This window comes from Streptomyces sp. SM10 (genome assembly GCF_002910915.1).
Classification (GTDB): Bacteria; Actinomycetota; Actinomycetes; order Streptomycetales; family Streptomycetaceae; genus Streptomyces.
This window is the reverse complement of the sequence record NZ_NEUF01000114.1, coordinates 1-44,409: the sequence shown is the minus strand read 5'-3', so window position 1 is coordinate 44,409 and position 44,409 is coordinate 1. Positions and strand designations below refer to the sequence as shown.

Annotated in this window: 39 protein-coding genes; 12 read left to right on the top strand and 27 right to left on the bottom strand. The window is 73.5% G+C overall.

Going from position 1 to position 44,409, the window contains the following annotated elements; genetic code table 11:
• Positions 1–1,359, bottom strand: a complete 1,359-nt coding sequence (locus tag B9S57_RS18095; RefSeq protein WP_374935955.1) for an IS4 family transposase — start codon at positions 1,357–1,359, stop codon at positions 1–3.
• A 183-nt stretch (positions 1,360–1,542) separates the two neighbouring features.
• On the opposite strand from B9S57_RS18095, the gene B9S57_RS18090 reads away from it, so the two are divergent.
• The gene (locus tag B9S57_RS18090) at positions 1,543–2,277 is read left to right on the top strand and encodes an ABC transporter permease (RefSeq protein WP_103516605.1); all 735 of its coding nucleotides are present in this window, start codon (positions 1,543–1,545) and stop codon (positions 2,275–2,277) included.
• Positions 2,278–2,518: 241 nt separating this feature from the next.
• Here the strand turns inward: B9S57_RS18090 and B9S57_RS18080 are convergent, their stop codons facing one another.
• Positions 2,519–3,181, bottom strand: a complete 663-nt coding sequence (locus tag B9S57_RS18080) for an HAD-IA family hydrolase (RefSeq protein ID WP_103516604.1) — start codon at positions 3,179–3,181, stop codon at positions 2,519–2,521.
• 229 nt (positions 3,182–3,410) lie between these two features.
• Entirely contained in the window at positions 3,411–4,403 is a 993-nt protein-coding gene (locus B9S57_RS18075) for a peptidoglycan-binding protein (protein WP_103516603.1), read from the bottom strand.
• Positions 4,404–4,541: 138 nt separating this feature from the next.
• On the opposite strand from B9S57_RS18075, the gene B9S57_RS18070 reads away from it, so the two are divergent.
• Positions 4,542–6,587, top strand: a complete 2,046-nt coding sequence (locus B9S57_RS18070) for an MDR family MFS transporter (protein ID WP_103516602.1) — start codon at positions 4,542–4,544, stop codon at positions 6,585–6,587.
• 119 nt (positions 6,588–6,706) lie between these two features.
• Here B9S57_RS18070 and B9S57_RS18065 read toward each other — a convergent pair whose 3' ends face one another.
• Positions 6,707–7,183, bottom strand: coding sequence for a GNAT family N-acetyltransferase (locus B9S57_RS18065; RefSeq protein WP_103516601.1), 477 nt, complete (start codon positions 7,181–7,183; stop codon positions 6,707–6,709).
• A 61-nt stretch (positions 7,184–7,244) separates the two neighbouring features.
• Here B9S57_RS18065 and B9S57_RS18060 point away from each other — a divergent pair, with 61 nt between their 5' ends.
• Positions 7,245–8,336, top strand: coding sequence for a serpin family protein (locus tag B9S57_RS18060; protein WP_374935957.1), 1,092 nt, complete (start codon positions 7,245–7,247; stop codon positions 8,334–8,336).
• A 117-nt stretch (positions 8,337–8,453) separates the two neighbouring features.
• On the top strand, positions 8,454–10,565 hold the full coding sequence (locus B9S57_RS18055; protein ID WP_374935954.1) for a bifunctional glycosyltransferase 87/phosphatase PAP2 family protein: 2,112 nt from the start codon (positions 8,454–8,456) through the stop codon (positions 10,563–10,565).
• A gap of 71 nt (positions 10,566–10,636) precedes the next feature.
• Here the strand turns inward: B9S57_RS18055 and B9S57_RS18050 are convergent, their stop codons facing one another.
• The 5 genes from B9S57_RS18050 to B9S57_RS18030 are packed head-to-tail and all read right to left on the bottom strand — an operon-like array spanning position 10,637 to position 16,236.
• Complete coding sequence (locus B9S57_RS18050) at positions 10,637–11,455, bottom strand: ECF transporter S component (RefSeq protein WP_103516598.1); 819 nt, start codon at positions 11,453–11,455, stop codon at positions 10,637–10,639.
• Positions 11,452–13,167 (bottom strand): ABC transporter ATP-binding protein, encoded by a 1,716-nt coding sequence (locus tag B9S57_RS18045; RefSeq protein WP_103516597.1) that lies wholly within the window; start codon positions 13,165–13,167, stop codon positions 11,452–11,454. The genes B9S57_RS18050 and B9S57_RS18045 overlap by 4 nt, the downstream gene beginning before the upstream one ends.
• Positions 13,164–14,309: a cobalt ABC transporter permease gene (locus B9S57_RS18040; protein ID WP_103516596.1), complete on the bottom strand. Its 1,146-nt coding sequence runs from the start codon at positions 14,307–14,309 to the stop codon at positions 13,164–13,166. Before B9S57_RS18040 ends, B9S57_RS18045 begins: the two co-directional genes overlap by 4 nt.
• Complete coding sequence (locus B9S57_RS18035) at positions 14,306–14,986, bottom strand: SCO2322 family protein (protein WP_103516595.1); 681 nt, start codon at positions 14,984–14,986, stop codon at positions 14,306–14,308. Before B9S57_RS18035 ends, B9S57_RS18040 begins: the two co-directional genes overlap by 4 nt.
• On the bottom strand, positions 14,983–16,236 hold the full coding sequence (locus B9S57_RS18030; RefSeq protein WP_103516594.1) for a prenyltransferase/squalene oxidase repeat-containing protein: 1,254 nt from the start codon (positions 16,234–16,236) through the stop codon (positions 14,983–14,985). Before B9S57_RS18030 ends, B9S57_RS18035 begins: the two co-directional genes overlap by 4 nt.
• 271 nt (positions 16,237–16,507) lie before the next feature.
• Here B9S57_RS18030 and B9S57_RS18025 point away from each other — a divergent pair, with 271 nt between their 5' ends.
• A complete protein-coding gene (locus B9S57_RS18025; RefSeq protein WP_258036429.1) occupies positions 16,508–17,023 on the top strand; it encodes a hypothetical protein in 516 nt (171 codons plus the stop codon).
• On the opposite strand, the gene B9S57_RS18020 is transcribed toward B9S57_RS18025, so the two are convergent.
• A complete protein-coding gene (locus B9S57_RS18020; RefSeq protein WP_103516593.1) occupies positions 17,005–18,486 on the bottom strand; it encodes a PHB depolymerase family esterase in 1,482 nt (493 codons plus the stop codon). The genes B9S57_RS18025 and B9S57_RS18020 overlap by 19 nt on opposite strands.
• 264 nt (positions 18,487–18,750) lie before the next feature.
• On the opposite strand from B9S57_RS18020, the gene B9S57_RS18015 reads away from it, so the two are divergent.
• Both B9S57_RS18015 and B9S57_RS18010 read left to right on the top strand, forming a co-directional pair.
• Positions 18,751–19,536, top strand: a complete 786-nt coding sequence (locus tag B9S57_RS18015; protein WP_103516592.1) for a 3-hydroxybutyrate dehydrogenase — start codon at positions 18,751–18,753, stop codon at positions 19,534–19,536.
• Positions 19,537–19,594: 58 nt separating this feature from the next.
• Entirely contained in the window at positions 19,595–21,574 is a 1,980-nt protein-coding gene (locus tag B9S57_RS18010) for a GAF domain-containing protein (protein WP_103516591.1), read from the top strand.
• 24 nt (positions 21,575–21,598) lie between these two features.
• On the opposite strand, the gene B9S57_RS18005 is transcribed toward B9S57_RS18010, so the two are convergent.
• The 7 genes from B9S57_RS18005 to B9S57_RS17975 all read right to left on the bottom strand — a co-directional run bounded on the left by B9S57_RS18005 (position 21,599) and on the right by B9S57_RS17975 (position 28,005).
• A complete protein-coding gene (locus tag B9S57_RS18005) occupies positions 21,599–22,489 on the bottom strand; it encodes an alpha/beta fold hydrolase (protein ID WP_103516590.1) in 891 nt (296 codons plus the stop codon).
• A complete protein-coding gene (locus B9S57_RS18000) occupies positions 22,486–23,574 on the bottom strand; it encodes a branched-chain amino acid ABC transporter permease (RefSeq protein ID WP_103516589.1) in 1,089 nt (362 codons plus the stop codon). The genes B9S57_RS18005 and B9S57_RS18000 overlap by 4 nt, the downstream gene beginning before the upstream one ends.
• Positions 23,571–24,458, bottom strand: a complete 888-nt coding sequence (locus B9S57_RS17995) for a branched-chain amino acid ABC transporter permease (RefSeq protein WP_103516588.1) — start codon at positions 24,456–24,458, stop codon at positions 23,571–23,573. Before B9S57_RS17995 ends, B9S57_RS18000 begins: the two co-directional genes overlap by 4 nt.
• Positions 24,458–25,204, bottom strand: coding sequence for an ABC transporter ATP-binding protein (locus B9S57_RS17990; RefSeq protein WP_103516587.1), 747 nt, complete (start codon positions 25,202–25,204; stop codon positions 24,458–24,460). Before B9S57_RS17990 ends, B9S57_RS17995 begins: the two co-directional genes overlap by 1 nt.
• A gap of 11 nt (positions 25,205–25,215) precedes the next feature.
• Positions 25,216–26,007, bottom strand: a complete 792-nt coding sequence (locus B9S57_RS17985; protein ID WP_103516586.1) for an ABC transporter ATP-binding protein — start codon at positions 26,005–26,007, stop codon at positions 25,216–25,218.
• A 3-nt stretch (positions 26,008–26,010) separates the two neighbouring features.
• Positions 26,011–27,246 carry a substrate-binding domain-containing protein gene (locus B9S57_RS17980; RefSeq protein WP_103516585.1) on the bottom strand — a complete coding sequence of 412 codons (1,236 nt, stop codon included), beginning with the start codon at positions 27,244–27,246 and terminating at the stop codon, positions 26,011–26,013.
• A 153-nt stretch (positions 27,247–27,399) separates the two neighbouring features.
• The gene (locus B9S57_RS17975) at positions 27,400–28,005 is read right to left on the bottom strand and encodes a TetR family transcriptional regulator (protein WP_103516584.1); all 606 of its coding nucleotides are present in this window, start codon (positions 28,003–28,005) and stop codon (positions 27,400–27,402) included.
• Positions 28,006–28,237: 232 nt separating this feature from the next.
• Between B9S57_RS17975 and B9S57_RS17970 the strand changes: the two genes are divergently transcribed.
• Genes B9S57_RS17970 through B9S57_RS17960 form a run of 3 tightly spaced genes read left to right on the top strand, consistent with a single transcriptional unit; the run spans position 28,238 to position 31,405 of the window.
• Positions 28,238–29,551 carry a glycosyltransferase family 4 protein gene (locus B9S57_RS17970; protein ID WP_103516583.1) on the top strand — a complete coding sequence of 438 codons (1,314 nt, stop codon included), beginning with the start codon at positions 28,238–28,240 and terminating at the stop codon, positions 29,549–29,551.
• A 52-nt stretch (positions 29,552–29,603) separates the two neighbouring features.
• Complete coding sequence (locus B9S57_RS17965; RefSeq protein WP_103516582.1) at positions 29,604–30,335, top strand: class I SAM-dependent methyltransferase; 732 nt, start codon at positions 29,604–29,606, stop codon at positions 30,333–30,335.
• A complete protein-coding gene (locus B9S57_RS17960; protein WP_103516581.1) occupies positions 30,332–31,405 on the top strand; it encodes a prenyltransferase in 1,074 nt (357 codons plus the stop codon). Before B9S57_RS17965 ends, B9S57_RS17960 begins: the two co-directional genes overlap by 4 nt.
• A 70-nt stretch (positions 31,406–31,475) precedes the next feature.
• On the opposite strand, the gene B9S57_RS17955 is transcribed toward B9S57_RS17960, so the two are convergent.
• A complete protein-coding gene (locus tag B9S57_RS17955; RefSeq protein ID WP_103516580.1) occupies positions 31,476–31,769 on the bottom strand; it encodes a hypothetical protein in 294 nt (97 codons plus the stop codon).
• 223 nt (positions 31,770–31,992) lie between these two features.
• Between B9S57_RS17955 and B9S57_RS17950 the strand changes: the two genes are divergently transcribed.
• Positions 31,993–32,772 carry a maleylpyruvate isomerase family mycothiol-dependent enzyme gene (locus tag B9S57_RS17950; RefSeq protein ID WP_103516579.1) on the top strand — a complete coding sequence of 260 codons (780 nt, stop codon included), beginning with the start codon at positions 31,993–31,995 and terminating at the stop codon, positions 32,770–32,772.
• Between the two features lie 60 nt (positions 32,773–32,832).
• On the opposite strand, the gene B9S57_RS17945 is transcribed toward B9S57_RS17950, so the two are convergent.
• The 4 genes from B9S57_RS17945 to B9S57_RS17930 form a co-directional block, all read right to left on the bottom strand.
• Positions 32,833–33,654: a DUF5336 domain-containing protein gene (locus B9S57_RS17945; RefSeq protein ID WP_103516578.1), complete on the bottom strand. Its 822-nt coding sequence runs from the start codon at positions 33,652–33,654 to the stop codon at positions 32,833–32,835.
• 186 nt (positions 33,655–33,840) lie between these two features.
• Positions 33,841–34,743, bottom strand: a complete 903-nt coding sequence (locus tag B9S57_RS17940; RefSeq protein ID WP_103516577.1) for an N-acetylmuramoyl-L-alanine amidase — start codon at positions 34,741–34,743, stop codon at positions 33,841–33,843.
• Between the two features lie 22 nt (positions 34,744–34,765).
• The gene (locus tag B9S57_RS17935) at positions 34,766–35,353 is read right to left on the bottom strand and encodes a class I SAM-dependent methyltransferase (RefSeq protein WP_374935956.1); all 588 of its coding nucleotides are present in this window, start codon (positions 35,351–35,353) and stop codon (positions 34,766–34,768) included.
• 315 nt (positions 35,354–35,668) lie between these two features.
• Positions 35,669–37,207, bottom strand: a complete 1,539-nt coding sequence (locus B9S57_RS17930) for an MFS transporter (RefSeq protein ID WP_103516575.1) — start codon at positions 37,205–37,207, stop codon at positions 35,669–35,671.
• Between the two features lie 244 nt (positions 37,208–37,451).
• Here B9S57_RS17930 and B9S57_RS17925 point away from each other — a divergent pair, with 244 nt between their 5' ends.
• Positions 37,452–38,969: an MFS transporter gene (locus B9S57_RS17925; RefSeq protein WP_258036427.1), complete on the top strand. Its 1,518-nt coding sequence runs from the start codon at positions 37,452–37,454 to the stop codon at positions 38,967–38,969.
• 46 nt (positions 38,970–39,015) lie between these two features.
• On the opposite strand, the gene B9S57_RS17920 is transcribed toward B9S57_RS17925, so the two are convergent.
• From B9S57_RS17920 to B9S57_RS17900, 5 genes are all read right to left on the bottom strand, one after another.
• On the bottom strand, positions 39,016–39,648 hold the full coding sequence (locus B9S57_RS17920) for a response regulator transcription factor (RefSeq protein ID WP_103516610.1): 633 nt from the start codon (positions 39,646–39,648) through the stop codon (positions 39,016–39,018).
• Positions 39,649–39,796: 148 nt separating this feature from the next.
• Positions 39,797–41,011, bottom strand: a complete 1,215-nt coding sequence (locus B9S57_RS17915) for a sensor histidine kinase (RefSeq protein WP_103516609.1) — start codon at positions 41,009–41,011, stop codon at positions 39,797–39,799.
• 11 nt (positions 41,012–41,022) lie between these two features.
• Positions 41,023–41,745 carry an ABC transporter permease gene (locus B9S57_RS17910; RefSeq protein ID WP_103516574.1) on the bottom strand — a complete coding sequence of 241 codons (723 nt, stop codon included), beginning with the start codon at positions 41,743–41,745 and terminating at the stop codon, positions 41,023–41,025.
• A complete protein-coding gene (locus B9S57_RS17905; RefSeq protein ID WP_103516608.1) occupies positions 41,742–42,656 on the bottom strand; it encodes an ABC transporter ATP-binding protein in 915 nt (304 codons plus the stop codon). The genes B9S57_RS17910 and B9S57_RS17905 overlap by 4 nt, the downstream gene beginning before the upstream one ends.
• A gap of 518 nt (positions 42,657–43,174) precedes the next feature.
• On the bottom strand, positions 43,175–44,409 hold a 1,235-nt coding region (locus B9S57_RS17900), incomplete at its 5' end, for a hypothetical protein (protein WP_374935953.1).

Below are 44,409 nucleotides of genomic sequence, written 5' to 3'. Positions count from 1 at the left end.
TTAGCCGTCTGGCGGGTTTGGCAACGTACGGATCTCGATGTGGACGGTGGTCTTGTGGGTGCGATGGTCGATGTCGCGGCCGACGGCGCGGTACTTGGAACTGATCGCTCGTTTCTTCACGCGGGGCCGGGACCGTTCTCGGCGGGCGGGTAGGAGGCCGTTGAGTATGGCGGTGCCGATCCGGCCGACGAGGTCGATCCGGGTGTGGGTGATGATGCCGGCCGCACGGATGATCTGGTCACGTGCCGTGTTCAGCGCGATGGTGAATGCGGCGCGGTCGGGGTCGATGTCGGGCCGGTGCAGGACAGCGTCGCTCATCGCGGTGCGTAGTGCCTGGTAGGCGACCAGGAGTGCCCAGGTCTCCTGGGTGACGGCTGCCGGGTGGCGTCCGCGCAGGACTCTGCCACCGAGGATGGTCGATTTCAGCTCGCAGTAGCTGGTCTCGATTTCCCAGCGCTCGCGGTAGAGCCTGACCAGTGCGGTGGCGGGTGCCTCGTCCGGGTCGAGCAGGCTGGTGACAAGCCGGTAGGTGCTACGAGTGACGGGGCGCTTGCCGGTGCCGTCGGTGGGGGTGAGAGTGATGGTGGCCTCGATGACGCGGACGGTGACTTCCCCTATGCGGGACAGGAACGTGCCGTCGGGCAGCCGGCGCCCGATCGGCAACTTGAGAGCCGTGGTGTGGGTCTTGGCACGGATGAGGAAGTCCGCGCCGGTGGAGGCGACCGTGCTCACGAAGGCGGTGGCGGAGAAGTTCCGGTCGCCCAGCAGCAGCGTTCCGGGCCGTAGCGCTCCGGTCGTGCCCGCGGTGGTGGCCAGGTCGCGGGCGTAGGTCAGTTCGCCGGTCGCGTCGGTGCCGAAGACGGCGTCCAGGAGGGTTCGGGTCCCGCAGGCCACCAGCGTGACCAGACGCAGCATCGGGTATCCGGCCGGCCCGTTCTGTCCTGCCTTCGCCTTGGGGAACACTTGCAGGTTCGCGGGTGTGTCCGGCAGGGCGATCTGGGTGCCGTCGATCGCGACCACCAGTCTGCCCGCGAACCGTGTCATTTGTGTCGCGGCCACTGCTGCGGGGCCTTTGACCAGGTCGAAGAGTGCTTTCAACGGTTTGGGGCCGACGCGTCGCATCGCGGCCGTGATCGATGAACCCGCCGGCACGGGCAGCGGCGCGGGCAGTGAGGCGGTCAGCCGGGACCAGATCCCGGTCCAGCCCAGGCCGGTGAACAGCGCGCCTGCGAGCAGGAGGTAGACCACCACCCGCGACGGCAGCCGCCGCACCCGCTGCTGCAGACCACCCGCGGATGCGAGCGCCTCATCGACGAGATGGAAGGGAACAACCTGGGTCAACTCGCCCAGGTGCCCCACGGCAAACACACCGGGGGCATGCGTAATGACAGAATCGGACACAGCAGCCCTTGTGGAGGAACACGAGTCTTGGCGGACCCGAGAACCACTACAAGGGCTGCACCCGTATCACCAGCCGAAACGCCGAGCATTGCGCCGCAGATCGAACCTCTAACCGAACGGCATTGCCCCTAGGGTGGCCGGGTGCTGCTTCCGGTCAGTCCCACGCTCGGTGTCGTCCTCGCCGTGCTCCTGGTGTTCGCCGTCGCCGTCGCCGCGTGGGCCTCGCTCGGCCGGTCCCGCGAGATCGCCGTCGCGGGGGTGCGCGCCGCGGTCCAGCTGGCGGCCGTCTCGCTGCTCATCGGCTGGGTGGTGCGCTCCCTGGGGCCCCTGCTCGGCTTCCTGGCGCTGATGTTCGCGGTCGCGGTGCGCACCGCGGGCCGGCGCGTCACGCCCAACCGCACCTGGTGGTGGGCCGCGTTGCCGATCGGGGCGGGTGTCGTGCCCGTGGTCGTGGTGCTGCTGCTCACCGGACTCATCCCGGTGCGCGGTATCGCGCTCATCCCGGTCACGGGCATCCTCATCGGGGGCGCGCTCACCGCGACCGTCCTCGGCGGGCGGCGCGCGCTCGACGAACTCGGTACGCGGCGGGGCGAGGTGGAGGCCGGGATGGCCCTCGGGCTGCCCGACCGGGACGCCCGGCTGGAGATCGCCCGTCCCGTGGCGTCGGACGCGCTGCTGCCGGGACTCGACCAGACCAGGACCGTGGGGCTCGTCACCCTGCCCGGGGCCTTCGTGGGCATGCTGCTGGGCGGCGCCTCACCCGTGGAGGCGGGCGCCGTGCAGCTGTTCGTCCTCGTGGCGCTGATAGCGGTGCAGGCCGTCGCCGTCGCCCTGGTGCTGGAACTGATCGCGCGGGGGCTGCTGCACCGGGACTGATCCGACGCGGACGGCTACGTGACGGGCGGAGCACACGGGCGGGGCACCCTGATGTTCACCGCCCCCGACGTCACCACTCCCGACGTTCAACGCCCGGCGATCACCGTCCCGTCGGTCACCGGTCACTGGTCACCGGTCACCGGTCGCCCGGGAAGGCCGACCGGAAGGCCAGGCGGCGGCCGGCATCCGCTCCGAGGCGGGCGAGCAGGTCGTCGAGCGGGAGGGACGAGGAGGAGGAGGCTCAGCCGGCGTCTACGTGCAGACGGATCGAACCGTCCGTGCCCGCTTCCACCCGGAGCTGCGTCAGGTCCTCGACATGGGCGTCGGGGGAGAGGACCGCCGCGCGCGGGCCGACGCCCACGACGCGCATGCCGGCCGCCCGGCCGGCCGCGATGCCCGCCTCGGAGTCCTCGAACACGATGCAGTCCGCCGGGGCGAAGCCCAGCTCGGCCGCGCCCTTGAGGAAGCCCTCGGGGTCCGGCTTGCTGGCTCCGACCATCTCGGCGGTTACGCGGGTCTCCGGCATCGGCAGGGCCGCGGCCGTCATCCGGGCCTGGGCGAGTGCCTCGTCGGCCGAGGTCACCAGTGCGTGCGGGAGGCCGGTGAGGGACGCCATGAAGGCGGGGGCGCCACCGATGGGCACCACGCCGTCGGTGTCGGCGGTCTCCTCGGCGAGCATGATCCGGTTCTCGGCGTAGTTCTGCTCCATGGGGCGGTCCGGCAGCAGGGCGGCCATCGTGGCGTAGCCCTGGCGTCCGTGGACCACCTTGAGCGCCGCCACGGGGTCGAGGCCCTGCGCGAGCGCCCAGCGGTGCCAGCAGCGCTCCACCACGGCGTCGGAGTTCACGAGGGTGCCGTCCATGTCCAACAGGAGGGCGCGGGCTTCGAGGACGGTGGCCGGCATCGGCATGCTCCAGAACGCGGGGGCAGCGCGTGGCTGCGGGTGAAGAAAACAAGTAGCCCCGCCCGCCGGTCAGGGAGAACGAGCGGAGGCTACTTTGTTCCAGCACGATACAAAAACGTGCGCCGAAACGCCAATCCGGGGACCGGGGACGTCACCGAGCCCGGTCCCGGCGCCAGGAGCTGTGCTCGCTGCCAGGGGCGGTGCTCGCCGTCAGGGGCGGTGCTCGCCGTCAGGGGCGGCGCCCCCTTCCGTTCGTCTGCGACTCCAGGGCGCGGCGGGTCTCCGGCCCGTAGACACCCGAGGGGTCGTTCGCGACCGACACCCATCGCTGGTAGTCGGCGACGGCCTGCTCCACCTGCTCGGAGTACGTGCCGTCCTCCGGGCCGCGGTAGACCCAGATCTCCTGCAGCCGGCGCTGGAGCTCGGCGACCTCTGCGCCGCTGTCCCCGCGTCGTAGCGTGCCCCCGGACACTTCCGCGACGGGCGGGGCCGCCGCTGTGGTGGGTGCCTTCGTCGCGGAGGGCGAGGGTGACGGCGACGCCGTCTCGGTGGCCGAGGGCGACGCCGACGGGCTCCTCGTGGGAGTGGGTGAGGCCGAGGGTGACGCCGAAGCCGACCGGGACGGCGTGGCCGACGGGGACGCCGACGGGGAGTGCGACACCGACGCGGCGGGCCCCCCGTCCGCGTCCCGCACGCTCACCGTGGCCTCGGGCAGGGCCGCGTCCCGGCTGTCCTCGCGGTCGAACAGGCCGCCCGCGAAAGCGGCCGTGCCCACCACCGCGGCGACGGCCGCCCCCACGGCGAGCGCGGTGAACGGCCCCCGCCGGCGCGGTTGTACGGGGTCCGGCCCGCTGCCCACATAGGCCGAGGCCGTACGCCTGCGGGTCTCGTCCGCGACGACGGCCTCGGGGAGCGCGCCCGGCGGAGCGCCCGGCGCTCCGTCCGGCGGACCGTCCAGGAACAGCGGCATCGTCGTGGCCGCCGCGGGGGCGCCCCGATCGTCCGCGTCGCTGTCCAGTCGCACGTACGGCCGGATCCGCAGCGGGTCGAAGTCCTCGGCCGCCGCGATCTCGGCCGACCGGGCGTCCCGCCCCGCCGCCGAGATCTCCTCCGACCGGGCGTCCCGCCCTCTCCGCGCGGCCGCCCCCGCTCCGCAGGCGCATCCCGCCTCGGGTCTCGCGTCCTGCTCGCCGCCGCACTCCGGGCACATGTGTCCGGCCATCGTGGGTTCCCCTCCCCTTTGAACTGCCTGCGATTATGCAGGCCGCCGCGGGCAGGCCCAACGCCCGTACCGCTGCTCGGCAGGCCATAACGGCGCACAGCGGCCAGGATGGGGTGAAGCGGACCCGAGGAGAGTGCCATGGCCCAGCAGTCGAGCCCGCCGTCCCTGGCCTCAGGCGAGGAGCGGTCCCGGCGGAACGTCCTGGTGTCCATCGGCGCGCTGCTTCTCGGCATGCTGCTCGCCGCACTCGATCAGACCATCGTGTCCACCGCCCTGCCCACGATCGTCAGCGAACTGGGCGGGCTGGACCATCTGTCGTGGGTGGTGACCGCCTACCTGCTGGCGGCGACCGCCGCCACCCCGCTCTGGGGCAAGCTCGGTGACCAGTACGGGCGCAAGAAGCTCTTCCAGACGGCCATCGTCATCTTCCTCATCGGCTCCGCGCTCTGCGGCATGGCCCAGAACATGCCGCAGCTGATCGGCTTCCGGGCTCTCCAGGGGCTCGGCGGCGGCGGGCTGATGGTGCTGTCGATGGCCATCGTCGGCGACATCGTCTCCCCGCGCGAACGTGGCAAGTACCAGGGCCTGTTCGGCGCGGTCTTCGGAGTGACCAGCGTCCTGGGGCCGCTGCTCGGCGGCCTCTTCACCGAGCATCTCAGCTGGCGCTGGGTCTTCTACATCAACCTGCCCATCGGCGTGGTCGCACTGCTCGTGATCGCCGCGGCCCTGCACATCCCCGTCCGCCGAACCAGGCACACGATCGACTACCTGGGCACCTTCCTCATCGCCTCCGTCGCCACCTGCCTGGTCCTCGTCGCGTCACTCGGCGGCACCACCTGGGGCTGGAGCTCCGTGCAGATCATCCTTCTCGCGGTCCTCGCGGTGGTGCTGCTCGTGGCGTTCGTCGCGGCCGAGCACAGGGCAGCCGAACCCGTGCTGCCGCTGAAGCTGTTCCGGATGCGGACCTTCAGCCTCGTCGCCGTCATCAGCTTCGTCATCGGCTTCGCGATGTTCGGCGCCATGACCTATCTGCCGACGTTCCTCCAGGTCGTGCACGGCATCACCCCGACCCTGTCCGGTGTGCACATGCTGCCGATGGTCTTCGGGCTGCTGATCACGTCGACCGCCTCCGGCCAGATCGTCAGCCGGACGGGACGCTGGAAGGTCTTCCCGATCGCGGGCACCGCCCTCACCGCGGTCGGTCTGCTGCTGCTCCACACGCTCTCCGAGGACAGCTCCACCTGGACGATGAGCCTCTGCTTCTTCGTGTTCGGCGCCGGGCTGGGCCTGGTGATGCAGGTGCTCGTGCTGATCGTGCAGAACTCCGTCGGCTACGAGGACCTCGGCGTCGCCACGTCCGGGGCGACCTTCTTCCGGTCCATCGGCGCGTCGTTCGGCGTGGCCGTCTTCGGCACCATCTTCACCAACCGGCTGACCGGCAAGCTCGAGGACGCGCTCAGCGGCCGTTCCCTTCCGCCGGGCACGGACGCGGGCGCCCTGGCCGCCGACCCCCGGGCCATCGGACGGCTCCCGGCGGATCTGCGCCCCTCGGTACTCAGCGCGTACTCGACCTCGATCACCGACGTGTTCCTCTACGCGATTCCCGTCGTCCTCATCGCGTTCGTCCTCGCCTGGTTCCTCAAGGAGGAACCCCTGCGCGGCTCGGTGACGGCACCCGACACCAGCGAGACGCTGGCCTCCAATCCGGTGCAGCGGTCCTCGTACGACGAGTGCGCCCGCGCCCTGTCGGTGCTCGCCACCCGGGAGGGGCGACGGGAGATCTACGAGAAGATCACCGCCAAGTCCGGATACGACCTCCAGCCCGCCGCCAGCTGGCTGCTGCTGCGCATCAAACGGCACGGCACCGTCGAGCCGGGCCGGCTGGCAGAGGTCGCCCCCGTCCCGCTGCGGGTGATCACCTCGGCCGCCCGGCAGGTGGAGGGACGCGGCTACGCGCGCCGCGAGGGGATGCAGCTGGTACTCACCGACAAGGGCGCGGAGGCGGTGGTCCGGCTCTCCCAGGCCCGCGAGGACTCCCTGGCGGAGATGCTGGGCGACTGGTGGGGCCCGGACCGGCCCACCGACCTGGTCCGCCTGGTGTCGGAGCTGTCCGCCGAGGTGAGCGGGTCGAGCAGGGAGCGGCCGCACATGCCCGAACCCCGCCCGGACCACGCGGCGGGCTGACCACGCGGCCGGGCCGACCACACCGCGGGCTGACACCACGCGGGCTGACATCACGCGCCGGGCCGATCAGCCCGCCGCCGAAGGCCGGCAGGGCGGGCCTGCCGCCCGGCAGGGGACGCTCACAGCTCCTTGGCGAACCAGTGCTCCGCGTAGGGGCCCTGGTTGAACGCCGGTACCTCCCGGTACCCGTGCTTCGCGTACAGCCCGCGCGCCTCCACCAGGTCGGCGCGGGTGTCGAGCCGGATCCACCGCACCCCGTAGGCCCGCGCGGCGCTCTCGATCCCGGCGAGCAGCAGGCCGCCACCGCCCGTCGAGCGGAACGTGGGGCGGACGTAGACCCGGGTCAGCTCGGCCGTCCCCGCGTCCACCAGCCGCAGCCCGGCGCAGCTCGCCGGCCTGCCCTCGTACCGGCCCACCAGGAACTCACCCGTGGGCGCGGCGAGCTGGTCGACACCATCGTCCCTCAGGCCGTCGTCGATCTCCTCGGTGGTCGCCCGGCGGCCCCAGTAGCGGCTCGCCACCTCGTCGTAGTAGTCCCGCAGCAACAGGGCGGCGTCGGGACAGGCGAAGTGTTCGGGTTCCACGGTCCAGGTCATCGGGTCATTGTGGCTGTCACACGATCGTGTGACGAATCAATAGGCGCAGGGGGCAGCGATGATGAGGGGCCCGTTCACGGAGGAGGCCGTCCGGCGGCTCGGGGAGCGGTGGGTGCGGGAGCTGGAGCGGCCCGGAGGCGGCTTCGTGTGCTCGCCCGCCGGGCTGTGGCTGGCCCTGACAGCCGTGGCGGCAGGGGCCCGTACCGGGACCGGGGCTGAGCTGCGGGACCTGCTCGGTGTGGCCGGCCAGGAGGCTGCGGGAGTCGTGACGGAGGCGGCGCGGGAGTGGGGGCGGACCGAGGCGCTGGACGTGGCGACCCGGGTGTGGAACACGGCCCCGCTCCACCCGGAGTACGAACGGTCGCTGCCGGACATCCCGTTCGGGCCGGTCGACGCCGCGGAGATCGACGCGTGGGTGTGCGAGCGGACCCGGGGCCTGATCGACCGGCTGCCGCTGGACCTCGGTGGCGACGTCGCGCTCGCCCTGGTCAACGTGTTGGCGCTGAAGGCGTACTGGGAGCTGTCGTTCGACCCGGCCCGCACGCGTGACGTCCCCTTCACCGACGCGGCGGGCGCCTGCGTGCCGGTGGCGACGATGCACGCCCCTGTCCCTCCGGGTGACGTGTGGACGGCGTCGGGCGCACAGGTCGTCGAGCTGCGCTGCCGAGGGGAGGCGGACGGCGCTCCGCCGGCGCGGGTCAGATTCGTCCTGGGGGAGCCGGGTGAGCAGGCCTCACAGGTCCTGCCCTCCGCGTGGGCTCCCGGGGAATCACGGGTGCCGGTGGACGCCGACGCGGTGATCTGCGCACTGCCACGCTTCACCCTGCGGACGCATGTACGCGTGCACGAACAGCTCCCGGCGCTCGGCGTGCGGCTCGCGACCGATGCCGGCGCCGCGGACTTCTCCGGCCTCTCGCCCGACCGCCTGCACCTCTCCGAGGTGGTCCAGGAAGCGGTGGTGAAGATCGCCGAGCAGGGGGTGGAGGCCGCGGCCGTCACGGTCGTGGCCACGCGGGCCGCCGCCCCGAGGCAGCGCACCGTGCGGCACATCGCGTTCGACCGGCCCTTCGGCGTCGTCGTCCTGGACGGTTCCTCGGACGTGCCGCTCTTCGTGGGCTGGCAGGCCGACGTACCCCGGTACGAGGAGGGCTGAGAGCGGCCAGGGCGGTGCCGCCGACCGGGCCGCTCAGAGGTATTCGGGCATTCTTTCGGCAAATCGGTGGTGACAGTCAGGCGAAGAGGGGGTTGATTGTGTCTACCTCATAGGGCAATGCGAGGCTTCATCCGCACCTACCCGGGCCGAGGGGACAGTGCATGCGAACGGGAGGGTCGGCGCAGCGTGACAGATGTGGAGCGCAGTGTGCGGGGGGACGCGGCGGCGGATCCGGGGGCGAGAGCCGCGGTGGCCAGAGCCGTCCTCTGGCTGCTCGTCGGAGTCCTGGCGGTACGGCAGGTGGCGGTGGTGCTGCGCACACCGCCCGGTGAGCGCCTCACCGACCTGGAGACCTGGACCGGTGCGACCGGGGTCCTGCACATGGCGGGATCCCTGTACGAGCCGGGCCGGTTCACCGGGACGCCGTTCGCCGGGCTGGTCCTGAAGCCGCTGACGGTCTCGGCCGAGCAGGCCCTGGGCGTCGTGTGGACCTTCGGGTCGCTGCTGCTCGTCGTCCTGCTGGGATACGTCGCCGTCCGCGCCCTGCCGGCACCGGTGGGCCGGCGGACCGCGTTCCTCGCGGCACCCGTCGCGATCACCCTGCTGATGGTGTCGCTGCCCGTCCGCAACACCCTGTTCCTGGGTCAGACCAGCATCCTGCCCGTCCTGCTGGTGCTCGTCGCCTGTTTCGCCCTGCGCGGTGAACGCCTCCCGGGGGTGCTGACCGGCATGGCCGCGGCTCTCCAGCCCGCCGTCCTGCTCTTCGCCGTCCTCTTCTGGCTCACCGGCCGACGCCGGGCAGCCGTGAGCGGCGGTGTCACCTTCGCCGTCTGCACGGCCCTGGCCTGGGTCGTGATGCCGCGCGACTCCTGGGCGTACTGGGTGCACCACCTCGCCGGCGCCGGGCTCGGCGACCGGCCGGACAGTCTCGCCAACCAGTCCCTGCACGGCGCGCTGCTTCGTTTCGGGCTCGAAGGCCCCCTGGAGATCGTGCTGTTCCTTGCCCTGGCCGCCGCCGTCGTGGTCCTCGGACTGCGCCGCGCCGTCCGCTACGCACGGGACGGGCAGCTGCTCCTCGCCGTGGCCGTCACGGGCTGTGTCGCCGTCGCCGTCTCGCCCACCGCCTGGCAGCACCAGCTGCTCTGGGTGCTGCTCGCCGTCGTCGGCCGCGTCGGGACCAGGGCCGCGGACCGGCTCGTGTGGCCGGCGGTCGTGGTGCTCGTCCTCACCCTGCCCGGGAAGATGCTGCTGCCGAACGTCGGCGTGATCCTTCCCGTGCGCGACAACGTGCTGCTCGTCGCCGCACTCGGTGCGGCCTGCGCCGTGCCGTTCCTCTCCCGCACCTCGCCCCACTGGCAGCGGGCCATCCCCACGCAGTACGCGGAGCCGGTGCCGGCGCGCTTCGCGTGGGTGCCGCTGCTGCCGTTCTGGCGGCGGGTGCTCAGCCGCCCCAACCTGCTGCTGGAACTCCTGCTCATCCGGGTCGTCTACTCGGCGTACGCGCAGGTCCGGCTCGCGGCGACCGCGGGGCGCGGCGCCGCGGAGGAGCACGGCCGCCAGATCCACGCCGCCGAGCAGTGGCTGCACATCGACATCGAGCACTGGGCCAACCACGCGGTCGTCACCGTCCCGTGGCTGCGCGACTTCTTCGACTACTACTACTCGACGTTCCACTTCATCGTGCCCCTGACGATCCTCGGGGTCCTCTACGTGCGCCGGCCCCCGGACTACCGCTGGGCCCGCACCTCCATCGGCTTCGCCACGGTCCTCGCCCTGCTCGGCTTCTGGCTCTACCCGCTGGCACCGCCGCGGCTGATGCCGGGGCTCGGCTTCATCGACACCGTCCACGGGGTGCAGGATCTCGACAGCCCCGACTTCGGTGCGCTGACCGCGATGACCAACCAGTACGCGGCGATGCCGTCGCTCCACTTCGGCTGGTCCCTCTGGTGCGGTGTGGTGATCGTCCTGCTGGCCCCGAAGGCGTGGATGAAGGCACTTGGCCTGCTGCACCCGCTGTTCACGGTCTCCGCCATCGTCGCCACGGGCAACCACTGGGTGCTGGACGCGGTCGGCGGCGCGGCGGTCGTGGCCGCGGGCTTCGGTCTGACCTACGCCCTGGCGGGACCGCGGAGGCTCCGGGCCGGCACCGGCGGTGCCGGCCCGGCGGACCGCGAGGCGGGGCACGCCGCCGGGGAGCCCGTACCCGAACCGGCGGGCAGCAGGGCGTAGAGGCCGGCGGACGGGCCGAAGGGCCACGAACGCCCCGTCAGGCTCGCGCCCAGCACGCGCCGGCCGAATGATCAGTCCGCGCGGGCCTCGAAGCCGGCCCGCGCGTCGAAGGCGGCGCGGCGGGTGGCCCGGCGCAGGGCCCGCAGCAGGGTGGGGCCGACGGCCAGGGTCAGGGCCACGGTGAGGGCGGCCCGGCCGAGGTCCCAGCCGAGCGAGGTGGCGGTGCAGTACGCGAGGAAACGGACCAGGTTCTCGGTGAGCGGGTCGCCCGCGACGAAGGAGACGCCCGAGCCGAGCCCCGGGACGATCGTCCAGCCGTACAGGTTCATCACCGTGCCGTACGCGAACGCGGCCACGAAGCCGTACGCCGCCAGCATCAGCAGCTCGCCCCGGCCGCGCAGCCTCTCCGGGCCCGGCAACAGGCCGGCGCCCATGGTGAACCAGCCCATCGACAGCATCTGGAACGGCATCCACGGCCCGACCCCGCCGGTGAGCAGCGCCGAGGCGAACATGGTCACCGAGCCGAGCACGAAGCCGAAGCCGGGGCCCAGCACCCGGCCGCTCAGCACCATGAGGAAGAACATCGGCTCCAGCCCGGCCGTCCCGGCGCCCAGGGGGCGCAGGGCTGCGCCGACCGCGGCGAGGACCCCCAGCATCGCGACGGCCTTCGCGTCGAGGCCGGAGTCCGCGATCGTCGCGACGACGACCCCGACGAGCAGCACGAGCAGCGCGGCGAACAGCCAGGGCGCGTCCTCGGCGTGGGCGAGTCCGGAGTCCGCCCCGGCCAGCAGCGGCCAGCCGAACGCGACCAGTCCCACCGCGCTCACCAGGACGAGCGCGGCGACCGCACGGGGGCCGAGCCGGACCGGACGGGCGGAGCCGGCGCTCACGCCGGTCCCTCCAGGGCCGTCCGCACCTGGGACACGGTCAGCCACTCCCGGGGCGCGAGGATCTTCGAGGTCTGCGGGGCGAACGCGGGGGAGGAGACCACGACCTGCCGGGTCGGCCCGTCCGCGACGACCTCGCCGTCGGCGAGGATCACCACCCGGTCCGCCAGCTCGGCCGCCAGCTCCACGTCGTGCGTGGCCAGGACGATGGAGTGGCCCTCGCCCGCCAGCCGGCGCAGCACACCGACCAGCCGGGCCTTCGCCGCGTAGTCGAGCCCCCGCGTCGGCTCGTCCAGGAGGAGGAGCGGGGGCCGGGCGGTGAGCACCAGGGCGAGGGCCAGCGCGAGCCGCTGCCCCTCGGAAAGGTCACGGGGATGGACGTCGTCCGGGACCCCGGGCAACAGCTCCGAGACCAGCGCCCGGCAGCTGCCCGCGGGCGCGCCCGCGTCGGAGTCCGCCGCCGCGCACTCGGCCGCGACCGTGTCGGCGTACAGCAGGTCGCGCGGCTCCTGCGGGACGAGCCCGACCCGTCGCACCATGTCCTGCGGCGGGGTGCGGGAAGGCCGCAGACCGCCGACGAGGACGGAGCCCGTCGTCGGCGCGGTCATCCCCACGAGTGTGGTCAGCAGGGTGGACTTGCCCGCGCCGTTGCGGCCCATCAGGGCCACGGTCTCGCCCGGGGCGAAGGACAGTGTCACCCCGCGCAGCGCCTCGACCCGCCCGTGCCGCACCCCGAGTCCCTCGACCCGGGTGGCGCCGCCGCCCTTCAGGGGCTCGGCGGGAGCGGTGCGCGGGCGCCGGCCCAGCAGCCGGTCCAGGAGTCCGGGACGGGCCGCGGCCGGAGCGGGCAGGGGAGCCACCGAGGCGTCCACCGGGGCCGCGCGCGGGGGCGGTTCCACCCCGTCCAGCCGCTCCCGCAGGTCCTTCGCCCGGCGCCGTGCGTCGCGCACCGACAGCGGCAGCGGATCCCAGCCCACCAGCTTGCCCAGGGCCACCACCGGGGGCCTGACCGGCGAGAGCGCCATGACGTCGGCGGGCGGACCCATCACCGGGGCACTGCCCGGCGCGGGCAGCAGCAGGACCTGGTCGGCGTACTGCACGACACGCTCCAGCCGGTGCTCGGCCATCAGGACCGTCGTCCCCAGGTCGTGCACCAGCCGCTGGAGGACCGCCAGGACGTCCTCGGCCGCCGCCGGGTCCAGGGCGGACGTCGGCTCGTCGAGCACCAGCACCCTGGGGTGCGGGGTGAGGACCGAGCCGATGGCGACCCGCTGCCGCTGGCCCCCGGAGAGCGTGGCGATCGGCCGGTCCCGCAGCTCGGCGAGGCCCAGCAGGTCCAGGGTCTCCTCGACCCGGCGCCGCATGACGTCCGGAGCGAGGCCCAGCGACTCCATGCCGTAGGCCAGCTCGTCCTCGACGGTGTCCGTCACGAAGTGGGCGAGCGGGTCCTGGCCCACCGTGCCGACCAGGTCGGCGAGTTCACGCGGCTTGTGGGTGCGGGTGTCCCGGCCGCCGACCGTGACGCGGCCGGTCAGCGTCCCGCCTGTGAAGTGCGGCACGAGCCCCGACACGGCGCCCAGCAGAGTCGACTTGCCGACACCGGACGGGCCGACGACCAGCACCAGCTCGCCCTCGGGGACCGTGAGGTCGACCCCGGACAGGGTGGGGTGCCCGGCGCCTTCGTACCGTACCGAGACCTGCTCGAACCGGATCATGAGCGCTCCTTGGAGTCCGAGGGGGAGGCGGGCAGGGGTGCCACCGCGGCGGGCAGCAGCCCGATCAGCAGGGCGGCGGCGGGCCAGAGCGGAAGGACGGGGGCCGTGAGCGGCACCACTCCGGGGCGCAGGGCGTCCGGATCGGCGGTGCCCGCCCAGATCATCGCCGCCGCGACGGCCGCGCCCGAGGCCGCGACGAGCCAGGCGCGTACGCCCCAGCGGTCGGGCCGGTAGCGGGTACGGACCGAGCGGCGGCCGCCGAGCCTGAGCCCGGCCATCGCCGCCACCAGTCCGGCCAGCAGCAACGGCAGCCCGTGCACGGCACCCTCCGCCGCCAGCAGCCCGTACGTCCCCGCGCACACGCCGAGCAGTCCGCCGAGCGTCAGCACATGGGTGGTACGGCGGACTGCGGGCGGGACCTGCGCGGTACGGCCGTACCCCCGCGCGTCCATCGACGCCGCCACGGCCACCGAGCGCTCCAGGGCACCCTCCAGCACGGGCAGCCCGATCTGGAGCACGGCCCGGATCCCGCCGGTCGGACGGCCGCGCAGCCGGCGGGCCGTCCGCAGCCGCGCCACGTCGGCGACCATGTTCGGCGCGAACGTCATCGCGACCACCACGGCGACCCCCACCTCGTACAGCGCGCCGGGCAGCGACTTCAGCAGCCTGGCGGGGTTGGCCAGCGCATTCGCCGCACCGACGCAGATCAGCAGCGCGGCCAGCTTCGCGCCCTCGTACAGCGCGAAGACCAGCTGCTCCGAGGTGACCCGGCCGCCGATCCTGACACCCCGCGCCCAGCCGGGCAACGGCACCTCGGGCAGGGTGAACAGGGTGTGCGCACCGGGGACGGAGGAGCCGAGGAGCACGGAGAACACCAGCCGCAGGGCGACGACGGCCAGCCCGAGCTTGATGAACGCGCCGTACGAACGGGCCCACGGGGCGTCCGTGCGGCGCGCCGCCACCACATAGCCGGCCACACCCACCAGCAGCCCGAGCAGCAGCGGGTTGGTCGTGCGGGACGCGGCTGTCGCCAGACCCAGCGCCCACACCCACCAGGCCCCGGCCGGTACGGCGTTGGTACGGGTGGCCCCGGGGGCGCGCAGGGCAGGGCGGAGCCGGGCCGGGCCGGTGGAGCGGGTCATCGGCGGCGGCGGGCCCGGAGCACTGCGGCGACACCCAGCACGAGCACCGCTCCGACGCCCGTCAGCACACCGGCGGACGGACCGCCGCCGGAGCCGTCGTCGCCGCTCGCGGCGTCACCGTCGGCGGGGGACGCCTCGGCCTGGCCGGTGGCCTCCTCCGAGCCGTCGTCCCCGGTCTGTTCGCCGCAGCCCGTGCGCGGATAGCCCGCGATCGCGCAGAGCATGGCCGAGCTGTCGTACCGCAGCGGCTTCACCACCGAGGCGAGCGCCTCCGCCGTGCTCGCCTCCGGCGCCACCTGGGCGCAGGCGGTGCGCAGCGCGGGCGGCTTCTCGCCGTCCGGCGCGTCCGCCGCCGTACCCGGGTCGACGACCAGCGCGATCCGCTTGCGGCCGTCCTCCGCCGGGGTGTCCGCGCAGACGGTCCCGAAGTCCGGGGCGCGGCGCGGCTGCGCGGAGTCCTGGGAGTCCGCGCTCACCGAGAAGCGGAACCCCTGTACCGCGCCGTCGTCCGGCCTGACCACGGAAGGCCCCTGGGTGGCGTACGTCCAGCCCTTCCCGCCGTCGCCCTCCCAGAACGACCAGTAGCGGTAACCGGCGGCCTGCGCGCTCCCCGCGCCCAGCACGGCGAGGAGGGTGGTGACGAGGAGGAGCGCCGCCGTGCCCAGCGGGCGCCTCACAGCTGCTGGTTCTTCCGGCGTCCGCTCAGCAGGAAGCCGATGCCCGCACCGAAGGCGAGGCCGACCCCGATGATCCACCAGATGCCGAGGCCCTCGTCGTCGCTGCTGGAGTCCCCGGGCGTCGAAGGCGCCGTCGCGGGCGGCGAGGGCACGGCCGTGGCGGCGGGGGCCGGGCCCGTCGCGTTGAGCTGCCTGACGAGGTCGACGCCGCCGAAGTCACGGGCGTCGCTGCCGGTCGCGTGGGCGGCGAGCACCAGCTGCGCGGTGGCGGCGGGGCCGCCCTCCTTGGCCCAGCCCTGCGCGTGCGCCTTCAGGTAGGCGACCGATCCGGCCGCCTTGTCCTTGTGGCCGGAGGAGGCCAGCGCCACGACGGCGTCGGCGGTGTTGCCGAAGTCGGGCTGCGGGTCGGACTCCTCGGCGCCCGGCATGGGCGGGAGGTCCAGGTGCCCGGAACCGGCGAGCGTCTTCGCCAGGTAGTACGCGCCGTTCTGCGCGCTCTGCTCGATCGTGAGGCCGGAGCCCTCGTGGCAGGCCGGGGCCTTCACCGCGTTGGCGTTGCCCGTGGCCATGCCCTTGCCCATCGCGCCGATCACCGCGGCCGCCGTGGCGTCCGCGTTGGCCGCGAGCTTGCCGTCCTTGTCCGGCTGGTAGGCGAACGCCCCGCCGCCCTCGCCGCCGCAGGGCAGCGCGAAGGACTGCAGCGCGCTGTACGGGGTCTTCCCGTCCGCCCGGGTGACGTCGGCGAGCGGCACGCCCGCCCGGCCCAGCGCGCCCGTCACCACGGCGGTGGAGTTGGCGTCGCTCGGGCTGCCCGGGTTGTACCCCCAGCCGCCGTCCTTGTTCTGCACGGACTTCAGCCAGCTGACGCCGTTGTCCACGACCTCGCGGTGCACGCCCAGCTCGACCATGGCCTGGACCGCCGCCGCCGTGGCGTTGGTGTCCGCGACGGTCTTCGCGTCGCAGGGCCGGGCGGCGTCGCGGTAGGAGGCGAAGGCCCCGCTCGTGCACTGCTGGCCCACGAGCCAGTCCACCGCCTGCGTGGCGGGCGTGACCAGCTCGACCTTCTGGGCGAGGAACGCCAGCGACTGGCGCCACACCCCGTCGTACGTCGGGTCCTTGGTGCCGTACAGCCCGGCCGGAAGGTCCGGCGCGGAGGGGGAGGGACTCGGCGCGGCGACCGCCACCGGGGCGGCCGCTCCACAGAGCACGGAAGTGATCGCGAGCGCTGCCGCGCGGCGGCGTACGGACATGACGGACGGGGCCTCTCGAACGGGGTGTGCCCTGCTCGAGACGGGCCGAGCGCGCGGGGAAGAGGTGGTGCCGGATTCGCACCGGCTTCCCCCTGTACGGGCAGGATGACGATCCGCCCACTCTACCGGGGCACCTCCGACACCCTCGGGGCGGACAGCCGCATCCCGTCGGTGAAGGGCCTTCCCAGCAGGTCAGAGCCCATGCGAAACTCCCGCGGGGGGCACACGGGCGCGCGCCTGTGCGGAGGGACGACCTGAGTGGGAAGCAGCAGTGCGCAGACGAAGGACGGCGGCCGTCGCCGCGGTGGCGGCCGGATTCATGACGGTGACGGCGGGCTGCGGCCTCGTGGGGGACGAGGAGGTCCTGCCGAAGAAGGCCACCCGGGAACCCCTCCCCCCGCTCACCGCGGGGGCGGTCGCCGACGAGATAGCCGGTCTCGCCCGTGCCGGCGGGCTCCCGGCGGGTGACACCACCGCGGCGGGAGAGCCGAAGGGCGCGTGGCGCACCTGCGTGGCGCCCTGGGACGGCGAGGCGCCGACGGCCGGGGCCGCCGGCGCCTTCGAGGCGACGGTGCTGAGGTTTCGGCAGCACGACTGGGAGATCGTCTCCAGCCATGCCGGACACGACGTCACCTACCGCACCCTCGCCAAGCGGGGCTGGAAGCTCTACGCCCGCTACCGCGCCGGGGCGGACCCCGGCGCCGGGGCGGCCCTGTCCCTCACCGCGGTCGAGGACGGCTGCGAGCTGCCCGGGAAGGTCAGGCGCGCCTACGAGGACCCGGCCTGACAGCCGGAGTCGGCGATCACGAAGTGGCCCGCCGGCGACTCCCTGAGGGTGTGGGTGACGAAGACGTTGTACAGCCCCATGTCCTGATCCGAGCCGTTCGCCCAGGCATGGCCTCCCGAAGTGTGCGCCCGGCCGGCCGTCACATGGGCGTAGTTGGACGCCGTGAAGCACTTCGCGGGGGCCGTGCCGCCCGAGGTCGTCGCCGTCACGGCGGACGACGTGGTCCCGGGGGCGCCCGAGGAGTCGGCGGCCGCCACCGTGTAGCGGTAGGACGCGCCGGCGGTCAGCCCGGTGTCCGTGAAGGACGTCGAGGCCGTGGCGGTCACCTTCGCCCCGTCCCGGTACACGGAGTACGAGGCGGCGTCCCCGACCGCGTTCCAGGTCAGTGAGGCGGTGCTGTCCGTGACCCCGGTGACCTTCAGGCCGGCCGGGGCCGGCAGCCCGTCCCCACCGCCCGGGGTCCCCGTGTCCAGCCCCCAGAACACGCCCGTGTGGTAGGCCGAGCAGATGGTGTTCAGGAAGTACGCGGCCGTCGAACCGCAGTTCCGGTCACCCGAACCCGGGCTCACCGGCAGGCCGTGCCCCATGCCGGAGACCGAGAACGTCTCCACGGCGGGCTGTCCGGACGCGTCCTCGTAGACGCTCCGGGTGGTACCACCCGGCAGGGACTCGGTGCCGGTGGGGGTCTGGCCGATGCCCCAGACGTCGGTCCACTGGTCGCGCAGCGCCGTGGCGTTGGCCGGGTAGACCGTGTAGTCCGAGGTGCCCTGCCAGATCGCGACCCGGGGCCAGGGGCCGGTCCAGCCCGGGTAGGAGCCGCGGACCTTGTCGCCCCACTGGGCGGGGCTGAGCTTCTGCGGTCCGGTCTGGCAGCCCGAGGCGGCGGCCTGGCTGGTGGCGCACTGGGCGGGGAGTCCGGAGGCCACCGAGCCGCCCGCGAAGACGTCCGGGTAGGCGGCCAGCAGATCGGCGGTCATCCCGCCGCCCGCCGAGAGGCCGGTGACATAGACCCGGCGGCCGTCGGAGCCGTACGTCTGCTTCGCGTACTCGACCATCTGCACGATGGACGCCGCCTCGCCCCTGCCCCGTGTGCTCTCCGTTTGGTCGAACCAGCCGAAGCAGGAGAGCGCGTTGTTCGCCGAGGTGGTCTGCGGGAAGACCACGTCGAAGCCCCACAGATCGGCGTACTTCGGCCAGCCCGAGTTGGTGTAGTAGGCGTTCGCCGACTGGGTGCATCCGTGCAGGGCGACGACGAGCGGGGCACCCGCGGCCACGTCGTCGGGGGTGTAGGCGAACATCTGCAGATTGCCGGGGTTGGAGCCGAAGCCGGTGACCTGCCGGAGACCGGCTGCCGCGGGGGCCGCCGCCGCGGGGACGGCGTGCACGGTCAGCAGGGGGAGCACGGCGCAGACGGCGAGGGAGGCGACGCGGCGGAGCAGGCGTCGCAGGATCGGTGGGCGCACGGTGGGGCCTCCTCATCGGACGTGCGGACGGACAGGGGGGACTGCTGCCGGAACCTACGAGCCGGAGGCCGGGACGCCCATGTGGCAGGCGGACATCCACCGCCCGCCGCTGTGTGCCGCGCTCCCCTTGCGCCCGCTCCCGGCCTGCCGGACGCGCGCCGGGACGGCCGGCCCGCACCATGTGCGCCGCCACCATGTGCCCGCCCCCGGGTGTGTGCACCGACCCCGTGTGATGCGGACGGCGACGTCCTTACGGTGACGCCCATGCAGACTTCCCGGACCTCCGCGCACGACCCCATCGCCCCCTCGGCCCTCGCCGGACGCACCGCTCTCGTCACCGGGGCGGCGAGCGGCATCGGACTGGCCTGCGCCGAGGCTCTCGCCGCCGCGGGAGCCCATGTGCACGTGGTCGACAAGCAGGGCGACGCCGCCAGGAGCCTGGCGATACGGATCGGCGGGACGGCCTGGGTCGCCGATCTCTCCGTCGCCGAGGCGGTGGACGCACTGCCCGCCGACGTGGACATCGTGGTCAACAACGCGGGGCTGCAGCACGTGGCGCCCGTGCACGAGTTCCCGCCGGACCGCTTCGCCCTGATCCACCGCGTGATGGTGGAGGCGCCGTTCCGCATCTTGCGCCGCACACTCCCCGGCATGTACGAACGCGGCTGGGGCCGCGTGGTCAACATCTCGTCCGTGCACGGGCTGCGCGCCAGCCCCTACAAGTCGGCCTACGTCTCGGCCAAGCACGCACTGGAGGGGCTCAGCAAAGTGGTCGCACTCGAAGCGGCGCCGCACGGGGTGACGAGCAACTGCGTCAGCCCCGGCTACGTCCGCACGCCCCTGGTCGAGAACCAGATCGCGGACCAGGCCCGCAGCCACGGCATCTCCGAACAGGAGGTGGTGGGCCGGGTGCTGCTGGAGCGCAGTGCCCTGAAGTCGCTGATCGAGCCCGGTGACGTGGCCGGCGCCGTCCTGTGGCTCTGCGGGCCCGGGACCGGCCACATCACCGGGAGTTCCCTCACGATGGACGGCGGCTGGACCGCCAACTGACCCCGACCGAACCAGGAAGCCCGGAGAGCGATGGAAGCCGGAAGAACGATGGCCGTACATGTCTGAACCGTCCCCCGCCGCGGCGCCCCTCCTGGCGCGCCTCCTCGACCTGCTGGCCGACGACGCCCCCGCCGAGGCCCTGGGCGCCGTGACCTCGGAGGCCAGGGCCGCGGGTGTGTCCCCGGCCGAACTGGCCGAGGTGGAGCGGGCGGCCGCCACCGCCCTGCGGATCAGGGGCGCCCTGCGCCAGCACCGGCGCAGGGAGCTCCAGCTCACCGCCCTCTTCGACACGGCGGGCGACCTGGCGGCCTCCCGGGACCTGGACGACGTGCTGAAGGCGATCGTGCGGCGGGCCAGGATGCTGCTCGGCACCGACACCGCCTACCTGACGCTCCCGGACGAGGAGGCGGGGGACACCTACATGCGGGTCACCGACGGCTCGGTGTCCGTGCTGTTCCAGCGGCTCCGCCTGGAACTGGGCGAAGGGCTCGGCGGGCTCGTGGCGCAGACCGCCAGCCCGTACGCCACCCCCGACTACCGCACCGACGACCGCTTCCGCCACACCCGCAACATCAACGCCGGGGTGCTGGACGAGGGGCTCGTCGCCATCCTGGGCGTGCCCCTGCTGCTCGGCTCCAGCCGGGGCGGCACCGGAAAGGTCATCGGCGTGCTCTTCGCGGCCGACCGGGCCGCACGGGTCTTCAGCCCCGACGAGGTGGCCCTGCTCTGCTCGCTCGCCGCGCACGCCGCCATCGCCATCGACACCGCCCGCGCCCTGGACGACACCCGCACCGCCCTGGCGGAGCTCGCCGGGGCCAACGCGGAACTGGCCGAGGCCAACGCAGCCGTCCGCGCGCACTCGGCCGCCATGCAGCGTGCCGAGGAGGCCCACGACCGGCTCACCGACCTCGTGCTGCGCGGCGGTGACGTGAGGGACGTCGCCGCGTCCGTCGCCGGGCTCCTCGACAGCCCCCTCACCATCCACGACCCCGGCGGGCGCCCGCTGGCGGCCGTACGGCCCGACGGCTCGGGCCTGGCCGCCGACAGCATGGACGCCGGCTGGCTCGCCGCGACCGCCGAGGAGTCCCGCCACGGCGCGCGCGCCGTGCACCGCGACGGCCGGTGGATCTGCGCGGTGCTCGCAGGGCAGGAACTCCTCGCCGGCCTGGTGCTGCACCGGCCCGGCCGGCTCGACGACTCCGACCGGCGGCTCTTCGAACGCGCGGCCGTCGTCACCGGTCTGCTCCTGCTGCTGCGCCGCACGGTCGCCGAGACGGAGAACCGGATACGGGGAGAGCTGATCAGCGACCTGCTCGGCGACCCGGAGCGCGACCCCGCCGGGCTGGCCGAACGGGGCCGGAGACTGGGCATCGACCTGGACCGGCCGCGTCTGCTGCTGGTCGCGGAGGCGGCGGCCAGGGAGAAGCTCGGCGGCGCCGCGATGCGGTACCTGTTCGGCGGCGACATCCACGGGGTGAGCGCCGAACACGCCGGCACCGTCGTGCTGCTGATCGACTGCGACGGCGAGGGGCTGCCCGCGGGCGCCGCGGCGCGCGCGGCGGCGGCGCAGCTCGGTCACCTCGTCCAGGCGCCCGTCACCGTCGCCGGCACGGGACCGGCGGGCGGTGTCCGTGAACTGGCCGCCGCCTACGCGGAAGCCGCGCGGTGCCTGCGCGCCATGCGGGTGCTGGGCCGCGAGGGCGAAGGCGCCTGCGTCGACGAACTCGGCTTCCTGGGCGTCGTGCTGGGCAACGCCAAGGACGTGGAAGGCTTCGTGACCTCCGTGCTGGGCCCGCTGCTGCGCTACGACGAGCGGCGCGGCACCCACCTCGTGCGGACCCTGCGGGCGTACTTCGGCGCCGGGGGCAGCCTGATCCGGGCCAAGGACGAGCTGCACGTGCACGTGAACACCGTCGTGCAGCGCCTCGACCGGATCCAGGTGCTGCTGGGCCGCGACTGGAACGAGCCCGACCGTGCGCTGGAGCTCCAGCTCGCCCTGCGGCTGAACCTGCTGTCGGACGGCCGGGACGCTCCGTAGACGCGCCCCGGCCGCCCGGACCGCTCACCGCGGGACGGCGGCCCGCAGCAGGGCCCCGGCGACCTCGCGGGCCCCCTTGCCGCCCGTCAGCACCGTGTAGTGGTTGACGTCCTCCACGCACACCGCGGTGACCTTCGTGCCGGGCTGTCCCGCCGCCGTCAGCCGGGACTCGTCGTACAGCCCCTGCTCCTCGTTCATCAGCCCCCGCCGCGCCCACAACAGGGTGGCGGGCGCGCGGAGTTCGCGTACGGCCGCGAGCACCTCGTCCTGGAACAGGCCCACCCCGTCCGTGCGGACCGCCTCCAGCAGGCAGCCCGAGCGCATCGCCGGCTCCTGGCCCGTCAGGTCGCGCTGGATGTAGGCGTCCACCTCCGGCGACCAGCCGTCGCCGCCGAACGCGGGATGGGCCCGCCAGAACGAGCGGTAGGCCTCCCGGTCGGCGAATGTCATCGACAGCCGGTCCATGGCCGGGCCGATCACGGCCGTGATCAGCTCGTCCGCCGACAGGTGCGTCGGCGCCGGGAAGCCGAACCCGCCGTCCACCAGCACCAGTTCGCCGAAACGCTCCGGGTGGCGCACCGAGGCGAGCGCGGCCACGAAGGCCCCCATCGAGTGGCCGGCCAGCACCACCCGGTCCCCGCCGAGCGCCGCCGCCAGCGCGGCCGCGTCGTCCGCGTGGGCGGCGATGCCGTACGGGCCGGGCAGCCCCGCGCTCCCGGCCCGGCCGCGCAGGTCCGGGGCGACCAGGGTGACGCGGCCGGCCAGTTCGCGGGCCACCGCGCCCCAGGACAGCGCGTTGGCCGTGATCCCGTGCAGGGCGATCACCACCGGCGCTCCGGGCTCCCCGGCGGGCCAGCGCAGGGCGGCCAGTTCACCGCCGGTGACGGGGACGCGTATCTCCTCGTACGGGATCATCGGTGCTCCTCGCGGGTGCGGCGCAGACGGGACGGCAGCCGGGCCAGGCCACCCGGCAGCAGGTGTACCACGGCCACGAACAGCACCCCGAGCAGGAACAGCGGCTGGGAGAGCGGCACGCGCAGGACCGCGGGAAGGCCGGCGACCGCACCCGAGCCGGCGAGATCGCCGAGCCGGTGGTCGGCCCAGGTGTAGAGGATGCCGCCGAGCATCGGGCCCCACCGGGTGCCGGATCCGCCCAGCACCACCATCACGAGCAGCGACAGGGTGAAGTCCGAGGCCGTCGTCCGGGGCGTGGAGCCGCCGGTCAGCAGCAGGTGGACGAGCCCGCCGGCCGCGGCGAGCGCCCCCGCGAGGACGAAGGCCGTCAGCTTGAAGCCGTACGGCTTCAGGCCCAGCACCTCCACCCGGCGTTCGTTCTCCTTGATGCCCTCCCAGACGCGGCCGGTGGGGGAGCGCACCGCCCAGTGGACGACACCGAGGGTCAGGACCAGGTAGGCGAGCGCGATCCAGTACAGGTTGGCGGTGTGGTCGATCCCGACCAGCCAGGACGGCAGCAGTTCGGCGGGGGCGGCCCTGCCCTCCTCGCCACCGGTGAATCCGCCCGGGTCGCGGGAGACGAGGATCGATCCCGCCTGTGCGAAGGCGAGCGTCACCATGGAGAAGCCGATGCCGGTGACCCGCAGGCTCACCGAGCCCAGCACCAGCGCGAGCGCGGCGCCGAAGAGCAGTCCGAGGACGGCGGCCGCGGCGAAGGGCAGACCCGCCTCCAGCAGGAACACGTTGGTGGCGTAGCTCCCCGCCGCGAAGTACAGCGCATGGCCGAAGGAGAGCAGCCCCGTGCGGCCGAGCAGCAGGTCGTAGCCGGTGGCGAGGGAGCCGAACAGCAGGCAGGTCGCGAGGAGTTGCAGGCTCCCCGGGCTGCCGACCGGACCGTCCAGCAGCCCGGGGACGGGCAGCGCGCTGTAGGGCGCGACGATCAGGAGCACGAGGACGACGGCCGGCCACCAGCGCAGCAGTCGGGGCCCCTCGCGCCCGGGCGCCGTCTTCACGGCGGTGGGTGCGGGTCTGGTGGCGGTGCTCACGCGAGCCTCCCGGTCAGTCCGCGCGGCCGGACGAGCAGCAGCGCGGCGAGCAGGACGACGACGGCCAGGTCGCCGAGGCCCGCTGCGGTGTAGTAGTTGGCGAACTGCTGGACCAGGCCGATGACGACGGCCGCGACGGCGGCGCCGGTCACCGACCCCATGCCCCCCGTGACCACGACGACGAACGCGAAGATCAGCAGCGAGGTGCCCTGCTGGGGATCGACCGAGCCGAAGTACAGCCCGCCGAGCGCCCCGCCCAGCGCCGCCGCGCAGCCGCCGATCGCGAAGACCAGCGTGAAGGCCTTGCGGACGTCGATGCCGAGCGCTGTGACCATCGCCCGGTCCTCGACGCCGGCCCGTACGACCAGGCCGTGCCGGGTCCGGCCGAGGCACAGCCGCAGCGCGACCAGGACGACGGCCGCCGCCGCGACGAGGACCAGCCGGTTGACCGGCACCTCGGCGCCCAGCAGCCCGACGGTGCCGGACAGGGCCTCGGGGCCCGGGAAGGTCCGGGCGTCCGAACCCCAGATCCCCGACAGCAGGGCGGGCACGGCCAGCCCCACCCCGACCGTGGCGAGCACCTGTTCGCGCGGCCGGGTGTACAGCGGCCGCACGACGGCCAGTTCGAGCACCACGGCGGCCAGCGTGCCCACCGCCGTCCCGAACAGGACCGCCAGGGCGAAGCCCCAGCCGCCGGGTCCCGCACCCGGCAGATGGCCCGAGGCCGCCCACCAGGTGCCGTACGCGCCGATGGAGAGCAGCGCCCCGTGGGCGAAGTTGAGCACGTCCATCAGGCCGAAGATCAGGGAGAGCCCCGACGCGATGAGGAAGTAGAGCGCTCCCAGACCGAGTCCGGTCATGGTGAGCAGCACGATGGTGGACATCAGGAATCCGCCTCCGCGGTGTGGGGGGCGAGCGGGCCGTGGCCCACGCCGAGCAGCCGGCGGGTGGCCTCCGGGTCGCCGAGCAGTCCGGCCGCCTCGCCCCGGTGGGCCGTCCGTCCGTCGGTGAGCACCACGCAGTGTGAGGCCAGGCGCCGGACGACGGCGAGATTCTGCTCGACGAGCAGGACGGGCACCGCCTCGGCGGCGCGCTCCAGGACCTGGGCGACCTCGGTGACGACCTTGGGGGCCAGCCCCTTGGTGGGCTCGTCGGCGATGATCAGCCGGTTGCCGTTCAGCAGGGTGCGCCCGATGGCCACCATCTGCTGCTGGCCGCCGGACAGGGTTCCCGCCAACTGGCGCTCCCGGCGTTCAAGTTCGGGGAAGAGCTCATGGACCAGGCCGTACGCGGGCCCCTCGGCGCCCCGGCGTTCGGCCAGCCGCAGGTTCTCCCCGACGGTGAGGCCGGCGAAGACACCCCGGTCCTCGGGGGCGTAGCCGACGCCCCGGCGGACCAGGGTGTGCGTGGGCAGGCCCACGGTCTCCTCGCCGTCGAGGAGCACGCTGCCGCCGCGCGGCACCAGCCCGAGGATGCCGCGCACGGTCGTGGTCTTCCCGGCCCCGTTGCGGCCGAGCAGCGCGGTCACGCCGTGGCGGGCCACGTCCAGGTCCACCCCGTGCAGGATGTGCCGGCCGCCGATCAGGACCCGCAGGCCGCGTACGACGAGCAGGGCGGGCGTCGGGGGCACGGGAGGCGGTGTCACAGTCCCTCCCCGAGGTAGGCCTGCTGGACGACCGGGTCGGCGGTCACGGCGGCGGGGGTGTCCAGGGCGAGGAGGCGGCCGTGGTGCATCACGGCCAGGCGGTCGGCTAGGTCCAGCAGGACGTCCATGTGGTGCTCGACCATGAGCACGGTGCGGCCCTCGTCGCGGTGCAGGGTGCGGATCAGCTCGGTGAGGGCGGGCACCTCCTCGGCGCTCACCCCCGCCATCGGCTCGTCGAGGAGCATGAGCCGGGGCTCGCCCACCAGCAGCACCGCGAGCTCCAGCTTGCGTTTCTCGCCGTGGGAGAGCGCCTCGGCCCTGGCCCCGGCGCGGGGGCCGAGGCCGGTGCGCTCCAGTACGCCGTTCACCTCGGCGGTGAACGGGGAAGCGCGTCGCCACAGCCGGTGCGATCCGCCGCGGGCGGCCTGCGCGGCCAGCCGGACGTGCTCGGCCACGGTCATCCGAGGCCAGAGGCTGGAGGTCTGGAACGTCCGGCCGATCCCGCGCCGTGCGCGCGTGTGCACGGGCAGGTCCGTCAGGTCCGTACCGTCCAGCGCGAGGGTCCCCGCGGTGGGCCGGACGATCCCACTGACCAGGTTGAACAGGGAGGTCTTGCCCGCCCCGTTGGGCCCGATGAAGGCGAGGAACTCGCCCTCCCGGACGTCGAAGGTGACGTCCTCGACGATGGCCGCCCCGCCGACGCGCCAGCCCAGTCCGTCCAGTCGGAGCACCGGGGCGCCCGTGCGCGCCCCCTCTTCCCGCGCGGTCGCGGTGCCGGGTGCGGTCACCGGTCAGCCCGCCGAGGGCTTCGCGGGAGGCGCCACCGCGTCGCCGGGCTCCGTGCTGACCAGCTCGGGCTCGGCCGCGGCGCCCGTGCCCTTCAGCCTGGCGGTGAACATCGGCTGCACGAGTGCGTGGTCCTCGGCGCGGATCTGCTGCCGGCCCTTCACCCCGTCGAAGCTCCAGCCCTCCAGGGCCTTCACCATGGCGGCGGTGTCGGTGGCGCTGCCCTCCTCGACGGCCCGCACGATCATCTGCGCCGCGGTGAACCCGTCGGTGGAGAACAGGTCGGGTGTGCCACCCTCCTTCTCGACGCCGGCGAGCATCGCCTTCTCCACGGGGTTGCCTCCGCCGGCCCCCGGGAAGTAGTGCGCGAGGAAGGAGACCTTCGCGCCGGCCGCCCCGAAGACCGGGTACGAGGCCGTCCCGGCCAGCCCGGTGACGACCTTGCCGGCGCTCAGCACGCCCTGCTGGTCCAGCGCGGTCCACAGCGCGGGTGCGGTCGCCCCGGCCCAGGCGACGAAGACCAGATCGGGAGCGCCGGCCTTGACCTGCCGGGCGAAGGGCGTGAGGTCGGTGGCGCTGGGCGGGGCCAGCACGGAGTCCACCGTCGCGCCCTCGGCGCCCAGGACCGCCTTGACGGCGGCGACGTTGGCCTGGCCGAAGGTGGAGTCCTGCGCGAGGACGGTGACCTTCTTGCCCGCGGGGTCCCCGAGCATGGTGCCCGCGGTGAGAATGTCCTGGTAGGACTGCCGGCCGGACCGGAAGGTGTAGTTGTTGACCCCGGTCATCGCGTCCGTGGCGGCCGGGCCGTTGACGTACAGCACCTTGTTCTGGGCGGCCAGCGGGGCCATCTGGAGGGCGACCCCGGAGTCGGTGGTGCCGGCCAGCACCTTGTAGCCCTTGCCGATCAGGTTCTTCGCGGCGGAGACCGCCTTGCCGGGGTCGCCGGCGTCGTCCTGCTCGGTCACCTCGATGCGGTGGCCGCCGACCTTGCCGGTGCCCTTCGTCGCATGGTCGAGGCCGGCCATGAATCCGTCGCGGTACTGCTTGCCGTAGGCGGCGAGCAGCCCCGTGCGGGAGTAGACGAGTCCCACCTTCACCGTCTCGTCGCCTCCGGAGCCGCTGCCGGAGTCGCCGCCCGCCTGCCCGGCGGCGGTGCATCCCACCAGGAGGAGACCGGCGGCGCCGAGCACGGTCGCGGTCAGGGTTCTTCTGTGGACGGTGGCTACGGCTCTGCGGCGCATGTGACCGGCTCCTCGGCAGGGTTCGGGTGATGTGGGCCGAACCGTACGAACACCGTGGCGCCGTCGACATGGTGCAGGGCACCTCACCTGGCCGGGTGCCGGTGTGGGCACCGCACATGGGCAGACGCAGCCGCACGCCCGCCGGGGGGCCGGTCAGCCCCTGGCGGCCGGGAGGTCGATCAGCCCGCACACCGTCTCGATGTCCCGCTTCACCTGCGCGATCGACTCCCGGCCCGACAACCAGGTGATGAGCGCCGAGTGCCAGGTGTGCTCGATGACGCGGACCACGGCCAGTTGCTCCTGGGTGGGGTCCTCCAGTCCCATCGCGTCCAGGACGATGGCCGTCGTCAGCCGGGAGACGGCGTCCACCTCGGGGCTCACCCCGCGGTCGGCGAAGGTCAGCGCCCGCACCATGGCGTCCGCGAGATGGGGATCGCGCCGGAGCGCCCGGAAGGCCCGCAGCAGGGTCTCGGCGACCCGCTGGGCCGCGTCCTGACCGGCGGGCGGCTGCCTGCGGAGCGTGATGTGCAGATGCTGGAGCTGGTCCTGCATGATCGCGACCAGCAGGTGGACCTTGGAGGGAAAGTAGCGGTAGAGGGTGCCCAGGGCGACCCCGGCGGCGTCCGCCACCTCACGCATCTGCACCGCCTCGAAGCCGCCCCGCCCGGCGAGCTGTGCGCCGGCCTGCAGGATGCCGCGGCGGCGCGCCTCCTGGCGTTCCGTCAGGACCGGCGCTGCCGGCCTGGCTTCCGCTGTCATCTGTCCCCATCCACAAAGGGAGAACCGGTTCCCCGTACGGCCCGGCGCCCGCTTCCGGGTGCGCGCGGCAGGTCAGCGCGTCCGCCGTGGCGCGAATCACCTGATCCGGCCGTCACGCCGACGCTACCTGCCGGTAGATTCGGTGCGGGTTGAACGAACGAGTCTGAAACTTGTTCTAGATTAGCGCGACCGGTTACGCTCCGGCGAAAACGCAGTGAGAAGGGGGCCGAGTGTGACCGCTGAGGCCATAGAGACGGGCCCCTTCGCGGGCGGCGGTGCGTCGGACACCGAGGGTGACCGGCCGTTGCGCATCGCGCTCCTGACCTACAAGGGGAACCCCTTCTGCGGCGGCCAGGGCGTCTACGTCCGCCACCTCGGCCGCGAGCTGGCCCGACTGGGCCACAGCGTCGAAGTGATCGGCGCCCAGCCCTACCCCGTGCTCGACGAGGGCGTCCCGCTCACCGAGCTGCCGAGCCTCGACCTGTACCGCCAGCCCGACCCCTTCCGTACCCCCCGGTACGGTGAGTACCGCGACTGGATCGACCTCGCCGAGGTCGCCACCATGTGGACCGGCGGCTTCCCCGAGCCCCTCACCTTCAGCCTGCGGGCCCGGCGTCACCTCCGCGCCAGGCGCGGCGACTTCGACGTCGTGCACGACAACCAGACGCTCGGCTACGGCCTGCTCGGGGACCTCGGCGCACCTCTCGTCACCACGATCCACCACCCGATCACGGTCGACCGCCAACTGGACCTGGACGCCGCGGAGTCGAGGCGCCGCCGGCTCTCCGTGCGCCGCTGGTACGCCTTCACCCGCATGCAGAAGCGCGTGGCCCGCCGCCTGCCGTCGGTCCTCACCGTCTCCGGCTCCTCCCGGCAGGAGATCACCGAGCACCTCGGGGTCCGCCGCGAACGTGTCCGGGTCGTGCACATCGGTGCCGACACCGACCTCTGGTCCCCCGACCCCTCGGTCGCCGAGGTCCCCGGCCGCATCGTCACCACCTCCAGCGCCGACGTCCCCCTCAAGGGCCTCGTCCACCTGGTGGAGGCGCTCGCCAAGCTCCGCACCGAGAACCCGGCCGCACACCTCGTCGTCGTCGGCAAGCGGGCCGAGCGCGGCCCCGTCGCCCAGGCCATCGCGCGCTACGGACTCGAGGACGCCGTCGAGTTCGTCAAGGGCATCAGCGACGCCGAGCTCGTCGACCTGGTCCGCAGCGCCCAGGTCTCCTGCGTCCCCTCGCTGTACGAGGGCTTCTCGCTGCCCGCCGCCGAGGCCATGGCCACCGGGACCCCGCTGGTGGCCACCACCGGCGGAGCGATCCCCGAGGTCGCGGGGCCCGACGGGGAGACCTGCCTCGCCGTGCCGCCCGGCGACGCGGGCGCCCTCGCCGCCGCTCTGGGGCGGCTGCTCGGTGACCGCGAACTGCGCGCCCGCCTCGGCGAGGCGGGCCGGGCCAGGGTGCTGGCCAACTTCACCTGGGCCAGGGCCGCCCTCGGCACCGTCGAGCTGTACCGTCAGTCGATCGCCGCCCGGACCGCCCGCAGGTGAGCGCCCCCGTGACTCCCGGAATCCGTACCTCCGACCTCGAAGGCAGGCCCCCGTGCTGACCGTCGACTTCACCCGCTTCCCGCTCGCCGCAGGCGACCGGGTGCTCGATCTGGGCTGCGGCGCCGGCCGGCACGCCTTCGAGTGCTACCGGCGCGGCGCCCAGGTGGTGGCCCTCGACCAGAACGCCGAGGAGATCCGCGAGGTCGCCCAGTGGTTCGCCGCGATGAAGGAGGCCGGTGAGGCACCCGCGGGCGCGACCGCCACCGCGATGGAGGGCGACGCGCTCAACCTGCCGTTCCCCGACGCCTCCTTCGACGTCGTGATCATCTCCGAGGTCATGGAGCACATCCCGGACGACAAGGGCGTCCTCGCCGAGATGGTCCGCGTGCTGAAGCCCGGCGGCCGGATCGCGATCACCGTCCCCCGCTACGGCCCCGAGAAGGTCTGCTGGACGCTCTCCGACGCGTACCACGAGGTCGAGGGCGGCCACATCCGGATCTACAAGGCCGACGAACTCCTCGGCCGGATCAGGGAAGCGGGGCTCAAGCCCTACGGCACCCACCACGCCCACGCTCTGCACAGCCCCTACTGGTGGCTGAAGTGCGCCTTCGGCGTGGACAACGACCAAGCGCTGCCGGTGCGCGCGTACCACAAGCTCCTGGTCTGGGACATCATGAAGAAGCCTCTGGCCACCCGGGTCGCCGAGCAGCTGCTCAACCCGGTCGTCGGCAAGAGCTTCGTGGCGTACGCGACCAAGCCGCACCTGCCCAAGGCCGAGGCGTGAGCACGCCCGAGCAGACCGAACACCTCGTCCTGCCAGGTGTCCTGACGGCTGATCAGGCCACCGAGACCGTGGCCGCGCTGCTGGCCGTGCAGCGCGAGGACGGGGCGCTGCCCTGGTTCCGCGGCCACCACCTCGACCCGTGGGACCACACCGAGGCCGCGATGGCCCTGGACGCGGCCGGCCAGCACGAGGCCGCCGCCCGCGCCTACGCCTGGCTGGCCCGCCACCAGAACGAGGACGGCTCCTGGTACGCCGCCTACCATGACGGCGACCCCGGCCGGCCGACCGACCTCGGGCGCGAGACCAACTTCTGCGCCTACGTGGCCGTCGGCGTCTGGCACCACTACCTCGCCACCGGCGACGACGCGTTCGTCGACCGGATGTGGCCGACGGTCTACGCCGCCGTCGAATTCGTCCTGCGGCTCCAGCAGCCCGGCGGCGAGATCGGCTGGAAGCGCGAACCCGACGGCACGCCCGTCACCGACGCCCTGCTGACCGGCTCCTCCTCCGTCCATCAGGCGCTGCGCTGCGCGCTGGCCCTGGCGGAGCAGCGTGAGGAGTCCCAGCCGGACTGGGAACTGGCCGCCGGAGCGCTCGGCCACGCGATCCGCTGCCACCCCGAACGCTTCCTGGACAAGCGCCACTACTCGATGGACTGGTACTACCCGGTCCTCGGCGGCGCGGTCACCGGCGCCGCCGCGACCCGGCGGATCCAGGACGGCTGGGACGCCTTCGTGGTCCCCGGCCTCGGAGTGCGCTGCGTCCTCCCCAACCCCTGGGTCACCGGCGGCGAGAGCTGCGAACTGGCCCTGGCGCTCTGGGTGACGGGGGAGTCGGACCGGGCCCTGGAGATCCTGCAGTCCATCCAGCACCTGCGGGCCGAGGGCGGCCTGTACTGGACGGGATACGTCTTCGAGGGCGAGCGGGCCATATGGCCCGAGGAACTCACCACCTGGACGGCCGGGTCACTGCTGCTCGCGGTGGCCGCGCTCGGGGGGGACGAGGCGACCACCGCGGTCTTCAGCGGCGAACGGCTGCCGGCGGGACTGGAGCCGGACTGCTGCCGTTAGGATCTTTCGTTCGGATCAGGCCCCGAGAGCCCGGCCTGATCCGAACGAAAGGCCCCAGGCAGGTGCCCGGCTAGAAGCGCCGGACCCGGCCCGCCACGGCGTGACCGATGAACAGATAGACGACGGCGGCCAGACCGTAGCCGGCGACGACCCGTGCCCACGCTTCGTCGAAGGTGAACAGGTCGTACGACCAGCCGGCCAGCCAGTGGGCCGAGTCCTGGATCCACTGGACCAGGTCGTTGCCCCGGTTGGCGTCGAGCAGGTACATCAGGATCCACAGAATGATGATGAAGGCCATGATGTCCGCGACGACGGCTATGACGCGTGCGGCGGTACTGCTTCCTGTGCCTGTTCTTGAGGACATGCTCTCCGGATTGCCGCTTTACCGAGAGTGAAACCCGTCCGGCGCGTACCGGGTGGCGGCCCGCTCCGGCACGGGTGAGTCCGGCGGGGAGCCACGGCGCACGTCACTCACCGTGAAGACCCTTCAGGCAGGCCCGTCGTGCCGCGTTCCGCACCGTTCCGACGGCTCGTCGTGGCACTGCTGATCAGCGAGCCGGCGCCCGTACGCCCCATAGGGTGCGGGGATGACCCACCTTGCGCACGAGCGCTACTGCGACGAGATCCTCGCCCAGACCGAGCTGTTGGGGGCTCTGGTCGAGGACGCCGCCCTCTCCCGGCGGGTCCCCACCTGCCCCGACTGGAACCTGCGCGAACTCGTCCTCCACGTCGGCGGCGCGCACCGCTGGGCCGGTGAGACGGTCCGCAGCAGGGCCTCCGACGAGATCCCCGAGGACCGGGTGCCGGACGCCGGGGGACCGGACGGCGGCGACGCCGCCGCTCTGCGCGCCTGGCTGACGGCGGGCGCCGCCGCGACCGTGGACGCCTTGCGCGAGGCGGGCCCCGACACCGAGGTGTGGACCTGGGCCTGGGAACGCCGGACCGCCTTCTGGGCCCGGCGCATGGCCCACGAGACCGTCGTCCACCGGGCCGACGCGGCCCTCGCGACGGGGACGGCCTACGAGGTGGAGCCCGGCCTGGCCGCCGACACGGTCACCGAGTGGCTGCAGATCGTCGCCTTCGCCCAGGGAGAGGGCGATCCCGAGGCGGCCGGACTGAAGGGCGGCGGACGGTCCTTGCACCTTCACGCCACCGATGCGCCGGGGGCGGAGTGGCTGATCGAGTTCGGCGAGGACGGCTTCACCTGGCGCCACGCCCACGCGAAGGCGACGGTGGCCCTGCGGGGTCCGATGGCCGAGCTGATGCTGGCGTTCAACCGCCGGCAGAAGCCCGACGAGGGCGGGCTGGAGGTCCTGGGGGACCGGGGGCTGCTGGACTTCTGGCTGGAGAGGTCGTCCTTCGGCTGAGACCCCCGGCACGCCGACGGCCCCCACCCTTGCGGGCGGGGGCCGTCGGCGTGCTGCGGCTCAGCCGCGCTGGATGCCCGTGGTGTCCTGGAGGACGCCGCGGCGGCCGTCCTGCGTCTGGGCGATGAGCCCGGGACCACGCTGCTCGACCGCGAGGTACCACGTACCCGGCGCGAGTTCGGCGATCGGGTTGGGGGCGCCGTCCTCGCCGTACAGCGGACGCGCGACCGGCACGGCGAACCAGAACGGTGTGAAGTCACCGGCCGGTGCTCCACCGCCCTGCGGAGCCTGCTGCGCGGGCTGCTGGTGCTCCGGCTGACCGGACTGGCCCGGCTGGGCGCCGTACGGCTGGGGCTGGCCGGGCTGTGCGCCGAACTGCTGCTGGCCACCGGGGTAGCCGTAGCCCTGGCCGGGCTGCTGGCCGTAGGCCGGCTGCACGGCCTGCGGCGGGCGCGGGGCGCCCATCAGCGGGGCCTTGAGCGCGGGGACCAGCGGGGTGGCGACGGCGCCGCCCGCCAGCACGAGGGTGGCCAGCAGACCCAGGATCAGGCCCGCGCCCGCGTCACCCGCGTCGATGATCGTCCAGAACATGGTCCACAGGGCGTAGACGGTGAACGCGGCGCCGAACTGGCCGAGTTCGAAGCCGACGACCTTGCGGCCCGGCATGGCGCGGCTGACGATCAGCAGCGCCGCGCCGATGATGCCGGCCAGGTAGATGCCCATCAGGATGGAGAGCGAGTCCCAGGCGTTCGCGCTGTAGCCCGAGCAGTCCACGCCCGAGGGGCAGTCGTAGCCGGAGAGGTCGAGGAAAGAGGCGACGAACAGCACGACCGCTGCTCCGATCACCACGCCGTCGCCTCGAGTGAGGGAGCGGATATTCACGTGAAGGTCCTTAGTCGGTCGTCTCGTCGGGGCGGTCGTCGATGCCGCCTGAACGGCGGGTACGGCGCGAAGCTCGGGGGCGGCTCCCCATCGTACGGATGAATCTATCCTCTGCCCGGGCGGGTTGTGATGCTGCCCGCTACCCGGACCGGCTATCCCCCCAATGTCGCCACCAATACCGCAGAACTACCTCTTCAGATAGCTGCCGATGCCCCCGGCGATACCGAGAGCGGCTTTCCGGCGCCAGCCCTCGGAGGTGAGCAGGGCGGCATCCTCCGGATCACGCATATTGCCGCATTCGATGAACACTTTGGGCACGGTCGACAGATTCAGGCCGCCGAGATCGTCACGGGTGTCCAGCCCGGTGCCGTCGCCGATGTAATTGGAAGGCGCGCTTCCGGTAACGTGTACGAAATTCCCGGCAATCCGCTCTCCCAGTTCACGCGACGGGGCCACGATCTTCGCGGTGTCCGCGCCGCCGCCGCTCACCGCTGCGGGGAGAATGACGTGGAATCCCCTGTTCCCGGCCGCGGAACCGTCCGCGTGGACCGAGACGACCGCGTCGGCCCGCTCCTTGTTGCCGATCCGCGCCCGCTCGTCGACGCACGGGCCGAAGGGGCGGTCGCCGTCCTGGGTGAGGACGACCTTCGCGCCCTGCTCCTCCAGCAGTGTGCGCAGCCGGCGGGAGACGTCGAGGGTGAACCGGGCCTCCGCGTAACCCGAGTCGGTGGCCGTGCCCGTCGTGTCGCACTCCTTGCGCCCGGTGCCGATGTCCACCTGGGTGTTGATCTCCCGGGTGTGGTCGCGGTTCGTCGGGTTGTGACCGGGGTCGATCACCACGGTGCGGCCCGTGAGCGGGCCCTCGGGCAGGGGCCCGGCGGACGTGGACCCCGTGGACGGGCCGTCGGCCGGAGCCGAGGACGGCCGGGACGAGGAGGAGGCCGGTGCGGAGGGACCGGTCGCGGGCCCGCCCCCGCCCGCGCACCCCGCGGTGGCCAGCAGGGCACCGGCCAGCGCCGCGGCGGCCGGCCCGGGCCCCCGGCGCGGGACCGGGCGTGGGGCGGGGGGAGTGAAGTCGTCGTGGCGCACGTCGCGATGCTATCCGTGGCCCTCAGATGCCCGTCCCCGTGCGCCGCAGCACGCGCAGCGAGTCCGTCACCGAGATCTCCGTGAACGCCCCTGATGCCAGGGCTCGTCGGTGGACCCGGTACGGGGCCTGACCGCCGTCGGCCGGGTCGGGGAACACGTCGTGGATCACGAGGAGCCCGCCGTCGGCGACCTTCGGCGCCCACCCCTCGTAGTCGCCGTTCGCGTGCTCGTCGGTGTGCCCGCCGTCGATGAACACGAAGCCGAGCTGCCCGCCCCACACCGCGGCGACCTGGGGGGAGCGTCCGACGAGCGCCACCACGTGGTCCTCCAGGCCCGCCCGGTGCAGGGTGCGCCGGAACGTGGGGAGCGTGTCCATCAGGCCGATCTCCGGGTCCACGACCGAGGGGTCGTGGTACTCCCAGCCCGGCTGCTGCTCCTCGCTGCCCCGGTGGTGGTCGACGGTGAGGGCCGTCACCCCGGCGTCGCGGGCGGCGGCGGCCAGCAGGACGGTGGACCGCCCGCAGTAGGTGCCGACCTCCAGGAGGGGCAGTCCCAGTGCGGCGGCCTCGGTCGCGGCGGCGTGGAGCGCGAGCCCTTCACGGACCGGCATGAAGCCCTTGGCGGCCTGGAACGCGGCAAGGATCTCCGGCTTGGGCTCGGCGGCCACGGGTTCCTCCTGGTGGGGCGGTGTGTCGGACGGCGTCCCATCGTGCCGTACGCCCCCGCCGCGAGGAGCGGCGGGGGCGTACGGCAGGGGTGGGCCCGGGTCGGGGCGAGGCCCCTGACAGGGCTGCCGAGGTCAGGTCAGCAGCTCTTCATGTCGATCGCGCCGCGCCCCCAGAGGTAGCCGTCGCGGATCTCACCCGAGAACGGCGGCACCTGCCACTCGGAGGCGTGGCCGGCACCGACGTCTCGTGGCTGCTGGCTACGGAGCCGGGGTTCGACGCTCCGGTGCGCTGACCGGGGCCGCCGCGGGGGCGGACTCCGCGGCGGTGAGCGCGTCGCCGGCGCTGCTGGCCAGCAGCACCGGGCGCGCGGGCCGCTGCGCCGGCAGGAACGCGGCCAGCACCAGGCCGATCAGCACGGCACCGGTGGCGATCATGAACGAGGTCCGGAAGCCCTCCATGCTGGGGACGTCGACGGCGCCCATCCGCACCGAGGTGTTCGCCAGGACCATGCCGATGACCGCGCTCGACAGCGAGGTGCCGATCGACCGCATCAGCGTGTTCAGGCCGTTGGCCGCCCCCGTCTCGGACGCGTCGACCGCCCCGATGATCAGGGCGGGGAGCGAGGAGTACGCGAGCCCGATCCCCGCCCCGAGCACCACGGCGATCACGACGGTCTGCCAGGCGGCGCTCATCAGGCCGAGGCCCGCGCCGTAGCCGATGGCGATGATCAGCATGCCGAGCATCAGGGAGACCTTGGGGCCGCGGCGGGCGGAGATCCTCGCGTAGAGGGGGGCCACGAACATCATCGTCAGACCCAGCGGCGCCACGCAGAGCCCTGCCACCACCATCGACTGCCCCAGGCCGTAGCCCGTCGAAGCGGGCAGCTGGAGCAGCTGCGGCAGGACCAGCGAGACGGCGTAGAAGGCGACACCGACCATGATCGAGACGAGGTTGGTGAGGAGCACCTCACGGCGGGCACTGGTGCGCAGATCGACCAGCGGCGCCGGGGAGCGCAGCTCGAACAGGCCCCACAGCACCAGGACCACCACGGAGGCGCCGATCAGACCGAGCGTCAGGGGAGAGGACCAGCCCCAGTCGCCGCCCTTGGTGACGGGCAGCAGCAGGCAGACCAGTCCGAGCGAGAGCCCCAGCGCGCCGACCAGGTCGAAGCGCCCCGGCGCGCGGAGCGGGGGCTCCGGCACGACGAGGACCGTCAGCGTCATGGCCAGCACTCCCAGCGCGGCCGAACCGAGGAACAGCGCGTGCCAGTCGGCGTGCTGCGCGACGAGCGCGGCGGCCGGCAGCGCCAGTCCGCCGCCCACGCCTATGGACGAGCTCATCAGCGCCATCGCCGAGCCGAGCTTCTCGCGGGGCAGCACGTCGCGCATGATGCCGATCCCCAGCGGGATCGCCCCCATGGCGAAGCCCTGGAGCGCCCGGCCGGCGATCATGACGACCAGCTCGTCGGTGGAGGCGCAGATCAGCGAGCCGACCACCATCACGGCGAGGCTGGCCAGCAGCATTCGCCGCTTGCCGTGGAGATCACCGAGCCGGCCCATGATCGGGGTCGCGACGGCCCCGGCGAGCAGGGTCGCCGTCATGACCCAGGTCGCGTTCGCCGGGTCGGTGCCGAGCAGGGACGGCAGGTCCTTGATGACGGGGACGAGCAGGGTCTGCATCACCGCGACGGTGATCCCCGCGAAAGCGAGTACGGGAACGACACCGCCGCCCTTGTCCCCGCGCGGGCCGGGGAGCGCCGTGCGCGAGCCCTGCTGTCCGATCGTCGTCCGTCGCATACGTGTGGCCTCCGGGCAGGGGAAGTTCGTCAAGGTCGAGGGGTGGAGCGTGCGGCGGCGCGCGTGCGGACCGCGCCGCCCGCCAAGTGTGTGCATGTTGAATGCTTCCGTACGCCCGCGATATTCCGGTGAACGAGGCGTAAAAAGCGGGACGTCGGCGAAGGCCCTACGCCGAGGGGCGGAGATCCGGGGGGACCGAAGGGGGACCCGAAACCGATGTACGGGGCGTGAGCGGCCTGCGAGTATGACACCCATGGTTGACGACTCCACGCCCACGCGGCCGCCCGCCCGATCGAGGACCCGCACGTGGGCCGTGGTCGCCGCCGCCTGCACCGGCCAGTTCCTGGTCGTCCTCGACGTGTCCGTCGTCAACGTGGCGCTGCCGTCCATGCGCACCGACCTGGGCCTGAGCGCCCCCGGACTCCAGTGGGTCGTCAACGCCTACTCCATCGCCTTCGCCGGCTTCATGCTGCTCGGCGGACGGGCGGCCGACATCTACGGCCGCAAGCGCATGTTCCTGACCGGGCTCGGCCTCTTCACCGCGGCCTCGCTGGCCGGCGGCTTCGCCCAGGAGGGTTGGCAACTCCTCGCCGCCCGCGCGGGGCAGGGGCTCGGCGCCGCCGTGCTCTCCCCCGCGACGCTCACCATCCTCACCGCCGCCGTCCCCGAGGGACCGGCGCGGACCAGGGCGATCGGCACCTGGATGGCGGTCGGCGCGGGCGGCGGAGCGGCCGGCGGGCTGATCGGCGGGGTGCTCACCGACACCCTCTCCTGGCGGTGGGTCCTCCTCGTCAACGTGCCGATCGGCGTCCTCGTCATCGCCGGCGCGGCGGTGTGGCTGGCCGAGGGCCGGGCCGGCGACCGGCGCCGCGTGGACCTGCTGGGCGCGGTGCTGGTCACGGCGGGCCTGGCGGCCACGGCGTACGGCATCGTGCAGACCGAGGCCTCCGGCTGGACCTCCGCCGCCACCCTGGTGCCCCTGCTGGGGGGCCTGGCCCTGCTCGGCATCTTCGTCCTGGTGGAATCCCGGGCCGCCGCGCCCCTGATGCCGCTGCGGGTGCTCGGCGTCCGCGCCGTCTCGGCGGCGAACGTGTCGATGCTGCTGCTCGGGTCGGCGACCTTCTGCATGTGGTACTTCATGACCGTCTACGCCCAGAACGTGCTGGGCTACACGCCGCTGGAGGCCGGCTTCGCGCTCGTGCCGAGCTCCGCCGCCGTGTTCATCGGCGCAAAGGCCGCGCCCTCGATCATGGCGCGGACCGGCGCCAAGCCCCTCGCGGTCGCCGGCGCCCTGGTCGCAGCCGCCGGATTCGGCTGGCAGTCCACCATGGGTGTGGACGGCTCCTACCTCACCTCGGTCTGCCTACCCGGCGTCCTGATGATGGCCGGGGCCGGACTGGCCTCCACCCCGCTGGCCACGCTCGCCACCTCCGGTGCGGCGCCCGGCGACGCCGGACTCGTCTCCGGACTGGTCAACACCTCCCGCACGATGGGCGGTGCGCTGGGCCTCGCCGTGCTCTCCACCGTCGCCGCGGCCCGCACCGCGGGCTCCACGGGGACCGCCGAGATCACCGCCGGGTACGCCCTCGCCTTCCGCACGTCCGCCGTGGTGCTGGTGGCCGGAGCGGTGATGATGCTGCTCTGGCTGCCGGGCAGCCGTACGAAGAAGAGGGGCAGCGGACGCCCTGTCGCACGCGCGGAGGGACCGGCCGGAGGGTCCACCGACGAGCCCGCGCCGGCGCTGCACTCCCCGGAGGCCTGAGGGGCCCGCTCCCCGGGCGAGGGTGCGTCAGAGCTGTGAGGGGGCTTCAGAGCCAGCCCTCGCGACGCGCCGCCCGCATCGCCTCCGTGCGGTTGCGGGTGCCCGTCTTGCCGATGGCCGAGGAGAGGTAGTTGCGGACCGTGGACTCCGACAGGCTCAGCTTCGCCGCGATGTCGGAGACCGTCGCCCCGTCCACGGAGGCGTTGAGCGCATCCCTCTCCCTCGGGGTCAGAGGGCTGGGCCCCGCACCCAGGGCCGCGGCGGCCAGCGCCGGATCGATCACCGTCTCGCCGCCCAGCACCTGCCGGATCGCCTTCGCCAGATCCCCCACGGGACCGTCCTTCACCAGGAAGCCCGAGGCCCCGGCCTCCATGGCACGCCGGAGATAGCCGGGCCTGCCGAAGGTCGTCAGGATCAGCACCCGGCAGTCCGGGACCTCGGTCCGCAGATCCGCGGCCGCGTCCAGGCCACTGCGGCCCGGGAGCTCGATGTCCAGCAGCGCCACGTCCGGACGGGCCAGGAGCGCCGCGTCCACGATCTCGTCCCCGGCGGCCACCTGCGCGACCACCTCGAAGTCCGGCTCCATCCCGAGCAGCAGGGCGAGCGCGCTGCGCATCATGCCCTGGTCCTCGGCGAGCAGGATGCGTACCGAACCGGTCGGCCGGTGGTCCTGCGGCATCTCGTTCACGGGCTCAGCGTAGGGCGGCCGGGGACCCGGCGGAGTCCCGACGCCGCCACCCGGCCCGGTGGAGCACCCGTCAGCCGCACCCGACCGGTCCGGTGGGGCATCCGTCTGCCGTGGTCGACCCGTTCCGGCGGGGCATCCGTCAGCCGCACTCCGACCGGCCCGACGGGGCACCGTCGGCAGCGGTACCCCCGGACCCGCTCCGCGCCTCGGCCGGCAGCTCCGCCGTCACCACGAAGCCGCCGTCCGTCCCCGGGCCCGACTCCAGGGAGCCCCCGGCGGCGGCCAGCCGCTCGGCCAGCCCCTTCAGCCCCGTTCCGTCCACCGGGCCCCCGGGGTGCTCCGGACCGGCTCCGTCGTCCGCCACGGTCAGCCGGACCCGCTCCGGTGTGGAGGCGAGCGTGAACACGCAGCGCGTCCCGCCGCTGTGGCGTACGGCGTTGGTGACCGCCTCCCGCGCCACCCAGCCGAGCAGCGCGTCGGTCCCCGGGGCCGGCGGTGGCCCCGAGCGGTGGACCACCGCCTCGATCCCCGCGGCGGCCAGCACCGGTCCTGCCCGGTCCAGCTCGGTGGCCAGACTGCCCTCGCGGTACCCGGTCACCGCCTCGCGGATCTCGGTGAGGGCCTGACGGCCCACGGACTCGATGTCGGTGACCTGCCCGATCGCGGCGTCGAGGTCGTGCGGGGCGAGCCTGCGCGCCGCCTCCGACTTCACGACGACGACCGACAGGGTGTGGCCGAGCAGGTCGTGCAGATCGCGCGAGAAGCGCAGACGCTCCTGCTCGACCGCGCTGCGGGCGAGCTCCTCCCGGGTCGCGCGCAGCTCCATGACCGTCTCGGACAGCGTGAGGATCGCGGCCGTCACGGCACCCGAGAGGAGGGTGCCGTACCCGATCGTCCACGGCTCCGAGGCGTGGTCGCCGCGCCACACGGCCACCAGGCACCCGCAGACCGCCAGGGTGACCAGCCCCCAACCGAGCGGCCTGCCCCGCAGGATCGTGCCGCAGGCCAGGGAGAGCAGCGGGAAGAACAGCAGCCAGCTCCCTCCGTAGCCGATGGCCAGGGAGAAGGTGACCGCGCCCATGGCGGCCAGCAGCACGTACGAGGTGGTGCTCTCCCTCTTGCGCTTGTCGAAGCCCCGGAACACCACGTTCACGTAGAGGGAGTTGAAGGCCAACAGCCCCAGGCCGCCGATCCAGGGGTTCGAGGTCTCGCCCTGCCAGAGATTGGAGAAGGCGCCCAGCCCGAGCAGCAGCCACGGCAGCAGGGCGAACGGTCCGGGAGGCCCCGGCCGCCGGTCCCGTCTGCCGCGGCGGAACCCTCTCCCCGGGCGGTTCGCTCGTGATGCGCGGGACATGCTCACTCCGATCACACGGTCCGGGCGGACCGACGGTAGGAGAAAACGGCGTAGGCGCCGAACAGCAGCAGCCAGCCGGCGAGCACCGCCACCGCACCGGCCCCCGGGGCGTGCTCGGAGACCACCGACCGGCCCAGGTCGGCGAATCCGTACGCCGGCGTGAACTCTCCGACCGAGCGTAGCCACCCCGGGAACAGTTCGAGCGGGAACCAGAGTCCGCCGATGACCGCGAACCCCGTCAGACAGGCCATGTTGACCACCCCGGTCGCCTGCGGGGTGAGCCGGTAGCCGTTGCCGATGCCGAGCAGGGTGAACGGCAGCACACCGACCCACAGGAGCAGCACCAGGACGGTCCACTGCCAGGCCGCCATCCGCACCCCGTTGACCGAGGCGCCCGCCACCAGGACGGCCAGGATCGTCGGCAGCACCGTCACCGAACCGCTGACGGCCCGGCCCGTCACCGCACGTCCCGGCCCCAGGGGGGTCGTCCGCAACTGCTGGAGCCAGCCGAGGGACTTGTCGGAGGCGATGCCCGTGCCGATGGCCATGGCCGAGACGAGCGCCCCGTAGGCGGCCATGCCGACCATCGACGCGGCCTTCCAGTCGTCGTAGTCGCCGCCCCCGCCCACGTTGGTGAAGAGCAGGTACATCAGGACCGGCATGCCGGCCCCGAAGACCAGGAACGTGGTGTCGCGCAGGGTCCGGCGGATCTCCAGCAGGATGTACGCGGTCATCGGACGGACTCCTTCACGGTGGTGCCCGGCGCTTCGGGCGAGGTCAGGGCGAGGAAGGCGTCCTCGAGCGTGGCACCGCTCACCCGGATGCCGTGGACTGCCCCGATCCGGGCGAGCTCCACCACGGTCGCGTCCGGGTCGTCCGTGCGCAGCAGCGCCCGGCCCCCGCGTACGTCGACGCCGACGACGCCCGGCAACAGCTCCAGCCCGTCGGCCGGGCGGCCCGCCAGGTCGACGGAGACCAGGCTGCCGCCCGCCGCCCGCCGGATCGACCCGCCGGTGCCGTCCGCGACGATCCGGCCCCGGTCGACGACCACGATCCGGTCGGCGTTCTCGTCCGCCTCCTCCAGGTGGTGGGTGGAGAACAGCACGGTGTTCCCCCGCCTCGCGTACGCCCGCATCGAGTCCCAGAAGGCGCGCCTCGCCTCGACGTCCAGGGCGGCGGTCGGCTCGTCCAGCACGATCAGCTCCGGATCGCCCGCCAGCGCGACGGCGAAGCGGACCCGCTGCATCTGGCCGCCGGACAGCTTGTCGATGCGCCGGTCCGCGTACGCGGTCGTCCCCGCCAGGTCGAGTGCCTCGGCGACCGGCAGGGGGCGCGGGTAGGTGGAGGCGACGAAGGTGACCAGCTCACGCACCGTCACCCGGGGGATGGGGCGTCCTTCCTGGAGCATGGCACCGACCAGCCCGGCCCGGACCGCCCGGTCCGGTGTCCGGCCCAGGAGCCGCACGGTCCCGGAGTCGGGGACGTCGAGTCCCAGCAGCAGACCGACGGTGGTGGACTTGCCCGCGCCGTTACGGCCCAGGAGGGCGACCGTCTCGCCGCGCTCGATCGTGAGGTCGATGCCGTCGACGGCCCGGACCGTGTGTCCCGCCCGGCCGAACGTCTTGACGGTTGCGGTGAAACACACCGCCGGGTCCTTCGTCGCGATTCCCTTTTCCCGCAAGGCCGTTGGCCGTGTCTCCGTCGTCTGCTCCATGACCATGACGCTACGGAACACGGCTCTCCTCCGGCAGGGGCGCATGTACGGACTCGCCCATGACAAATGTCCCGGGTGGGACCGGGGCCCTGCGGGGGAAACACGCGAGGGCCGTCACCGCCGGATGGCTGTGACGGCCCTCTGTGGCCGGATCGAGCGGATCAGGCCGCCGCGCTGCCACCCCCTTCGGAGGGGCGGCGGTGACGTCCGTGCGGCTGTGCGGTCGTGCTCTCCGCGGACGCGCCCCCTCGGTGCTTTCCGTAGCCGCCGGCTTCGGCCCGTTCCGTGTCCGCCTGGGGCGGGCGCGTCTGGGTCGTGTCGGTTCGGGCTTCAGACATGTGGGAAGTCTCCCCGTTGCAATCGCTTACGTGTGTGTCGCAGCCCCACCACCGCCCGGCGCGGTCACCGTCGGCGTCCGCGCGGAACGGCTGCGTAGCCCTGACCGGAGTTTATCCAGGTGCCGTGCGTCCGGTGAGGGGCGCCTGCCCCAGAGGAACGGGCTTGCACGCTGCGGGGGCCGGGGCGGTCCCGGAGCCGTCCGTTCCGTTCGCGACGACCGGGTCCGGCTCGTCGGCGGGGGTCTCCAGCAACGCCACGGCGCAGGGGGCGCCCTTCTGCGCGTACGGCAGGTGCAGCACTCCGTCCCGGGTCCAGAATCCGGATCCGGCCATCCATCCGTCGGGCGCCCTGAACTGGTGCAGCCGGCGCCCGGTGGGACGCCACAGCCCCACCCAGCTGCCCGCGGCACCGTCGATGCGCAGGGCCACCGCGCAGCTCTCCGGCATCAGCATCTGGCCCGGCTGCACGGCGAAGGGCGTCAGCCTCTCGTCAGGTGCGCGCAGGCACTCGGGGAACCGCACCGGGAGGCAGCTGCCGAGCACCCCCCAGCCGAGCCGGTCGTGGCCGGGCGCGTCCGAGCGGACCAGCAGCAGGCCGCTGTCGGCGTCGGCCAGCAGCAGGCGGTCGTTGCTCTCCGGGGCGATCTGCAGCAGCGGGCTCACCTCGCCGCCGCGCTCCAGGTCCACGACGACCGCCTTCACCGGGCCGCCCCCCGGCATCCGCCGGTCCAGGGCGAGCAACCGGCCCTCGCGGTCCAGCCACGCGCCCCCCGAACAGCGGCCGGGGACGTCGGCGACGTGCTCGGGGCCGAACGCGCCGCCCGCCACCAGCCAGATGCCGGTGGAGCGGGCGCCGGGAAGCAGGGCATAGGCGCTCATGCCGTCCGGGGACGGGGGCAGGAGCGTGAGCTCCGTGCAGTCGAGCGAGCCCAGGGGGAGTTCGCCCGTGCCCGGCCCGGTCGGATAGAGCAGCGAGAACGTGTGCCGCCCGGCCGTCACCTCCCGCCGGATCAGGACCCGCCCGTCCGAGAGCGGCAGCACGTCGGAGCCGGCCTCCTCCGGGCGGTCGAGGGGGAGGAGAACGGCGTAGGGCTCGGGGCCGTCGAGCGTCCAGCGCTCGGCGGACCAGGCCGGCTCGGCCGCCTCCCCCGTCGCGGTCAGCCGCGCCGCGTAGGCGTGGTCCGCGGCGATCGTGAGCGGGGGCGGCATGAGGCGGGACGGGGTGCCCGAGCCGGCCCCGTCCGTGTCGAGGGCGCCGTCGTCCGTCTGCGAGGCGGATGCGGGCGGGTCGGACGGCGCGGGCGGTTGCGGCCGGACGGGCGGAGTGGGCGGCGAGGACGGGCGCG

Bases quoted from the DNA above. Each gene is read 5' to 3' on its own strand.
- B9S57_RS18080 (WP_103516604.1), bottom strand. From the start codon at position 3,181: ATGCCGGCCACCGTCCTCGAAGCCCGCGCCCTCCTGTTGGACATGGAC.
- B9S57_RS18075 (WP_103516603.1), bottom strand. From the start codon at position 4,403: ATGGCCGGACACATGTGCCCGGAGTGCGGCGGCGAGCAGGACGCGAGA.
- B9S57_RS18070 (WP_103516602.1), top strand. From the start codon at position 4,542: ATGGCCCAGCAGTCGAGCCCGCCGTCCCTGGCCTCAGGCGAGGAGCGG.
- B9S57_RS18065 (WP_103516601.1), bottom strand. From the start codon at position 7,183: ATGACCTGGACCGTGGAACCCGAACACTTCGCCTGTCCCGACGCCGCC.
- B9S57_RS18060 (WP_374935957.1), top strand. From the start codon at position 7,245: ATGAGGGGCCCGTTCACGGAGGAGGCCGTCCGGCGGCTCGGGGAGCGG.
- B9S57_RS18055 (WP_374935954.1), top strand. From the start codon at position 8,454: ATGCGAGGCTTCATCCGCACCTACCCGGGCCGAGGGGACAGTGCATGC.
- B9S57_RS18045 (WP_103516597.1), bottom strand. From the start codon at position 13,167: ATGATCCGGTTCGAGCAGGTCTCGGTACGGTACGAAGGCGCCGGGCAC.
- B9S57_RS18040 (WP_103516596.1), bottom strand. From the start codon at position 14,309: ATGACCCGCTCCACCGGCCCGGCCCGGCTCCGCCCTGCCCTGCGCGCC.
- B9S57_RS18030 (WP_103516594.1), bottom strand. From the start codon at position 16,236: ATGTCCGTACGCCGCCGCGCGGCAGCGCTCGCGATCACTTCCGTGCTC.
- B9S57_RS18015 (WP_103516592.1), top strand. From the start codon at position 18,751: ATGCAGACTTCCCGGACCTCCGCGCACGACCCCATCGCCCCCTCGGCC.
- B9S57_RS18010 (WP_103516591.1), top strand. From the start codon at position 19,595: ATGTCTGAACCGTCCCCCGCCGCGGCGCCCCTCCTGGCGCGCCTCCTC.
- B9S57_RS18005 (WP_103516590.1), bottom strand. From the start codon at position 22,489: ATGATCCCGTACGAGGAGATACGCGTCCCCGTCACCGGCGGTGAACTG.
- B9S57_RS17995 (WP_103516588.1), bottom strand. From the start codon at position 24,458: ATGTCCACCATCGTGCTGCTCACCATGACCGGACTCGGTCTGGGAGCG.
- B9S57_RS17980 (WP_103516585.1), bottom strand. From the start codon at position 27,246: ATGCGCCGCAGAGCCGTAGCCACCGTCCACAGAAGAACCCTGACCGCG.
- B9S57_RS17975 (WP_103516584.1), bottom strand. From the start codon at position 28,005: ATGACAGCGGAAGCCAGGCCGGCAGCGCCGGTCCTGACGGAACGCCAG.
- B9S57_RS17955 (WP_103516580.1), bottom strand. From the start codon at position 31,769: ATGTCCTCAAGAACAGGCACAGGAAGCAGTACCGCCGCACGCGTCATA.
- B9S57_RS17950 (WP_103516579.1), top strand. From the start codon at position 31,993: ATGACCCACCTTGCGCACGAGCGCTACTGCGACGAGATCCTCGCCCAG.
- B9S57_RS17935 (WP_374935956.1), bottom strand. From the start codon at position 35,353: ATGCCGGTCCGTGAAGGGCTCGCGCTCCACGCCGCCGCGACCGAGGCC.
- B9S57_RS17930 (WP_103516575.1), bottom strand. From the start codon at position 37,207: ATGCGACGGACGACGATCGGACAGCAGGGCTCGCGCACGGCGCTCCCC.
- B9S57_RS17925 (WP_258036427.1), top strand. From the start codon at position 37,452: ATGACACCCATGGTTGACGACTCCACGCCCACGCGGCCGCCCGCCCGA.
- B9S57_RS17920 (WP_103516610.1), bottom strand. From the start codon at position 39,648: ATGCCGCAGGACCACCGGCCGACCGGTTCGGTACGCATCCTGCTCGCC.
- B9S57_RS17915 (WP_103516609.1), bottom strand. From the start codon at position 41,011: ATGTCCCGCGCATCACGAGCGAACCGCCCGGGGAGAGGGTTCCGCCGC.
- B9S57_RS17910 (WP_103516574.1), bottom strand. From the start codon at position 41,745: ATGACCGCGTACATCCTGCTGGAGATCCGCCGGACCCTGCGCGACACC.